The organism is Mesorhizobium sp. B3-1-8 (assembly GCF_006439495.1).
In the GTDB taxonomy this organism is placed as follows: Bacteria; Pseudomonadota; Alphaproteobacteria; order Rhizobiales; family Rhizobiaceae; genus Mesorhizobium.
In genome coordinates, this window is the sequence record NZ_VFTK01000006.1 from 112,192 (window position 1) to 168,226 (window position 56,035).

Sequence of the window (56,035 nt, forward strand, 5' to 3'; positions counted from 1 at the left end):
AGGAGGCGGCCACCACCGGGTCGCTATGCAGGAACTGCCTGAGAATCATCGCTTTTTCCTCCGATCAGGCGAACGTGCCGGGCAGCGTGCCCTGCTTGACAGTCCGAGCTGAAGCTGTCATTCAATAATTCTATTGAATGACGATGCGTTAGTGAAAAGGCGATGTCAATCCGCAATCCGAAACAGGCGCTATACGAGCAGTTCGCGATCGTCGCCAAGGCGCTCGGCCATCCGCTGCGCCTGGAAATGATCGAGCATCTGGCGCAGGGCGCGCGCAGCGTCGAGGCGCTGGCGGTCAAGCTGGGCCAGCCTGTCGCCAACATTTCCCAGCATCTGCAGGCGCTGCGCCGCGCCGGCATCGTCTCGGCCGAGCGCGACGGCAAGTTTGTCCGCTACGCACTCGCGGATGAAAGCGTGCTCTCCGCTTTCGCCTCGGTGCGCGGCGTCGCCGAACGGCATCTCGCCGAGGTCGACCGCATCGTGCGCGGCTATTTCGACGCGCGCGACGACATGCGGCCGGTCACGCGCAACGAGCTCCGCACGCTGATGCGCGACGGGCTGGTGACGCTGATCGACGTTCGTCCTGCCGATGAATTCGCATTCGGCCATGTGCCCGGCGCAATCAATGTGCCGTTGGGGGAAGTCAGGGCGTGGTCTGCCACCGCCGCTCCCGACCGGGAGGTCGTCGCCTATTGCCGCGGCCCGTGGTGTGTGATGTCCTTCGAGGCTGTCGCGGCGTTGCGCTCGCTCGGGTATTCCGCGCGCCGCCTCGAGGACGGCATGCCGGAATGGAGGGCTGCCGGCCTGCCGGTGGAAGTGGCGGCCTGATCGTGACCAATTGGACAGCGCGGAATGCTCGCAAGCGGATAGGCCGCTGAGCACCAATTGCAGACGCTTGGTGACAACATGGCGAATGCCTTGAGCGGGGGGCCGTGAGCCGATTAAGCATGTCTCCGCCCTTTTCCGGGCAAACCATCTCGACCGCTTAGTAGGTGATCTTCGGGTACCAGTCGGTCCCGCGGCCTTCCGGCGTCCAGTCCAGGACGTTCCACAGCATCATCAAGTCCGGCTCGGTTGTCGGGTCTTTGCCCGGATCGGCTGACTCGAAACCCAGCTCCGCACCCCAGAAGTGCCGAATGGTTCCGTCGCGCCGGGTGAAGATGTTTTCGGCGGCGGTGTCGGTCCCATCGTCCATGATCGCGTGGTAGTCCCGGCTAAAATTCCCGTTGACGTCGGCGTAGAAAGGTAGGTTCTTCCAGCCACGCTCTACCTTGAAGGCGATCTGCCGCTCGATGGCCGAAAGGCCGACGACGGCGAGGGCGATTCGCTGGCGGAGGTGGTCGGCGTTGCCGTCCAGGCAACTCAGGAGCGCGGTGCACATTGGGCAAGGGCGATGGCGCTTGGGGCCATACATCCAGTTGTAGACGAACAGAGTGTCCTTATCGCCGAAGAGCTCCTCGAAGCCGACGGGATTGGCGCCGGCCACGCTACTGGCTTCGCCAATGAACTGATAGTCGCCCTTCACCTCGCCGCCAGGCGGCAAGGCGCGACGCTGGGCGGCGACGCGCGCGATGTGGCGGTTGAGTTCGATCTCCTCGATCAACAAGGCCTCGCGCGCCTTGCGGTACTCGACGCTCTCGTTCGGCTGGCGGGCGCGGTTCTTGTGAGCGATCGCAGCAGCGGGTTGCAAGGTGGAACCGTCGGCCATGACGTGTCTCCTTTCCAATCCCTTTCAACTGGTCACCCGCCTTAGGGTTCCGCCTGGATCGCTGCTGCGCGCGATACGCAGGCTGTCGTATTAAACGGTACTTTATTGCGCTTCGTAGAGTTCCAACGGCAATCCGTCCGGGTCGCTAAAGAAGGTGAAGCGCCGATCCGTATATGGGTCGATCCGGATTGGCTCTACGGCAACGCCGGCGGCTTCCAGGCGCACAACCACGAGGTCGATGTTCCCCACAGCAAATGCCAAGTGCCGCAGTCCTGTCGCCTCTGGATAAGACGGCCGCGGCACCGGGTCAGGGAAGGAGAACAATTCCAGCTGGGCGGATCCGATCCGCAGGTCGGCCTTCCAAGACTGCCGGTCCTCCCGATAGACCTCGCGGATCAGGTCCAGGCCGAGGAGCTCGACATAGAACCGTCGCGACCGATCGTAGTCGGTGCAGATAAGCGCGACGTGGTGAATGGCGTCCAGCATCTTTCGAACTCTAGCCAAGCCGGGCTTTTGGGCCAGGTCAGGCTGCCGCGCGGGGAAGTGCCATGTCGGCTTTTCGAGCGCAACATTTGCCCGAGGTAAACGTACGGCGCCTTTCAGGATTGGCTCGCGGTCGTTGCACGGCGACATTTGAGCGCGGCTGCCCTTCACGTCGCGGCAAATGTAAATTCGCTTCGGTCAGAGCCTGACATCCAGACGGCGAACAACCGTACCATGGCCCGCTTGGTCGCGGGCGGGCCGTGGCGGTTGGTCTGCTGTGAAACTGCGGACTCTCAATCCTTGGCGCGCTCGACATAGGAGCCGTCGGCGGTCATCACCACCACGCGCGTGCCGGCGGAGATATGCGGCGGCACGGCGGTGCGCACGCCGTTGGAGAGCATTGCCGGCTTGTAGGACGAAGACGCCGTCTGGCCCTTGGTGACCGGCTCGGTGTCGACCACCTCGAAGGTGGCGCGCTGCGGCAGCACCAGCGAGATCGGCACGCCGTTGAACTGCGCGAGCTGGACGGCCATGCCTTCCTGCAGATAGGGCGCCATATCACCGACCACAGCTTCCGAGGCCACGACCTGGTCGTAGCTTTCCGGGTTCATGAAGTGAAAACCTTCGCCGTCGGAATAGAGGAAGGTGTGCTCGCGCTCCTCGACATAGGCGCGCTCGACCATTTCGGTCGTGCGGTAGCGCTCCGAGACCTTCACTCCGTCGCCGATGCGGCGCATGTCGAGCTGGGTCACCGGCGTGCCCTTGCCAGGGTGGATGTTTTCGGCAAAGAGGATGACATAGAGCTTGCCGTCCTTATCGACGACGTTGCCTTTGCGTAAGGAACTGGCGATGACCTTGACCACGGTATTCGATCCCATTCGAGTTTGTCGGCCTGCAGGCGTCGATTTCCGCGAAGCGGCGACGGCGGCCATCGCCTGCGCCCTAGCGCATCTTGCGCTGAACCGCCAGCCTGCCGAGCGATTTTCCTGCCCATGACCGCCGCCTCGCCCTGGTGGACGCCGCATATCCATGCCGACCGCCGGCCACGGCTGATGGCGCGCAATGCTATCGCCGCCGCCCTTCGCGGCTGGTTCGCGCAACGCGATTTCGTCGAGGTGACGACCTCGGCGCTGCAGGTTTCACCGGGCAACGAGGCGCACCTTGCCGCCTTTGCCACCGAGGCGATCGGGCCCGACGCGTCGCGCCGGCCGCTCTATCTCCACACCTCGCCCGAATTCGCCTGCAAGAAGCTGCTCGCCGCCGGCGAGGAACGCATCTTCAGCCTCGGCCCCGTCTGGCGCAACCGCGAGCGCGGGCCGCTGCATCACCCCGAATTCACCATGCTCGAATGGTACCGCGTCGGCGATACGGTTGAACGCCTGATGGACGATTGCGCCGACTTCCTGGCGCTCGCCGCGGAAAAAGCAGGCGCCAAAAGCTTCCGTTTCCGCGGTCGCGAGGCCGATCCCTTCGCCGAACCGGAGCGGCTGAGCGTGGCGGAGGCTTTCCTGCGCCATGCCGGCATCGACCTGCTCGCGACCGTATCGGCCGACGGCAGCACGGACCGCGGCGCCCTTCGCGAGGCACTGGTCCGCGCCGGCCTGCGCACTGCGCCCGACGACAACTGGGCCGACTTGTTCAGCCGGGTGATGGTCGAAAAAATCGAGCCGGTGCTGGGGCAGGGGCGGGCCACCATCTTGTACGGCTATCCGATTTCGGAAGCGGCGCTCGCCCGGCCGAGCGTGCAGGATCCGCGCGTTGCCGAGCGCTTCGAGCTCTATTGCTGCGGTGTCGAGCTTGCTAACGCCTTCGGCGAGCTTACCGACGCGGCCGAACAGCGCCGCCGGTTCGCCGCCGAGATGGATGAGAAAGAGCGCGTCTATGGCGAGCGCTATCCGCTGGACGAGGATTTCCTCGCCGCTCTGGCCATCATGCCGCAAGCCAGCGGCTCGGCCCTCGGCTTCGATCGGTTGGTGATGCTGGCGACGGGGGCCGCAAGGGTCGACGACGTGATCTGGGCGCCGGTGGCGTGATCTTAGCCGCCGTCGGCCCTTGAATCAGGTCGGGATTTTCTCTTACCATGCAAGGCCAGGAATTGTTTGTAACCTTTGCGCCCCATGCGGGCGCGCAAAGCCTCGCGCGTCTCGGCTTCTCCGCATGCCGCCAGGATCTCGTCGAAATGATCGGCCAAAATATCCTGAATTGCAGGGTCGTTGAAATATGCGTTCAACGGAACCCCATCCGGCACGCTGGGGGCATCCATCAGGGTCCAGAAAGCACGTCCGTGGGTCGAGACAAAATCCCGGGCACGTGAAGCCAGTTCGCGCACGATGGCGCTTCGCCGCGCGCACGAGCGCTGATGGGCGGCTTTGCTGAATGTCCTCAGGCCCGGCATGGAGGGCTGCGCGCCATGCACGTTGCTTCCGTGAATTCGGTAGGCCGAAAGCGGAAGATCTATGCAGGCCGAACCAGCCAAGGCATGCACGAACGGCATGAAATAATTGTCGGTCGCGGCATTGCCGACAACGGCCCGAGATGGCTTGCATCGGGCAAGATAATGCCGCTTGTACATGTTCGCCGTTCCAGGCGACCAGTGCCAGCCGGGTTCGTGCGGTTCTATCACCGTTGACTGTTGCCAGAGCAACTCGCGCTCTCGTCCTCCCAAGATCATGTGATCTGAATTTGAGCGATCGGGATCGAAGGGCCTGCCCACCCTGCGGTGCAGCAGCCATGCAAAACCGGAAGACAGCGGGCGCCCGGCATGGTCGGTTTCAAGAACGCCGCTCGACGTTGCCGCGATCGTCGGGCAGTCGCGATGAAGCTGGGCGTGGAAGGCCGCGAAGGTCGCGAACAGGAAATCGTCGGCGTCCACGATACAGACCAATTCCCCCACCAGGCGATCCACGACGTGAAGGAATGCGCCCATCTGGTGCAGGTTGCTGTCCAGATATTCGAACGCCAGCCTGGGTTCGGTATTCTCGAACCCCGCGATGACATCGCGGCTGTCGTCGGTCGAGGCGTTGTCGACGACGAGGCATTCGAAGTCGTCATAAGTTTGTGACAGAACGCTCGATATCGCTTGGCCGACATAGCGGCCGTAATTGTGGTTGATGATGAGGAAGCTGATTTTCGGCGCGGTCATTATCGTCTCGGCTTCCTCTTCAGGAAGGCGCGGAGATCGCGGGACAACATTTTGCGAAGGACGCGCATCGGAATTCCGCCTCCGAAACCGGCTCTGAGGATAGATCTTGCCTGTGCGCCGGAAAACCGGGCCGTGACCTCCCTGCTGAATCCTTTGGCACCGAAGACAGACCTCAATTGCGGCGCGTTGCGCTTGAATATCTCGACCGCGATCTCATTGCTGAAATAGTCGCGCAACTTATCAGGGTTTTCCCGTGTGACCCGGTCTACGACAGGCCAAAACTCTGCCCCCAGAACCCAGTCGAAACGGTCGCTTTGTTCGATCAGGAATCTTACGCTTTCATATGTGAATTGCTCCAACTTGATAGTGTAATCTCTTGTTCCGCTACGCATGCCCTCGATGCTTTCACCGGTCGCGAAATAGTTGCTCGAGTGCAGGCGATAGCCGGACAGCGGCATGTCGATCAGCGCGCTACCGGCAACGGCATGGCAGATCGTATTGAAATAGCCGTCCGCCGACGTCATCCGCGGGTTGCTGCCGTCGTCCAGGCTCAACAGACGCAGCACCGATGTACGGAACATGTTCGCGCTGCCTGGCGCCCAGAGCCAGCCTATTTGCCACCGCGGTATGGTCGCCGTGTTGGCGTCGAGGAGCCGGTATTGCGAGGGGGACACCGTCGGCAGTCTCAACACGGTCTGCTCGCCTCGAAGGCCTCGTTGCGCGTGCGGTCTGTTCAACTGGAGTTGCTGGTAGGAGCCCGTCAGGGCCTTGCCCGTCGAATCCATCTCGGCGACGTTGGCTGACGTGAAGCCGACGCTTCGTTGCAACGCCATGTGCACCTGGATGTGCGTCGAAGCGTAGTTGTCGAACAGCACATCATCCGCGTCCACGAAGGTCACGAATCCGCCATTCACCTTGTCCATTGACCACAGGGCGGCGCCGAGCTGGCCGCCGTTTTGCGCCAGCGTCTCGACCCGGAAACGCGGATCGCCCTCGACATGCCGGGCAATCACCTGCACGCTGTCGTCGGTCGAGCCGTTGTCGATGACGATGCACTCGAAATGCGGATAGTCCTGCCGGCGTATGGAATCGATTGCCGCGCCGACATAGCGGCCGTAATTCCAGTTGATGACGACGAAGCTGACGAGCGGCGGCGACAGCGCGCCGCCGGCCAGTTCGCCGATGTCGCGTCCAGCGATCGTGAATGACTTGGCCGCGACGATCCCGTTCTTGCGAATGATGATCTGCTGGTCCCGGTGCAACAGCTCGTATTCCCCGGCGACCTGGCTCAGGAAGGCTTCGATCCCTGCCTCGGGGCGCCTGGCCATCGGCAGATCTGGCCCCCACGGATGATCGTCCAGGATCATGACACCATCATTGTCGAGCAGGTCCCAGGCCAGTCGGGCATCGCTGTAAGTGGCTGTGGCGGAATGATCGCCGTCGACATAGATCACGTCGTATAGCCGGTGTTCGGCGGCAAGGCCCGGCAGGATCGTTACCGTGTGGCCCTTGCGTTTCTCGACCCGGCCGGCGAAGGGCTTGAGATTGCGGTCGAAGCGTCGTTCGACCTCGGCCATGTCCGATTCATACTTCGAGCCGACATGCTCTTCGCCGCCCTGGAAGCTGTCCACGCAGGTGATGCGGGATTTTGGCAGGAACTGCAGGAAAAACAGCGCCGAACGGCCCTCGAAGGAGCCGATTTCGAGCACCGCCGTTGCCGTGCCGGCCTTGTCGCCGAGAAGCTCCTCCCAAAGCTTCAGGTGATGGGAGGTCCAGTCATAGGTAAACTCTCCACCGACGAAATACTCCATCCTTCCCCCATTTTAGCCCGGCGCCATCAGCTCGGCGCTGACGCGCGCGGCCAACCCCCTTCATCGGAGCGTGAACGCTCTTCCCGCGATCGGAACCCCTTCCTGTCGCTTTTGGGCGATTTGGTCGCGGTATCCTGATTGCCCGCCGCCCATTGCACAAGCGGCAATGGAACAATAGATGGTGCGGGAGCCTCCATAGATGGTGCGGTGGCAGCCACGGATGGACGCGGCCGGATCCGGCTTGGCAGACTGCGTGAACAAACGGGAACAACCTTATGACCGATAAGCCCGACGCAGCGAAATTGACCGATCGCGTCGCGGCGCTCGTCGAGGCTGCCAGGCGCGCCGGCGCCGACGCGGCCGACGCGGTCGCGGTGCGCGGCCGTTCGGCCGGCGTCTCGGTCCGGCTGGGCAAGGTCGAGGGCACCGAATCGTCGGAGAGCGAGGATGTGTCGCTGCGCGTCTTCGTCGGCCAGCGTGTGGCGAGCGTCTCGGCCACCGCCGCATCCGACCCGAAGGCGCTTGCCGAGCGTGCCGTTGCCATGGCCAGGGTTTCGCCCGAGGATCCGTTCCAGGGCCTCGCCGATCCCGCGCTGCTCGCCCGCAATTTGCGCGATCTCGATCTCTTCGACCCGACCGAAGTTTCCGCCGACCAGCTCAAGGAAGCTGCCCTTGCCGCCGAAGCGGCCGCATTGGCGGTCAAGGGCGTCACCAATTCCGCGGGCAGCAGCGCCGGCGCCGGCCTGGGAGGCCTGGTTCTCGCCACTTCGCATGGCTTTGTCGGCCAATACGTCGCCTCGCGTTTCTCGCGCTCGACCAGCGTCATCGCGGGTGAGGGCACGGCGATGGAGCGCGACTACGAATTCTCCTCGCGCCAGCATTTCGCCGATCTCGACGCGCCGGAAGAGATCGGCCGCAAGGCCGGCGAACGCGCGGTGCGTCGCCTCGGCGCCCGCAAGGCGGCGACCGGCCCGGTCGACGTGGTGTTCGATCCGCGCGTCGCGCGCGGCATAGCCGGCCATCTGGCCGGCGCCATCAACGGCGCCGCGGTCGCCCGCAAGACCAGCTTCCTGCGCGACATGATGGGCAGAGCGGTGGCCTCGGCCGCCATCACCGTCACCGACGAGCCTTTGCGGCGGCGCGGCCAGGCCTCCCGCCCGTTCGATGGCGAGGGCGTCGAGGGCGACAAGCTGCTGATGGTCGAGAAGGGCGTGTTGAACCACTGGTTCCTGTCGACCTCGGCCGCGCGCGAGCTCGGTCTCGTCACCAATGGACGCGGCTCGCGCAGCGGCTCGTCGGTTTCGCCATCCTCGACCAACTTTGCCATCGAGCCAGGCGAGCGTTCGCCGCAGGATTTGATCGCGTCGTTGAAGAGCGGCTTCTATGTCACCGAGGTCTTCGGCCAGGGCGTCGACATGGTGACCGGTGAATACAGCCGCGGCGCTTCCGGCTACTGGATCGAGAACGGCGCGCTGGCCTATCCGGTGGCCGAGGTGACGATCGCCTCGAACCTGAAGACCATGTTCCTCAACATGGTGCCGGCCAACGATCTCGACCGCAATTTCGGCACGGCGGCGCCGACGCTCCTGATTGAAGGGATGACCCTTGCCGGCGCTTGACCAATTGACTTCGAATGAGGCCCGCGACGACCTCGCTCTGCTGCGCGAGGCCGCCCGCGAGGCCGGCGCCATCGCCATGCGTTATTTCGGCAACAACCCGCAGGTGTGGATGAAGGGCGGCACCTCGCCGGTGAGCGAGGCAGACCATGCTGCGGACGCCTATCTGCGCGAGACCTTGCTCCGGGCGCGTCCGGATTATGGCTGGCTGTCGGAGGAGACCGCCGACGACCATGCCAGGCTGTCGGCCCGCCGCACCTTCGTCGTCGATCCGATCGACGGCACGCGCGGCTTTCTCGACGGCCTGCATTCCTGGTGCGTCAGCGTCGCCGTGGTCGAGGACGGGCGTTCGCTGGCCGGCGTGCTCGAATGCCCGGCCAAACGCGAGACCTATTGGGCGCTGCCGGGCGAGGGCGCCTATCTGAACGACAAGCGCATCCATGTGCGTCCGCTGGGCGAAAGCGTTGATATCGGCGGACCCAAGCCGCTGGTCGACTTGATGCCGGAGGCCTGGCAAGACAGGCTGCGGCGGACCGCCTACATTCCTTCGCTTGCCTATCGGCTGGCGATGATCGCCGCAGGCAAGCTCGACGCGACCTTCGTCAAGCCGAGCGCGCATGACTGGGACATCGCCGCCGCCGATCTGATCCTCACCGAGGCCGGCGGCGCATTGCTCGACCGTACCGGCAAGCCGCCGCGCTACGCTGGCGAGGTGATCAATCACGGCGCGCTCGCCGCCGGCAGCGGCGAGCTGCTTGCCGTGCTCGCCGGCGTCATTGCCGGCATTGACCAAGGGTGAGTCGGCCCGCAGTTCCAAAATCGGCCGCTTTGGGCTAAACGTTTCACAAAACTCATGAATCTGCGAAGGGTCGGCATGGCCGTGGAAGACGGAAAGAAGCAGCTTTTGCACCTGGTTTTCGGTGGCGAGCTGAAAAAGCTGGGTGGAACCGAGTTCCGTGACCTCGACTCCCTCGACATTGTCGGCATCTATCCCGACTATCAGACCGCGCTTGGCGCCTGGAAAGCCAAGGCGCAGGCCAGTGTCGACAATGCCCATATGCGCTATTTCGTTGTTCATCTGCACCGTCTGCTCGATCCAGAATCGAAGGTCGGCGGTTGACGTCGATGGAGCATGAAGCGGTGAAAGGGGCGACCAGGCGGCGCGCCGCCAGGCGCGGCGGAACGCGCACGCTGTGGCGGCGTATCCGCGAGCCGTTGGCGCAGTCGAGTTTCGTCAAGAACTTCATCGCCAGCCTGTTCGCCTGGTTCCTGCGGCTGATTCGCCTCACCAGCCCGCTGGTCGAGGGCTCGACCCAGGTAGCTGGTGGCGCTTATGCCCATCTCGAGCCCGGCATCATCGCGCTCTGGCACGGCCAGCATCTTTTGACCCCCGCCTATTATCCCAAGGGCCGGCAGCTGGTCGCCATGGTTTCGCGCAGCGCCGACGCCGAGCTCCAGGCGCTGATGATCGAGAAATTCGGCATCGAGGCGGTGCGCGGCTCGGGCGGCCGCAACAGTTCGAGGCATCTCGACAAAGGTGGCGCCAAGGCCTTGATCGCGCTCAAGAAGTCGCTCGTCGCGGGCAAGAACGTCGCCATGATCGCCGACATCCCGAACGGCACGCCGCGCGACGCCGGGCTTGGCATCGTTCTCCTGGCAAGGCTTTCCGGCCGGCCGATCCTGCCCTCGGCCATCGCCACCAGCCGCCGCAAGGTGCTGGAGAAGAGCTGGGACAAGACCACCATCAACCTGCCTTTCGGCCGCTCCGCGGTCATCGTGGGGCCGCCTGTCTTCGTGCCCGCCGATGCCGACGACGCCGAGATGGAGCGCAAGCGCCAGGAGCTCACTGCCTCTCTCAATGTCGCGACGGCTGAGGCTTATCGCCTCGTGGACGGCGGCAAATGAGCGAGCGCTGGGCGCGTGCGGCCCTGACTGCCTATCGCTATGCGGGGGCGGCCGCCTATCCGCTGATCGGCCCCTATGTCGCCTGGCGCGCCTCGCGCGGCAAGGAGGATCGCGTCCGCCGCCGCGAACGCTATGGCGTCGCCGGCCGTCCCCGTCCGGAAGGGCCGGTGATCTGGATCCATGCCGCAAGCGTGGGCGAGACGATCGCGGTGGTGCCGCTGGTCGAGAGCATCCTCGACTATGGCGTCAACATCGTCCTGACCACCGGCACCGTGACCTCGGCCAAGGTCGCCGAAGAGCGTCTCGGCAGCCGCATCATCCACCAATATGTGCCGCTCGATCTCAAGCCGGCGGTAAGCCGCTTCCTCGATCACTGGCGGCCGGAACTGGCGATCATCGCCGAATCGGAAATCTGGCCGATGACCATCCTGGAGCTTGGCGCCCGCAACGTGCCGCAGGTTCTGGTCAATGGCAGGTTGTCCGACCGCTCCTTCATGTCCTGGAAGAAGCGCGCCGGCGTTGCCGAGGCGCTGTTCGAGAACCTTGCCCACGTCATTGCCCAGTCGGATGTCGACGGCGAGCGGTTCCGCGCGCTGGGCGCCCGGCCGGTCACCGTTTCCGGCAACCTCAAGGTCGACACCAGCCCGCCGCCGGCCGACGAGCGGGCCTTAGCCACCCTGCAGCGCCAGATCGGCGGCCGTCCGACCTGGGCTGCGATCTCGACCCACGATGGCGAGGAGGTCGTGGCCGCGGAGGTCCATGCCAGCCTGCACAAGCGCCATCACGGGCTCTTGACCATCATCGTGCCGCGTCACCCCGATCGCGCCGATGCGCTGGCCGCGCAGATTTCCGGCATGGGCCTGTCCGTGGCAAGGCGCGGCAAGGGTGACCGCATCTCCCACGATACCGACATCCTTCTCGGCGACACGATCGGCGAAATGGGCCTTTATCTAAGGCTGACGGAGATCGCTTTCGTCGGCCGCTCGCTGACTTCGCAAGGCGGCCAGAACCCGCTCGAGCCGGCGATGCTCGAAACCGCAGTGCTGGCCGGCCGTAACGTGCAGAATTTCCGCGAGGCCTATCAGCGTCTGCTCGACAGCGGCGGCGCCAAGCTGGTGCGCGACCGCGACATGCTGACCGGAGCCGTCAATTTCCTTTTGAGCAACGAAGCGGCGCGCCACGAAATGATGGCGGCCGGTGCTGCCACCGTCGACGAGATGCGCGGCGCGCTTGCCCGCACGCTGAAATCGCTGGAGCCCTATATCCAGCCGCTGGTTGTCAAGGCGCGCCTGAAAGGCGCAAACGGGCGCTAGATCATGATGCCAAAAATCGGGACCGGTTTTTGGAAAAGTCCATGCGCGAAGCCGAGACGCATGGGGCAAGCGCGATGACCAGCGAAGCGCCACCCTTCTGGTGGGAAAAGCCGGACTGGCGCGTGCTTGCGCTGTCGCCCGCATCGGCGATCTATGGGCTGGTCGCCGGCCGCCGCATGCGCCACGCCCCGCGCGAGAAGGTCGCAGCGCCGGTGCTGTGCGTCGGCAACCTGACCGTCGGCGGCAGCGGCAAGACGCCGGTCGCCATTGCCTTGGCCAGGCAGGCCAGGCGCATGCAACTCACGCCAGGCTTCCTGTCGCGCGGCCACGGCGGGTCTTTCGCCAGGCCGCATGTCGTCGACGCGCATCATGACGCCGCCAAGCATGTCGGCGACGAGCCGCTGCTTCTGGCCGAACATGCGCCCGTCGCGGTGACGGCGAACCGCGCCGCCGGCGCGAAGCTGCTCATCGAGGAACATGGCTGCGACTTCCTGATCATGGATGACGGCTTCCAGTCGGCGCGAATCCACATCGACTATGCGTTGGTCGTGGTCGACGCCCGCTTCGGCATCGGCAACGGCCGCGTCATCCCGGGCGGGCCGCTCCGCGCCAGGGTCGTCGACCAACTGGTCTTCACCAGCGGCCTGCTGAAGATGGGCGAGGGGGCCGCCGCCGACGGCGTCGTGCGCCAGGCGGCGCGCGCCGGCCGGCCGATCTTCCTGGCGCAGGTCGAGCCAGCCAACCCGTCGCGCTTCGCCGGCGGCCGCTTCCTGGCCTTCGCCGGCATCGGCCATCCGGAGAAATTCTTCGATACGGTGCGCGGCGCGGGCGGCGAAGTCGCACTGTCGCGAGCCTTCCCGGACCATCATTTCTACGCCCAGGACGAGCTAGGCGACCTCCTGATGCTTGCCCGGCAGGAGGGGCTGCGCCTCGTCACCACGGCAAAGGACGCCGCGCGGCTGCGCCATGGCGAGACGCCCTCCGGTTTCCTCGATCAACTGGACGTGCTCGATATCGAGGCCGTGTTCGAGCTCGATCATGTGCCCGAACGCATCGTAGACGAGACGCTCGACGCCTGGCGCCTGCGCAAGATGCGGGGCTGAGCTTTGAGCGTGGTGCCGAAAAGCGTCAAGCGGTCTTCAGGTCCAGCGCCGGCTTGCCCGGTGCCCGCCGTCAATTGCCGTCGATCAGCCGGCGGAAGTAGCGAACCGTCTCGCCGAGCCCATCTTCGAGAGCGACGCGAGGAGACCAGTCCAGCGTCGCTCGCGCCAGGCCTATGTCGGGTTGGCGCTGGCGGGGATCGTCCTGCGGGAGGGGCTTGAACTCGATTTTGGACTTGCCGCCGACGATACCCAATACAAGTTCGGCCAGTTCCAGGATCGTGACTTCCGTCGGGTTCCCAACGTTGAGGGGGCCCACGAAATCGTTGGGCGCAGCCATCATCCGAGCCATCGCGTCCACGAGGTCGTCGACATAGCAGAAGCTGCGCGTGTGGCTTCCGTCGCCGTAGATGGTTATGGGGTCGTTCCGCAGGGCCTGGACGATGAAATTGCTGACCACCCGTCCATCCGACAGGTGCATGCGCGGTCCGTATGTGTTGAAGATGCGCACCACCTTGATCGGCAATTTCGACTGGCGCCAGTAGTCGAAGAACAGCGCTTCGGCACATCTCTTGCCTTCGTCGTAACAGCTGCGCGGCCCGATCGGATTGACGTGGCCCCAATAGGCCTCGGTCTGAGGATGGACTTGCGGATCGCCATAGACCTCGGATGTCGATGCCTGAAGAATCCTGGCTCCGGAAGCGCATGCGAGATCGAGCATGTTGATCGCTCCATAGACGCAGGTCCTGGTCGTCTCGATCGGAATGCGCTGATAGTGAACGGGCGAGGCCGGGCAGGCGAGATTGAAGATCTCATCCGTTTCGACTTTGAGAGGGACGGTAACGTCGTGCCTGAGAAACTCGAAATTTGGATTGCCCAGAAGGTGACGGATGTTTTCCTCCGAGCCGGTCGAAAAATTGTCGGCACATATTACCTGGCGTTCCCGTGCGAGCAGCAGGTCGCATAGATGCGAGCCGATAAAGCCGGCCCCACCCGTCACAAGAACCTTCACGATAACCCCCGTACCCATCGCCCTTTGCTGTCTAATAGCCTCAGAAATGCGAAAGTGTCAGCACTGAAATGACGGCCTGAGACCGTCGATGGGAGGGGGAAGAGGAGGTGGCTACGGCTATCCTGGGCGCCGCATCGCCCTCAGGATCGCCTCGTCGCGCTCGACATTGAGCTTGCTCTCGAAGTCGAAATGCCAATCCCTGTCGCGCAGCGCGGAAGTCGAGGCGTCGCCGCGCCGGATTTTCTGGTCAAGGTCGGCGAGCGAGCGCGACCAATAGTGATTGATCCTCAGGATATCGAGCTGGGGAGGCACGCCGGGCGCGATGGTCCGTCGATGGGTGTCCATCCCTTCACCGGACAGGAATTTCGACTGATGGACGCCCGGCTTGTAGACCATGCGGGGATTGAGGATTGTCTTGACCGTCGTGATGTCCGGCCCGGCTCGCATCGTGTATGCCTCGACCACCCGCCGTTCCGGTCGCTCGACATGGCCGGAGGAGCCATAGAACGCTTGCCAGACGCAAACGCCTGGCAGGTCGCGATAGTCCCTCAGAACCGAGGGCACGTCACGTCCGTCGGGCGCGAAAAGAAACTCATCGATGTCGAAGAATCCGATCCACAACGCTTCACGCCAGTGCCTGCGGATGCAGTCCCTATAAGCCGACAGTTGCCCCACCGGCCGCGGCCAGTCGACCAGCGTAACCAGCCCCTCCTGGATGAACGGGTTCAACACGGCTTTGAAGTCGTCGATCGAGAAGTTGTTGTAGAGATAGAAATGCTCAAATCCCACATTCTGGTGGAACCTGATCCATTCGGCCAGGAACGGCGCTTCCTCACGGAAGATGGCGCAGGCCGTCAGCTTGAATCGGGGCGCCCTCGACACCGCCCGATCGCGCAATCTCGCACGCATGACAAGCGGCATGCGAACAAGGGTCTTGAGAGATTTCCTGAAGTTTTTCAATGCAGTGCCCTAAGCGGTCGAGGTCGATGGCCGCGGTGCCATGGGCTCGCATGGCCTATCCCCGCTTGCGCAATTCCGGGTGCATCTCGATCTCGCGGGCAAGCGAGACCGCCGCGTTCACATAGGGCTCCTGCCGGGCAACGCTCCAATATTTGAGCTCGTCGAGGGGAATGTTCTCGCCCGTCACCGCGCAGCGCACGAAAGAGCCGGGACTGGTGACCTGGAAGTCGCCGTCGAGATAACGGATCCGGGCTTCCCTGCCGCCCGGGCCTTCGAAACGGTTCATCATGAAAAGACGCTTGAGTTCATCGGGTTTCAATCGCCACAAATCGCAAGCAACGTCAAGCTTGACGCAATGCTCATCCAGTATGGCTGAGCGGCAAAATGGTTTCCGGAATCCGGCATGGACATCGCCTCGACCCGCCTGAAGACGCTGATCAATGAGGCGCTCACGCCGCAGGCGGTGCCGTCGCCCAAGGCCGATCCGGCGACGACGGCTTTGATCAAGGCGCTGATCCAGCCACCGGCCCCCACGACGGGGCAGGCGGCGCAAATCGCGGCCCAGTCGCTGCAAAGCGCGCAGCCGCGCCAGGCCGCTCAGGCATCGCAACGCCTGTCGTCCTCCGAGGTCGAGGACGCCTACCGGGCCGTCATGGAGCCCGATGCCGCCGTCGACGATACGCCGGCAAGACCCTCGACCGGCCGGGCGGCGACGGATACCGATCAGGCCCCACGCGGCTTCGTCCCGCCACCGGCAGCGGTTACCGACAATACGTCCAGGCCCACGGTTGCGCCGGCATTATCCACGTTTTCGCCGGCCATCGCTTCCGCTTCAGCGCTGGTCGCGGCCAATGCCAACGCGCCTCAGCCGCGCGGTGCCTCCGTCCGCCCGGCTGGACACGCCCCGCGATCGGAAGCCGCGCCGATATCCCTTTGGACGATCTCGGTTGTCACGGCCATCGTCTCTGCGGTGACGGCAACGATCATGGTGCTGCTGCTTCGCTAACCAGGAAAAGTGTGAGCGGTTAGGTCCGGCGACTTCGCCGTAGCCTTTCCGTCCGGAATTGCGTCAAAAAATAAGGAGATGGAGCGGTTCGCCGTTTCCGTGAAACGGTGAAACGCTCCAATGCATGTCGCCCGGAAGTGCGCAGCGGTTCTGGGACAACGACATGCATCAAAACAAAGACTTAAGCGCGTCGCCTGAATCCGTTTCAGCGCGACGCGCTTTAGCCGTCGTCCTGAAGGAAAGCTTCGAGCTTTTCCGGAGCAAGCCCTGCCTGTTCGGCGATGCGCCTGGCAAGGTCCGCCGCCGCCGCGCGCGGCCGGCCGACCGGGCGGTCCATCCAATAAGACACCGGATTGAGCGCGACGCGCTCATCGACGGCGACGATACGGCCGGACCCGATCTGGTCCGCCGTGAGCGGCGGTCGCGCCAGCGCGATACCCAGCCCGTGCGCCGCCGCGTCGAGCACCAGATTATAGTCTTCGAAACGCCGGTCCTGCGGGCGCGGGCGATAATCCACGTCCTGCGCCGCGAACCAGGCGCGCCAAGCGGAAGCGTCGGAATCGTTGATCAGCGGGAATTTCAGCAGCCGGGCTGGGTCGCCTCGTCCGATCTCCTTCGCCAGCTCGGGCGAGGCGATCGGGAAAACATGCTCCTCGAACAGTTGCACCGAGACGCGGCCCGGGATGCGGCCGCGCCCGCAGCGCACCGAAAGGTCGATGCCTTCGTCGGCGAGGTCGGCCTGGCGGTTGTCGACGTCGAGCACGATGCGCAGCTTGGTCGGATGGTTCTCCAATGCGGCCATGCGCGGCATCAGCCATAGCCCGCTCACCGACGGGATCGAAGCCAGCCGCACCACGGCGGTGCCGCGCGGCTCGACCCAGCGGTCGGAGTTGACCGAGATCAGCGCGAAGGCCTCGGTGGTCCGCAAATGCAGGCGGTTACCCTCGATCGTCAGCGTCACGCCGCGCGCGTTGCGCTCGAACACCTTCAAGCCAAGCCAGTCCTCCAGCTTGGCGATCTGGCGGCTCACCGCGCCATGGGTGAGGTTGAGCTTTTCAGCCGCCGCGGAAAAACTCCCCATACGCGCCGCCGCATCGAAGGCGCGCAAGGTTTCGAGCGGCAGTATCTGGTCGGAGCTGTGATCCATATTCACAGCTGACCCTCGAATTGGTCGTTTGTCAATTGCCCGGCAATGGCGTTTTCTGCGTCCATGGCGAGGAAAGACGAGGTTACGGCAATGAGCGCTTACACCGGCACGTTGAATGAGACACAGCGCATGGACACCGCCGCCGCGGTCGCGGTGACGTTGACGGTCATCGGCTGGGCCTCGGCTTTCCCGGCAATCCGCGCCGGCCTTGCCGCCTTCCAGCCGCTGGAGTTAGGGGCGCTGCGCTTTGCCATCGCGGCGGTTCCGGCCGCCATTTTCCTCGCGGTGAAGCGCCCGGCGCTGCCCAGGATCGACGAATTGTGGCGCTTCGGCTTCGGCGGCGCCATCTTCGTCGCGCTCTACACCGCCATGCTCAATTTCGGCGAGCTGACCGTCTCGGCGGGCGCGGCCGGCTTCATCATCAATGTCAGCCCGATCTTCACCGCCATCATGGCGATGGCGCTGCTTGGCGAGCGCTTCTCGGGGCTTGCCTGGCTGGGCACCGTCATTTCCTTCGCCGGCATCGGCATCATCGCGGTCGCCGACGGGCACGGCCTGCATTTCAACGCCGGCGCGCTGCTGGTGCTGGGCTCAGCACTTTGTTCCGCCGTCAACACCATCGTGCAAAAGCCGCTCTTTGCCCGCCATCATCCGCTGACGATCTCCGCCTCCAATATGGTGCTCGGCGCGCTCTGCCTGTCGCCGTTCCTGCCGGAAGCGTTTTCGCAGGCGGCGGTCGCCGACACCGCCGGTCTCGGCGCCGTCATCTATCTCGGCATCGTGCCCTCGTTGATCGCCTATGCCGCCTGGGCGACCGCGCTCTCGCGCCTGCCTGCCGCACGTGCGTCTAACTTTCTCTACCTCGTCTCGCCGACCTCCGCCTTGATCGGCTTCTTCTGGCTGGGCGAAGTGCCGTCGCTGCTAGGCATCCTCGGCGGCGCGCTGGCGCTGGGCGGCGTGATCGTGGTGAATTTGAAGCGGTAGATCAGAGAGTTGTGATCGTTTCCCGACTCGATTGATGATTTGCGATCCGTCACCGATGCCCTCTGTGATGTAGGCACAGGGCGAGCTATCCTGATCCGACTTGATGAGGGGGATCGGGATGGGAAGAGGCTTCATTGCCACGGTTTTCTGCCTGCTGATGCTAAGCGGGAAAGCCTTCGCGGGCTGGTACCAGGTGGAAAACTACGAAGGCTCCATCGGGCCGAACCCGGTCCATTTCTCCGTGCAGCGCTATGCCAGCTTCGGCAGCGGCATCACCGTCGAAGGAAGCTACTTCTACGACGCCAGGCAAAGTCCCGTTGCAATCTACGGCAAGGCGGACGGCCAAAGGCTCACGCTGTGCGAAATCGCGGACGACAAGGAATTCGAGCGCGTGTTGGTGATGGGGTCGAAGACACCCGTCGACACCACGGGATGTCCTTTCTCTCTCGAGATCAGCGACAGCGGCGTTGCGGGAAGCTGGAGCAAAGGCGTGGACAAATTTCCCGTTACGCTCAGGAAGGTCGCGAGTCTTGACAATACAGGCGACCTGAAGATCGACGGCATCGTTGAAATTCCCTTTTGGGCTGAGACGACCCGCGACAGATTTGCGGGGATCTACACGAAGTCCGACGCCGGCATCTGCATGACGAAAATGCTGGTGATCGATAAGAAGAAAAGGAAGGCCGTTCAGGAGATCGGCTTCGACGATGAGGACTGCAACGCCGGTATGTCGACGACGCCCATTTACATGAACGTGCAAAAATGGGTGGAGGGCGGCAAAGTCGTCATTTCAGTGGATTTTGGAGGCGGCAAATTCGCAAGCGCGAACGACTATGTCCTCAACCTCAAGACAAGAAAATACCATCGGAAGAAATGATGCTCAGGCACATCTCACCAACCTTGGCAATGCGCAACAGCCAAGAGATCACCGCCGCCCGAACAGCCTTTCTATGTCGGCGAGCTTGAGCTCGATATAGGTCGGGCGGCCATGGTTGCAGGTGCCGGACCCGGGCGTCGCCTCCATCTGGCGCAGCAGCGCATTCATCTCCTCGGCCTTGAGCAGCCGGCCCGAGCGCACCGAGCCGTGGCAGGCCATGGTCGCGGCGATCTTGTCCAGCCGTTCCTTCAGCGTCTCGACGGTGTCGTTGTCGGCGATCTCGTCGGCAAGGTCGCGCACCAGCTGCTGCACATTGGTCTCGCCCAGCATCGACGGCGTCTCGCGCACCGCCACCGCGCCGGGGCCGAAGCGCTCGAGGCCGAGGCCGAATTTGGCGAGCGTGTCGGAATGCATCGCCAGCCGCTCGGCATCTTCTTCCGGCAGGTCGACGATCTCGGGCAAAAGCAACATCTGCGACGGCACCGCGCGCGCATGCAGCGCATTCTTCAGCGCCTCGTAGACCAGCCGCTCATGTGCGGCATGCTGGTCGACGATGACGAGCGAATCCCGCGTCTGGGCGACGATGTAGTTCTCATGCACCTGCGCGCGCGCCGCGCCTAATATCATGCCAAGCAGCGCTTCGGCCGGCTCAGCGACGCCGGCCCGAGCGTCGGCACTGGCGAGCGGGCCGGTGTCGAAGGCGGCCTGCTCGTTTTCGGCAAAGCCGTTGGACCGCGGCCTTGGTTCACCGTAGCCCATGTCGAGTGGCCGCTGCGCCGAGCGCAACGGATCGAAGCCTCCGGAGCCGGAAGCGTGATAAGCGGCCTCGTAGCTGCGATGGCCGTTGGCCGGGCCGGCATGCGAGTAGGGCGCCGCCCCCGGCCGGAATGCCGCCATCATGCCGGCGGCCCCCGTGGTCGCCGCGCGGATGCCGGCGCCGGCCAGCGCCTCGCGGATGGCTCCGACGATCAGCCCGCGCACCAGTCCGGGATCGCGGAACCGCACATCGGCCTTGGCCGGATGCACGTTGACGTCCACGGTCGATGGATCAAGCGACAGGAACAGCACGGTCACCGCATGCCGGTCGCGCGGCAGAACGTCGGCGAAGGCACCGCGGATCGCGCCGGCGATCAGCTTGTCGCGCACCGGCCGTCCGTTGACATAGGCATATTGCTGCAGCGCGTTCGCCCGCGTGTAGGACGGGATCGAGACGTGGCCGGCGAGGTGGACACCCTCCCGCGCGGCATCGATGGCAATGGCATTGTCTGGAAAATCCTTGCCCATCACCTGCGCGACGCGGGCAAGGCGGCCTTCCGGCGTGTCGTCCGTAGCCGGCAGTTCCAGCGTCGAGCGGTCGGGACCGGCAAGCGTGAAGCGCACGGCCGGGAAAGCGATCGCGATGCGCTTCACCACGTCGCCGGTGGCCGAGCTTTCGGCGCGCTCGCCCTTCATGAATTTGAGCCTGGCCGGCGTGGCGAAGAAGAGGTCGCGCACTTCGACCGTGGTGCCGCGATTGGCCGCCGCCGGCTTCACCGGTAAGACGCGCCCGCCGTCGATGCCGATCTCGGCCGCGCTGTCGCCGCTTGCCGTGCGCGATCGGATCGACAGCCGCGCGACGGAACCGATCGAGGGCAGCGCCTCGCCGCGGAAGCCGAGCGAGCGGATGTCGTGGATGTCGTCGGAGAGCTTCGAGGTGCAGTGCCGCGCGATCGCCAGCGCCAGCTCCTTTTCGGGAATGCCCGAGCCGTCATCGGTGACGCGGATGAGGTTCAGACCGCCGCCCGCCGTGACGACCTCGACGCGCGAGGCGCCGGCATCGAGGGCATTCTCGACCAGCTCCTTCACCACGCTCGCCGGACGCTCGATGACCTCGCCGGCAGCGATCTGGTTGATCATCGTTTCGGAAAGCTGGCGGATGGGCATGCGGTCATTATAGGCGGATTCGCGGCCGGTGGGGGAGGGACAGAATGACGGCGGCGGTGGATCAGCTGGCGGCGCGGATCTCGCGCACCCCCTTGCGCAGCCGTCGCCGCAACAAGTTGCGCAACGTCACCCCATCGCCGTAGCCGACCTTGGCCGCGATCTCCTCTACGCTGTCCGATGTGGTTTTCAAGAGATGCACCGCCTGTTCGACACGCAGGTCCTGGAAGAAGGACAGCGGCGTCTTGCCCAGCACATCGTTGACGCGCCGTGACAGTGTGCGCTTGCTGGCGCCGAGCGCCGCGGCCGCCTCATCGAGGTTGAAACCGTCGGCAAGCCGTCCACGCGCCCAGCGTTCGAAGCGCTCGACCAGCGGATTCGAATGGGCAAGGTGATCTGAAATTGCGTAGGCAGATTGGAGCGGCCGGCTGTCGACGATCAGATATTTCGCGGTCAGCGCAGCGAGTTCCGGACTTGCCTGCCGGATCACCAGCAAAGCGAGATCGATATGGCCGAGCGCTGCGCCCGCGGTGACGAATTGGCCGTCATTGACCAGCATGCGCGAAGCGTCGAGCCGTATTCCGGGATAACGCTGCCTGAACATCGGCGCCAACCACCATGTCGTCGTCGATGGCCGTCCGTCGAGCAGGCCGCTTTCGGCGAGAACGAAGGTGCCGATGCACGCCGCGCCGATGCGTGTGCCGTCGCCGGAACGAGCCTGCAGCGCTTTGACCGCCGCGCCGACATCGCTCCGCTTCAGGGCAGCGCCCAGTGGCTCGGGCATTTTCTGGCCGAGCGCAGGGATCAAAAGCCAGTCGGGGGCTGGTTCGCTGCCAATCGGTACGGCTGGCACTTGCATTCCGTGTGCGGTGCGCACGCTGTCGCTAACCCCCACGATGGTGGTGACGAAGCGGTTGGGCGGCGCCGGCAGCATGGCGGCGAGTTCGTTGGCCGTGCCGAAGACGTCCAGAACGCAGGCCAGCCCGGTGTCGAATGCGCCGTCGAGAACAAGTACGGAAATGTTCATGGCAAGAATGATATCAAAGAAGTCATTTCTGCCAATACTGTTTTCGCTTCAGTGCTGCGACCCTGCTCCGCGACGGTCGATCTGGCCGTGCACCGAAGGAGAGAAGAAATGATCAAGCTTGCACTGTTCGCCCGTTTCGAAGCCAAGCCCGGCAAGGAAAAGGACGTCGCCGCCTTCCTGCAGGCCGGGCTGCAGCTTGCCAACCGGGAGGCCGGGACGCCGATCTGGTTTGCCCTGCAGCTTTCGCCAAGCGTCTTCGGCGTTTTCGACGCCTTTCACGACGAAGCCGGGCGGGAGGCGCATCTCACCGGCGAGATCGCCAAGGCCTTGATGGCCAATGCCGAGACCCTGTTTGCCGGACCGCCGACCATCGACAGGATCGATGTGCTCGGGTTGAAGAACGACGGCTCGGTGTGAGCCTGTCGGCCGCACCGTGAACTGGCTATGCGCCGGCTTGCGGTGCGCAGTTTCACGCCTGCGCCACCAGCCAGTCCCTGACCCTGCGCGCATTGTCGCTGAGGTCGCGGTTCTTCGGCCAGATGACATGGAAGCCGATGCCGGTCCGCATCACATGGTCCGTCACCGGCACCAGCAGCCCGGACGCAACCAGCCGCTCGACCAGATGCCGCCATCCGAGCGAGATGCCTTGCCCCTCCATCACCGCCTGGATCACCAGGGCATAATCGTTGATGCGCAAGCCGCGCTCTGCGTTGCGCAGGCTGGTTCCGGCCGAAGCAAACCATTCGTCCCAGTTCGGCGCCTCGCGATAGGGCTCCTCGAGATGGATCAGCCGGTGCGTGGCCAGTTCCTCGACCGTCTTCGGCTTGCCGAATTTGGCGAGATAGCTCGGTCCCGCGACCGGGAAGATCTCCTCGTCGGAGAGCGACAGCGAGTGATAGTCCGGCCAGTCGCGCGGCACGCCGCCGCGCACCCCGAGCGGAATGCCCTCGGCGATGATGTCGAGATCGCGGTCGGCGGTCTGGATGCGCAGGTCGACGCCCGGCAGTTCGTCGCGGAACTGCTGCAGGCGCGGCATCATCCAGAACGAGCCGAAGGCTGTCGAGGCGGCAAGCGTCACGTGCCCGCCCGTCGCCTGCAGGCGCAGGTCCTCCGCCGATTTGCGGATATGCGACAGGCCGAGCGAAACGTCGGCATGGAAGCGCTCGCCGGCCTCCGTCAGAATCACCTGGCGGTGGCGCCGTTGGAAGAGCTTGGCGCCGAGCTGCTCCTCCAGGCCGCGCACGGCATAGGAGACGGCCGCCTGGGTCATGCCGAGTTCGCGTCCGGCGGCGGTGAAGCTCGACAGCCGGCCCGCGGCTTCGAAGACGATGAGGCTGCCGGCTGAGGGCAGGAGGTGGCGCAGGCTTCGCATAAGGTGAGCTTATACAGAAGATCAGGATTTTCCAGCGTCACAGCCATATTTTGCCTCGCTAACGTGAGTGGCGGGAAGAAGGAGGCTCCATGAACGCACCGGCCGTTGAATTGACCGAACAGACCCACCGCCGCGGCGGTGGCCGTCTTGGCCGCAAGGCGCTGAGAAGCGCGCCGATCGCGTCCTTCCCGACCCTTGTCCGCAAGATCCCCGCTTATGAGATCGTGCCTGACGAGGCGGTGGAGCTGATCCACGAGGAATCGCTCAAGATCCTCGAGGAGGTGGGGTGCGAATTCCGCGACGACGGGGCGATCGAGCTCTGGAAAGCGGCCGGCGCGGACGTGCGGGAGACGCGTGTCCGCATCGACCGCGCTTTGCTGATGGAACTCGTCTCGAAGGTTCCGGCGGAGTTCACGCTCAACGCGCGCAACCCCGAGCGCACCGTGCGCGTCGGCGGCAAGAACTCGATCTTCGTGCCGATGTATGGCGCGCCCTATATCCGCGACCTCGACAACAAGCGCCGCTACGGCACGCTCGCCGACCTCAACAATTTCCACAAGATGGCCTACATGGCGCCGGCGCTGCATTCGTCGAGCTCGGTCATCTGCGAGCCGATGGAAATCGCCGTGCCGAAGCGGCATCTGCACATCATCCACTCGGCCCTGAAACATTCCGACAAGCCGTTCATGGGCATCGTGACGTCGAAGGAACGCGCCGAGGACACGATGGCGATGGCTGGCATCGTCTTCGGCGAGGACTTCGTGCGCGACAACCCTGTGCTGGTGGCGATCACCAACTGCAATTCGCCGCTGGTGTGGGATGCCACCATGATCGACGCCATGCGGGTCTATGCCAGCCACAATCAGCCGCTGATCCTGGCGCCCTTCGCGCTGTGCGGCGCGTCGACCTCGGCCTCCGCCGTCGGCGCGGTGGCGCAAGTCAACGCCGAGGCGCTTGCCGGCGTGGCCCTGACCCAGCTCATCCGCCCGGGCTCGCCGCAGATCTACGGCCAATTCATGGTCACGGTCGACATGAAGACCGGCGCTCCGATGGGCGGCACGCCGGAGGCGGCCCAGATGATGTATCTGATGGGCGCGCTGGCCAGGAAATACAAATTGCCCTGGCGCACCTCCGGCTTCCATGTCGGCTCCAAGCTCAACGACGCGCAGGCCGGCTATGAGGCGAACATGCTGATGCATGCCGCGATCCTCTCCGGCGCCAATTACATCTGGCATTCCGCCGGCTGGCTGGAAGCGGGCCTCACCTGCGGCTATTCGAAATTCGCCACCGACTGCGAGCAGCTCGTCGGCTGGTACAAATATGCCGGCGGCGTGCCTTTCGACGATTTCAAGGAGGCGATGGCGGCGATCCGCGAGGTCGGTCCGCAAGGACATTTCCTCGGCACGCAGCACACGCTCGAGCATTTCGAGAGCGCCTTCTTCATGCCGAACATCATGGACTTCAACTCCTTCGAGCAATGGAACGCCGAAGGCGCGAAGGACCATGACACGCGCGGTCGCGAAAAGGCGCGCGCCATGCTCGCCGACTACCAGGAACCGAAGCTCGACGAGGGCATCGCCGAGGGTCTCGCGGATTTGATCGCGCGGCGTGAGGAAAAGCTGCCGGACAGCGTTAGTTGATGGATAGCAGCGTTAGTTGAAACCAACCGGGCGAAGACCTGAAGAAATCAATGGGAGAACGAGAATGACACTTTTCAGAAGCAATGGTGACAGGGTCCCGGCCGCTATCGAAGCGATGGCAGAGGAGGCGCGGGCGGGTCGTGTCGACCGGCGCGAATTCCTGGCTCTGGCGAGCGCCTTCGGCGCGTCGACGGCTTTCGCCTATGGCATGCTCGGCCTTGCCGCGCCGACCAAGGCACTCGCCGATGAGCCCAAGAAGGGCGGAACGCTGCATGTCGCGATGTCGGTCAAGGCGCAGAAGGACCCGCGCACCTATGACTGGACGGAGATGGCGAACATCACCCGCACGTGGCTGGAGCCGCTGGTACGCTACACGCACCAGTTCACCTTCGAGCCGGTGCTGCTGGAAAGCTGGGACGTCAATGACGACGCCACCGAATACACGCTGCATCTGCGCAAGGGCGTGACCTGGAACAATGGCGATGCCTTCAACGCCGACGACGTGGTCGCCAATCTGAACCGCTGGTGCGAGAAGGGGGCGTCCGGCAATTCCATGGCCGCCCGTGTCGGCGCGCTGATCGACGCCAAGACCGGCAAGGCCAAGGATGGCGCGATCACCAAGGTCGACGACCACACGGTCAAGCTGAAGCTCAACGAAGCCGATATCGCCATCATCCCGGGCCTCACCGACTATCCGGCCCTGGTCGTCCACCGCGACTTCGACAAGGATGGCGCCGATCCGATCAAGAAGCCGATCGGCACCGGAGCCTTCGAGCTGGTGTCTTATTCGGTGGGGTCGAAGGCGGTCGTCAAGCGCCGCGAGAACGGCAAGTGGTGGGGCGGCGAAGCACCGCTCGACGGGGTCGAGTTCATCGACTACGGCACTGACTTCAACGCTACGCTGAATGCCTTCGATTCCGGCGAGATCGATCTCGATTTCGAGACGCCGGCCGACTTCATCGACCCGCTCGACAAGATGGATCTGGTGAAATCGGAGGTGGCGACGGCAACCACGCTCGTTGCCCGCACCAACGTCACGCACAAGCCCTATGACGACAAGCGGGTGCGCAACGCGCTGCAAATGGCGGTCGACAACAACCAGGTGATGCAGCTCGGCTACAATGGGCGCGGCACGGTCGGCGAGAACCACCACGTCAGCCCGATCCATCCCGAATACTATCCGCTGCCCAAGAAGGAGCGCGACGCCGCTGGCGCCAAGAAGCTGATGGCCGACGCTGGCCAGGCCGACTTCGAGCATGAGCTGATCACGGTCGAGGACGAATGGCAGAAGAATACCGGCGACGCGATCGCCGGCCAGTTGCGCGACGCCGGCATCAAGGTGAAGCGCACGGTGCTGCCGGGCTCGACCTTCTGGAACGACTGGACGAAATATCCCTATTCCATGACCATCTGGTACATGCGCCCGCTGGGCGTCCAGGTTCTGGCGCTCGGCTACCGCACCGGCGAGGCCTGGAACGAAACGGCTTATTCCAACCCGGATTTCGACGCCAAGCTCAAGGAGGCGCTGTCGCTCATCGACGTCGCCAAGCGCAAGGAAGTGATGAAGGATGTCGAGACGATCCTGCAGGACTCCGGCGTCATCGTCCAGCCCTTCTGGCAGAAGCTCTACTGCCATATGAACAAGAAGGTGAAGAACTACTCGATGCACCAGACCTATGAAATGGACTTCCAGAACGTCTGGCTGGATGCCTGAGAAGGACAGCGCAAGGACTTCATGAGCCGCAAAAAAGCCGATATGCAGGATGCGTGGTGGCGATCTTGCCACCACGCCGCCGAACCTCCGGAGATCCTGCATGAAGCCGATAGTGCTTGCCGCTGCCATGTCGATTGCGTTGCCCGGCGCCGCGCTTGCCGGGCCGGCGTCCAACGCCGTGAAGTTCTTCTACGTGCCGGAAGTGAAGTTCGAGGCGGACGCCAAATATCGCGACCGCTTCACCGAGCCGGTCACCAGGCTGTTCGAAGCCAACGACAAGGCGCAGAAGGAGAAGCCCGACGAGGTGTCCTGCATCGATTTCGACCCGGGCCTCGACGCCCAGGATTTCGATCAGAAGACCCTGTCGAAGACGCTGAAGCTCGCCGAGACCGTCAATGGCGACACGGCCGAGGTGACGGCGAACTTCAATCTTTTCCCGCAAGGCGATGACTCCAAACGCGAAATGGTGTGGTCGCTGAAGAAAGTGGACGGCAAGTGGAAGATCGCCGACATCACCTCCAAGACCAGCGGCTGGAAGCTCAGCGCGCTGGAATGCGGCGCCTCGACGGAGTGATGCCGTGCTTCGTCGTCTCGTCCTTGCGTTGTCGAGCTTGTCGATGCTGGCCGCGGGGCTGAACGGCGGCGCCTCGGCACAGGGGCTCTTCGGCGCGCCGCCGCCGAACGCGTCCCCGGGCGACAATGCGCCGGCGGATAACACTTCGCCGCCTGCGGTCGACAAGTCGCCGCCGGCGGTCGATACCTCGCCGCCCGCCGCAACCCAGGCGCCGGAAAGCAAGCCGGCCGAACTGCCGCCGCCCGCGCCTGTCCTGCCTGGATCGCCGACGGCGGTGGTCAAGCCCTTCTACGAACATCTCGGGCTCGAGCTCGATCCGGTCCAGCGCAAGAACTTCGTCGATCCGGCGAAAACCGTGCTCGACAAGAGCGACGCGCTGCGCGCCTCGGGGCAGGGCGAATGCCTGGATCCCAACATGGCGCTCGACAATGCAGATTATGACAAGCTCGCCATCGACAAGAGCCTGCGCACCATCGAGGCCGTCAACGGCGATCAGGCCAAGGTGGTCGTCGCCTTCGTCGTCGAAGGCCATCAGCATCGCCTCGAATGGAAGCTGAAGAAGATCGGCGGCGGCTGGAAGATCTCCGATCTTCTGTCGGTGACCGGCGAATGGGCGCTCAGCCAGTACCAGTGCGAGTGATGGCGATTGAAGATCAGCGCCGGCAATCCTTCGCGCCCCCTTCTGTCCTGCACAGAGGGGGGCGCTGTCCCGCCGGCTTCTCGCAACAAATTTCAGCCCCTTCCGCGATAAGGCGCGACGCCGGTATCCGGCAGCCATACGTCCTTGGGCGGCGCGCCGGTCTGCCAGAAGACGTCGATGGGGATGCCGCCGCGCGGGAACCAGTAGCCGCCGACGCGCAGCCAGAGCGGTTTCGTCGCCTCGACGATGCGGCGGCCGATCATAACCGTGCATTCCTCATGGAAGGCGCCGTGGTTGCGGAACGAGGTCATGAACAACTTCAGCGACTTCGATTCCACCAGCGTCCGGTCGGGCGCGTAGTCGATAACGATGTGGGCGAAGTCGGGCTGGCCGGTGACCGGACAGAGCGAGGTGAATTCCGGGCAAGTGAAACGCACGATCGCCGGCGGGCCGTCGCCGCGCTGGAACGGCACGATCTCCAGGACCGCCTGTTCGGGGCTCTGTGGCGTCTCGACGTGCTTGCCGAGTTGGGTGAGGTTCTTGGCGTCGGTCATGGGCAACTCCTTGCTGCCGCCGACGGTTCGGCGGGCGGCAGCGCAATCATTTGGCGCCGCGTACAATCGGGCGCGGCGCGCTCATTAGCACAATTTGATTTTGAAACGGCAGGAAGAAGATGACCAGTAACGACCCGCTTCTCCAACCTTACCAACTCAAGCACCTGACGCTGAAGAACCGGGTGATGTCGACCAGCCATGAACCGGCCTATTCCGAGGACGGCATGCCGAAGGAGCGCTACCGGCTCTACCACGCCGAAAAGGCCAAGGGCGGCATGGCGCTGACCATGACGGCGGGCTCGGCGATCGTCTCGCGCGACAGCCCGGCCGCCTTCGGCAATCTGCATGTCTATGACGACAGGATCGTGCCGTGGCTGGCTGAGCTCGCGGATGCCTGCCATGAGCATGACTGCAAGGTGATGATCCAAATCACCCATCTCGGCCGCCGCACGGGCTGGAACAAGGCCGATTGGTTGCCGGTGCTGTCGGCCTCGCCGGTACGCGAGCCCGCGCATCGCGCCTTCCCGAAGACCATCGAGGAGTGGGACATCGAGCGCATCGTCGCCGACTATGCTTCGGCCGCGCAGCGCTGCCAGGCGGCCGGCCTCGACGGCATCGAATTCGAATCCTACGGACATCTGATGGATGGCTTCTGGTCGCCGCTGACCAACCATCGCGACGACGAGTTCGGCGGCTCGCTCGACAACCGGTTGCGCTTCACCGACATGGTTCTGGATGCGGTGCGCGCCGCGGTCGGTAAAGAATTCATCGTCGGTATTCGCATGGTTGCCGACGAGGATTTCGAAAAGGGCATCTCGAAGGAGGTGGGCGTCGAGATAGCCAGGCGGCTCGCCAATTCCGGCAAGGTCGATTTCCTCAATATCATCCGCGGCACGATCGAGACCGATGCGTCGCTGACCAAGGTCATTCCGGTGACCGGCATGCGCTCATCGCCGCATCTCGATTTCGCCGGCGAGGTGAGGGCGGCGACGAAGTTCCCGACCTTCCACGCGGCGCGTATTTCCGACGTCGCCACCGCCCGCCACGCCATCGCCACCGGCAAGCTCGACATGGTCGGCATGACGCGCGCCCATATCGCCGATCCGCATATCATCAAGAAGGTAATGGAAGGCCGCGAGCACGAGATCCGCCCTTGCGTCGGCGCCACCTATTGCCTCGACCGAATCTATGAGGGCGGCGAGGCGCTTTGCGTCCACAACGCCGCGACCGGCCGGGAAGCGACCGTTCCGCACATCATCGCAAAGAGCGGAGGACCGAAGAAGAAAGTCGTGGTCGTGGGCGCGGGCGCCGGCGGTCTCGAAGCGGCTCGCGTGACGGCCGAGCGCGGCCACCAGGTCGTGGTGCTCGAAGCCTCCAGCCAGGCGGGCGGCCAGGTGCGGCTCGCCACGCAGAACCCGCGTCGCAAGGAACTGATCGGCATCATCGACTGGCGGCTCGCCGAATTGGATAGGCTCGGCGTCGAGATCCGCTACGATACCTGGGCCGAGAGGGACGATGTGCTGGCGCTGGCGCCGGATGTGGTGATCGTCGCCACCGGCGGCCTGCCGCAGAACCCGCCGCTCACGGCCGGCGACAATCTCGTCACCTCGAGCTGGGACATCATGGCCGGCAGCGTCAAGCCGGCCGAAAACGTGCTGCTTTACGACGACAATGGCGGCCATCAGGGCATGGGCGCCGCCGAGCTCATCGCCAACAGCGGCTCCAGGCTGGAGCTTGTGTCGCCCGAGCGCTTCTTCGCGCCGGAAATGGGTGGCCTGAACCACGTGCCCTACATGCGCGCTTTCCATGAAAAGGGCGTCACCGTCACCATCAACACGCGCCTGCGCTCGGTGCGGCGCGAGGGCAACCAACTCATCGCCGAGCTGGCATCGGACTTCGCCAATGGCTGGCGTGGCGAGCGGCGCGTCGACCAGGTGGTGGTCGAGCATGGCACCGCCCCGCTCGACGATCTTTATCTGTCGCTCAAGCCCCTGTCGAAGAATGGCGGTGCGGTCGACTATGAGCGGCTGGTGAGCGGCGGCGACATCTTCCCCGCGCGCAATGCCGAAGGCGGCTTCGTGATGTTTCGCATCGGCGACGCGGTTGCCTCGCGCAACATCCACGCCGCTATCTATGACGGCATCCGCTTCGGGATCCGGATCTGATTGGCCGGGGCATGATCTCCGAGATCATGCTCAAAAAACAGGCGCGCAACGGACCATTGCAAGGAGAGCCACCTGCCGCTTCGGTCCGTTGCGCGCCGCGCCCGGTCGGTTTCGCCGGCCGTGCGATTTCAAAATAGCTTGGCAGTCGCCATGCAAAACACGGTGACGACCAGCAGCCCGCCCGCGATGCGTTCGCCTCTGGTCATTTTCGCCCGCAACTGGGTCTGCGTGGCTTGATCGGCCCCAGCCAGCTGCCTGCTGGCGGAGGCAACAAGCGCGCCCTGCACGCCGGCGGCGATCAGCGCCGTCAAAATGCCGAGCGCCAGCACCTTCTCCATCGAGCCGAACGCGCCCTCGTGGAAGAAATACCAGAGCAGTATGCCGGTCAGGAAAACTATGCCGGAGGCGCCGAGCTGCGGCCGGATGAAACGCTCCGCCTTGATCTCCGGATCGCGGGCGACAGCGATGGTCGTGCCGGCCCAGAACACGCCGGCCATCACATGCAGGCCGATGGTGACGATATAGACATATTGCATGACCGCATTCCTCTCTGCCGCCCGCCGCGCGTCGCAGCATGTCGACGCCATCAATAAGACAAAGTTAGATATCTAACGGTTAGATGTCAATCATGAAGCCAGATTTCATGTTCCAATCGCTTGCTCTACTGTCAGGTCATGACACCGTTTGACCGTCCGCCCGTCGGCATGAATCTCGCCCGCACCTCGAAAGTGGTGGCGCAGGCTTTTGATGCCGCGATGGTTGAGGCCGGCGGCACGCTGCCGGTCTGGGTGACCCTGCTCTCGGTCAAGTCGAAGGAACTGGCGAACCAGCGCGAGCTTGCCGGGATGATCGGCATCCAAGGCGCGACGCTTACCCATCACCTCAACGGCATGGAGGCGCAAGGGTTGCTGACACGCCGCCGCGATCCGGAAAACCGCAGGGTACACCAGGTGGCGTTGACGGAAGCCGGCGAAGCGCTGTTCGAAAAGTTGCGCCTCGCGGCGGTCGCCTTCGACAAGCGTCTGCGGGCTGGTATCCCCGATGACAAGCTCGCCGAATTCACGGAGGTGCTTGCGGCACTTAGGCGCAACGCTGAGCCGCCTCAGTCGTAACCCGTTATCGCGCCGAAGGCGTAGTGGCGCAACTTGAGCGCCGCGATCAACGCCGTCAGCTTCGCCTTGCCGTCGAAGGTGTCCTGGAACATCTCGTCATGCCACGTCACTCAGGAATGCTTCGGCCGGCGAAGGCCGGAAGCGCCGGAAGCCGCCATTTGCAGGTCGGCCTCACCTGAATATCGGCGCGTCTCAAGCCAAGCTGCCTTGCAGTACTTTCAGCTTCGCCTTTTTCGGGCTGCGCGCCAAAAGCCATTCGCGCGCCTTGTCCTGCGGCATCGGGAAGGCGATCGAATAGCCCTGCACCTGATCGCAGCCGATCGCCATCAGCGAGTCGAGCTCGGCTTCAGTCTCCGCACCCTCGGCGACGATCGAGATGCCGAGCCCGCGGGCAAGCTCGGTGATGGCGCGCACGATCTTGGAATTGTCGCCGTTCTCGTTGATGTTCTGGACGAAGCGGCGGTCGATCTTCAGCCGGTCGATTTCGTTCGGATTGACGTGGCTGAGCGAGGCGTAGCCGGTGCCGAAATCGTCGAGCTCCAGATGCACGCCGGCGGCGCGGATGTGGCGGAGCTTCGCGGCGATGCCGGTCTTCTCGTCGTCGAGGATGACGGATTCGACAATTTCCAGCGCCAGCTTCTGCGGCCGCAGCCCGGCACGCTCCAGCGTGCCGAACAGGAAGGTGTCGAAATCGGACTCGCGCAGCTCCGTGCCCGAGACATTGACGGCGATGCGCCCGAAATCGATACCGGCGCGGTCCCATTCGGCGGCTTCCTCGATCGCCTTGCCGATGACGATGCGGCCGATATCCGGCATGAAGCCGCATTTCTCGGCGACCGGAATAAACTCGCCGGGCGAGATCATGCCGCGCGTCTCGTGCTTCCAGCGCACCAACGCCTCGATGCCGCTGATCTTGCCGCTGGTCAGCGACACCTGCGGCTGGAAATAGACCTCGAAGCTCCTGTTGGCGATCGCCGTACGGATGTCCTGTTCGAGCTGCTTGCGATAGTCGAGCTCGCGGCGCAGTTCCTCGGAGAAGAAGGAGAAATTGCCGCCGCCGAGTTTTTTGGCGGAATAGAGCGCGAGATCGGCATGGACGAGCAGGTCCTGCGCGTTGTCGGCGTCGACCGGATAGACCGCTATGCCGGCGCTGGCTCCGGGCATGATGGTCGTGCCCTGGAACGTGATGGGCTCGTTGATCTCATCGAGGATGCGTTTGGCCAGCGCATGGATGTCCTCGGTGGTGCCGGCGCCGTTGAGGATCATGACGAACTCGTCGCCGCCAAGCCTGGCGCAGAGATCCGACGCGCGGCAGGAATCGCGCATGCGCTGCGCCGTCACCACCAGCACATAGTCGCCGGCGGCATGGCCAAGCGTGTCGTTGATCTGCTTGAAGCGGTCGAGATCGAGCTGGATCACCGCAAGGCGCTCGCGGCGGCGGTGCGCTCCCTTGATCAGCGTTTCGAAATGGTCGGTGAGGAAGGTGCGGTTGTGCAGCCCTGTCAGGCCGTCATGCACAGCGATGAAGGCCATCGAGTTGCGGGCATCGACCAACTCGCGCGTCTTGCGCAGGATGGCGTTGGACATCGGCCGGAAGATGAACAGCGCCACCAGCACGATGACGCCGAGCGTGGCGAAGAACAGCGTGCGATGCAGGTCGAGGATGTTGCTGGATTTTTCGTCGGCGAAGGCGCTGATGCGCTGTCCGAGCGCGGCATAGCCGGACATCGTCGCGTTGGCGACGGAGGCGTCGAGGCCGACGCGTTCGCCGCTGCCTTTATAGCCGTCGTTCTGCATGCCAAGCTGCGAGGCGAAGGACGAGACCAGCCTGTCGCCATTGGCGACGAGGCCGATCGAGAAGTAATCGAGGTGGAAAGGCTTGCTGAACAGGACGTATTCGATCGACTTCGGGTCGTTGCGCGCCGGCGAGAGCGGGTCGGCGCCGGTCTCCTTGAGCAGCCGGTCGTAGTTGGTCTCGAACTCGCCCGTCGCCTGCTTGAGCGCGGTGACCAGTGCCGGCTGCTTGTCGCGCGAGGCGGCGCCGGTGGCGCTGGCCAGGAAGACGATGCGCTGCGACAGCGCCTTCTGCGTCGAGACGATGTCGAGCAGCGCATGATTGTGCTGCTGCTGCGCCATCAATTGCTGCAGAAGAATGAAGGAGGCCACCACCATGGCGGCGATGATCGCCAGCGCCAGCCAGTAGCCGGTCTTGATGAGCAGGATCAGCTTGCGCGAAACGCTATGCACTGGCTGCTGCGACATAACTGGGTGACCCCTCCGGTCGACGGGTTTCTGCCTGGATTCGTGGCGGGAAAACGCTTGCCTTGAAAGGGTTAACAGGTCGGCAAGGGACGCTGGCGGCATGCGCGGCGGCGCGGCAAAGCTCGCAAGATGGTTATCATGTCCTTTCCCGCTCACCCCATTTTTGATCGTATCGCGGCCGCGCCTTCGCAAAGAATTGCGACCGGGCTTTCGCGGCGCCACCGAAGCGGTCGCTTTTGCGATGGATTTTTTGCAGCCATGGCGCGACAGTCCGGCCTCGAACCGAACAGGGCCGGACCATGAGCAAAGCATTCCTTTCCCACATCGACAGCGAGCTCCAGGGCCTCAAATCAGCCGGGCTCTACAAGTCCGAGCGGGTGATTTCCTCGATGCAGTCCGCCGAGATCGAGGTCGGCGGCGAAAAGGTGCTGAACTTCTGCGCCAACAACTATCTCGGCCTCGCCGATAGCCCGGATTTGCGCGACGCGGCAAAGCACGCGCTCGACCGCTACGGCTATGGCATGGCCTCGGTGCGCTTCATCTGCGGAACGCAGGAGGAGCACAAGCAGCTCGAGGCGACGATCTCGTCTTTCCTCGGCATGGACGACACCATCCTCTACTCCTCCTGCTTCGACGCCAATGGCGGCCTGTTCGAGACGCTGCTCGGCGAAGAGGACGCCATCATTTCGGACGCGCTGAACCACGCCTCGATCATCGACGGTGTCCGGCTCTCCAAGGCCAAGCGCTTCCGCTACGCCAACAACGATATGGCCGATCTTGAAGCGCGGCTGAAGGAGGCGAAGGACTGCCGCTTCCGGCTGATCGCCACCGACGGCGTGTTCTCGATGGACGGCATCATCGCGAATTTGCACGGCGTCTGCGACCTCGCCGAGAAATACGACGCCATGGTCATGGTCGACGACAGCCATGCGGTCGGCTTCGTCGGCAAGAACGGCCGCGGCTCGGCCGAGCATTGCGGGGTCGAGGGCAGGGTGGACATCATCACCGGCACGCTCGGCAAGGCGCTGGGCGGCGCCTCCGGCGGCTATACGTCGGGCAAAAGCCAGGTGGTCGACTGGCTGCGCCAGCGTTCACGGCCCTATCTCTTCTCCAACACGCTGATGCCGGCGATCGCCGGCGCCTCGATCAGGGTATTCGACCTGATCCGTCATGGCGACGCGCTGCGCCAGCGCCTATATGCCAATGCGGATCGGTTCCGGTCCAGGATGGGCAAGCTCGGTTTCACGCTGGCCGGCGCCGACCACCCGATCATCCCGGTGATGCTGGGCGACGCCGCACTGGCGCAGGAGATGGCCGCGCGCATGCTGAAGCGCGGCATCTACGTCATCGGCTTCTCCTTCCCGGTGGTGCCGAAGGGCCAGGCCCGCATCCGCACGCAGATGTCAGCCGCCCATTCCAGCGCCGATATCGACAGGGCGGTCGCGGCCTTCGGCGACGTGGGAAAAGAACTGGGTGTAATCGCTTGACCCACGCCGAGGAAAACAGAAGTCGGCCATGACGATCGATGTCACGAGCAGGATCGAGATCGCCAGGCCACGCGCGGTCGTCGCCGCCTTTTCCGCCGATCCGGACAACGTGCCCCGCTGGTACGTCAATATCAAATCGGTCGAATGGAAGACGCCCCGACCCGCGCAGGTAGGATCGAGAATTGCATTCGTGGCGCAGTTCCTCGGACGGCGGCTTGTTTACACCTACGAAATTGTAGATCTCGTGCAGGGCGAGCGGCTGGTGATGCGAACTGCCGAAGGACCGTTTCCCATGGAAACGAGTTATGCATGGCGCGATACCCGAGAAGGCGCTACCCATATGGCGCTCCGGAACCGCGGCATCCCGACAGGCTTTTCCCGTCTCGTGGCACCGTTTATCGCCCTAGCCGTTCGGCGTTCGACCGATCGAGACTTGCTCCGGCTGAAGAACATTCTGGAGGCGGCGCACTGATGAAACCGATCCATCGAGACAGGCAAGATTTTTGAGGAGCGTCTGATGTCCAACATGATGAAGGCGCTGGTGAAAGCCAAGGCCGAGCCGGGCATCTGGATGGAAGAGGTGCCGGTGCCGGAGATCGGCCCCAACGATGTGCTGATCAAGGTCAAGAAGACCGCGATCTGCGGCACCGACGTCCATATCTACAATTGGGACCAGTGGGCGCAGAAGACGGTGCCAGTGCCGATGGTGACGGGCCACGAATTCGTCGGCACCGTTGCCGACTACGGCGCCGCGGTCACGGAATATAAGGTCGGCCAGCGCGTCTCGGGCGAAGGCCATATCGTCTGCGGCCATTGCCGCAACTGCCGCGCGGGCAGGGGGCATCTCTGCCGCAACACGCTGGGCGTCGGCGTCAACCGCCCCGGCGCCTTCGGCGAGTATCTGGCCATCCCGCAGCACAATGTCGTGCCGATCCCCGACGACGTGCCGGACGAGATCGCGGCGATCTTCGATCCGCTCGGCAATGCGGTACACACCGCATTGTCCTTCGATCTCGTCGGCGAGGACGTGCTGGTCACCGGCGCCGGGCCGATCGGCATCATGGGCGCGCTGGTCGCGCAATGCGTCGGCGCGCGCAAGGTCGTCATCACCGATATCAACCCGGTGCGGTTGGATCTGGCGCGAAAACTCGGCGTCCAGCACGTCGTCGACGCCTCGAAGGAAAAGCTACGCGACATCATGCCGTCGATCGGCATGAGCGAAGGTTTCGACGTCGGGTTGGAGATGTCGGGCGCCGCGCCTGCCTTCCGCGACATGATCGACACCATGAACAATGGCGGCAAGATCGCCATCCTCGGCATCGCGCCCACCGGCTTCGAGATCGACTGGAACAAGGTGATCTTCAAGATGCTGCATCTGAAAGGCATCTACGGCCGCGAGATGTTCGAGACCTGGTATAAGATGATCGCCCTGGTGCAGGGCCCGCTGGATGTCTCGGGGCTGATCACGCATCGGATCGGGATCGACGATTTCCAGGTCGGATTCGACGCGATGCGCAGCGGCAGTTCGGGCAAGGTGGTTATGGATTGGTAGGGGCCTCTGGAGAGATGTCGAGTTCCTTCGCCCCCCTCTCTGTCCTGCTGGACATCTCCCCCTCAAGGGGGAGATCAGCCGTCACGCCGGCCTTCGCCAATCGCAGACGCTGCAAGATGAGCGCCGTCGCCAAAGCTGCCGATCTCCCCCCTTGAGGGGGAGATGTCCGGCAGGACAGAGAGGGGGGCCTCGCGCTAGCGTCTATTTCCATTCAGATGCCAGACTGGTCTCCAGCGCAGCCACGCCCTTCGCTATCGCCGTCCGTTCCTCCGCACTCAACCTCCCCAGTAACGCCTGCTCAAACGCCTTCGCCAGCGGCACCATCTCGCGATAGGCGGCGAGCCCAGCCCTGGTCAGCGCTAGATGCTCGACGCGCCGATCGTTCCCGTCCGGCGTGCGCGTCAGCCAGCGCCGGCGCTCCAACTCGGCCACCGCGCGCGACACCTTGGTCTTGTGCATGGCCGACTGCTCGCCGAGTTCCGTTGCCGTCATCGTGCCGCGCTGCCCGAGCCCTGAAAGCGTGCGCCATTCCGGTCGGGTCAGGCCGTGGCGCTCCTTGTAAATCCTGGAGAATTCGCGGCTGACCGCATCGGCAAGCCGATAGAGCCTGTAGGGCAAGAAGCTTTCCAGTTCGAGGATTTCAGGGTCGTTGACCGCGTCGCTTCCGCTTATCATGTCCCGCGTCTCAGCGTTGCCATTGATAGTTACATTTTCGATGGTTACAAATGAAACCAGTTTAGTCAATGCGGGAGGAACCGATGGCCTTTTCCTACATGCCGGGTTTCGGCAACGACTTCGAAACCGAGACGCTGCCTGGCTCGCTTCCGCAGGGGCGAAACTCGCCGCAACGGCCGGCCTACGGCCTCTATGCCGAGCAGCTTTCCGGCTCGCCCTTCACCGCGCCGCGCGGCACCAACGAGCGGTCCTGGCTCTACCGCATCCGTCCGAGTGTGAAACACACCGGCCGCTTCAAGGGGGCGAGCTATCCCTTATGGAAGACCGGGCCGAATATCGGCGACCACGAGCTGGCGCTCGGCCAATATAGATGGAATCCGACGCCGATGCCCGGCGAACCGACGGACTTCATCTCCGGCATGCGCACCTTCACCACGGCCGGCGATGCGGTCGGCCAGTCTGGCATGGCCGCGCATGTCTATGTCGCCAACCGCTCGATGGTGGATGACCATTTCTTCAACGCCGACGGCGAGTTGCTGGTCGTGCCGCAGGTCGGCGCGCTGCGCTTCGTCACCGAGATGGGAGTGATCGAGCTTCGGCCCGGCGAGATCGCAGTGCTGCCGCGTGGCCTCGTCTTCAAGGTCGAGCTCGCCGACAAGGAAGCGCGTGGTTATGTCTGTGAGAATTACGGCGCCAAATTCACCATGCCCGACCGCGGCCCGATCGGCGCCAATTGCCTTGCCAATCCGCGCGACTTCAAGACGCCCTGCGCCTGGTTCGAGGAGAAGGAGACGCCGTGCCGGCTGATCGTCAAATGGTGTGGTTCGTTCCATGTCACCGAGCTCGGCCATTCGCCGCTCGACGTCGTCGCCTGGCACGGCAACTACGCGCCCTACAAATATGATCTGGCGACGTTTTCGCCGGTCGGCGCCATCCTGTTCGACCATCCCGACCCGTCGATCTTCACGGTGCTGACGGCACCGAGCGGCGAGGAGGGCACGGCTAATGTCGACTTCGTCATCTTCCCGCCGCGGTGGCTGGTGGCGGAAAACACGTTTCGGCCGCCCTGGTACCACCGCAACATCATGAGCGAGTTCATGGGCCTGATCCACGGCCAGTACGACGCCAAGGAGGAAGGGTTTGTCCCCGGCGGCATCAGCCTGCACAACCAGATGCTGGCGCACGGGCCGGACGCCTCCGGCTTCGAGAAAGCGACGCGAGCGGACTTGAAACCGGTCAAGCTCGACAACACCCTGGCCTTCATGTTCGAGACGCGCTTTCCGCAGATGTTGACGCGCTACGCTGCGGAACTCGGCACCTTGCAGGAGAACTACATCGACTGCTGGGCCGACCTGAAAAAGCGTTTCAACGGCACGCCCGAGGGCGACTGGTCTTGAGTACCGAAAAGCTGGATCGGCTGGTCGTGCTTGGCTCCAAGGGCGGCCCAGCGGTCCGGCCGGGCGGACCTTGGCCGAGTTCGTCGCTGGTGGAGATCGGCGGGCGCAATATCGTCGTCGATTGCGGGCTGGGCGTCACGCGCGGCCTGGTCGATGCCGGCATGAGCCTCAAGGCGCTCGACCTGATCTTCATCACGCATCTCCATTCCGACCATCTTCTCGAGCTCGGGCCGCTGATCCACACCGCATGGACGGCGGGTTTGGCGACACCGGTGACGGTCTACGGGCCGTCAGGCACCCACGACCATTGGCTGCATTTCTGCCGGGCGATGGAGTTCGACATCGAGATCCGCATCGTCGACGAGGGGCGGCCAGATATTCGCGAACTGGTCTCCGTCAAGGAACTTGGCGAGGGGACCATCCTGGCGGAGGGTGGCCTGACGGTGACGGCGCTGCGCGTCGACCACCCGCCGGTGATCGACTGTTTCGCGCTGCGTTTCGAGCATGGCGGCAGAAGCGTGGTGTTTTCCTCCGACACGGCGTTCTTTCCGCCGCTGGCCGACTTTGCCAAAGGGGCCGATGTCCTCGTCCACGAGGCCATGCTGGAGGAAGGTGTGGAAAGGCTGGTCGCTAGGACCGGCAATGGCGCTCGGCTGAAAGAGCACCTTTTCGCCAGCCACAGCCTCGCCGAGGAAGCGGGTCACATCGCCAGCGATGCCGGCGTGAAGCGACTGGTGCTCAACCACCTCATTCCAGCCGACGATCCCGCGATCGGCGAGGCCGACTGGGTCGCCGCTGCTAGGAAATCGTGGGCCGGTGACTTGACGATTGCCCGAGACGGCCTTGTTGTGGAGTTAAGCGGTCAGAAGGCCGCGTCAGGAGAGGAAACCGCATGAAGCTTGCCACATTGAAGAACGGGACCCGCGACGGAAAACTGGTCGTCGTCTCGCGCGATCTGACCCGGTTCACCGACGCTTCGTTCCTGGTGCCGACGCTGCAGGCCGCGCTCGACGATTGGCGCCGCATCGCCCCGCATCTGGCGGCGATGGCGGAATCGCTCGAGACCAACGCGGTGCCTTCGGCGCGCTTCCACGAGCATGACGCCCATTCGCCGCTGCCGCGCGCCTATCAATGGGCGGACGGCTCGGCCTATGTGAACCATGTCGAACTGGTGCGCAAAGCGCGCGGCGCCGAGATGCCGGCAAGCTTCTGGACCGATCCGCTGATCTACCAGGGTGGCTCCGACTCCTTTATCGCGCCGCGCGACCCGATCCGTATGGCCGAGGAAGCATTCGGCATCGATATGGAGGCGGAGGTCGCCGTCATCGTCGACGACGTGCCGATGGGCGCCGGGCTGGACGCGGCAAGAGAGGCGATCCGGCTGGTGATGCTGGTCAACGATGTCACGCTGCGCGCCATCACCGGACCGGAACTGGCCAAAGGCTTCGGCTTCTTCCAGTCGAAGCCATCTTCGGCCTTCTCGCCGGTCGCGGTCACGCCGGACGAATTGGGCGACGCCTGGGACGGCGGCAAGGTCAGCCTGCCGCTGCTCGCCGATCTCAACGGCAAGCCGTTCGGCCGCGCCAATGCCGGCATCGACATGACTTTCGACTTCCCGGCGCTGATCGTGCATGCCGCCAAGACGCGGCCGCTCGCCGCCGGCACCATCATCGGCTCGGGCACCGTCTCCAACAAGCTCGATGGCGGCCCGGGCAAACCGGTTTCGGCGGGCGGCGCCGGCTATTCCTGCATCGCCGAGCTGCGCATGATCGAGACCATTGACAGCGGCGAGCCCAAGACGCCTTTCCTGCATTTCGGCGACACGGTGCGCATCGAGATGAAGGACAAAGCCGGACATTCGATCTTCGGCGCCATCGAGCAGAAGGTCGAAAAATACGAGGGCTAGGCGATGCCTGGCGAAGCGCTCTATGTGCTGTTCGGGCTCTGGACGCCGGCCATGCTGGTGGTCTTCGTCCAGGCGACGCGGCTGAGCTACCGCATCGAGGCGCGTTCGCGCCTCGACAGCGATGTGGTCGCCCGCTTCCGTGCCGGCGGACCGGGCTGGCAGAGCCGGATAAACGAGATTCTGCGGAAGGCCGCCGGCCTTTAGGATAGCCGGCGGTTTGGTCCTTCGGCTGGCTACGCCGCCTTGCCGTCCAGCTTGATCACGCCGCGCTTGATCTGGTCCTGCTCGATCGACTCGAACAGCGCTCGGAAATTGCCCTCGCCAAAGCCTTCGTCGCCCTTCCTCTGGATGAACTCGAAGAAGATCGGTCCGATGACGGTCTTGGAGAAGATCTGCAGCAGGATCTTGGTCGTGCCGCCGTCGACGACGCCTTCGCCGTCGATGAGGATGCCGTGCTTCTTCATGCGCTCGATCGGCTCGTCATGGCCGTTCACACGGGTCTGCGACATCTCGTAATAGGTGTCGGGTGGGCCGGGCATGAACTTCAGCCCGTTGGCGGCGAGCTTGTCGGTGGCCTCGTAGATGGCGTCGGTGCCGACGGCGATATGCTGGATGCCCTCGCCATTATACTTCTTGAGATACTCGGCGATCTGGCTGGTCTCGTCCTTGGACTCGTTCAGCGGAATGCGGATCTTGCCGCAGGGCGAGGTGATGGCGCGGCTGACCAGGCCGGTGATCTTGCCGTCGATGTCGAAGAAATGGATCTGCTTGAAGCCGAACAGGTCGCGGTAAAAATCCCACCACTTGTCCATGTTGCCGCGATAGACATTGTGGGTGAGGTGGTCGAGGAAATAGAAGCCGACGCCTTCGGGCTTCGGGTCGCGCTCGGCCAGCCATTCGAACTCGGCGTCATAGGCCGAGCCCTTTTCGCCATAGGCCTCGATGAAATAGAGCAGCGAGCCGCCGATGCCGACGATTGCCGGCACGTCCAACGCCTTGTCGGCGCCTTCATAGGGTGTGGCGCCCTTCGACACGGCGTGGTCGAAAGCATGCTTGGCATCGACCACGCGCCAGGCCATCGAGGCGGCGCAGGGGCCGTGCTTTTCGACGAACTTCATCGCATGCGAGCCGGGCTCGGCATTGACGACGTAGTTGATGTCGCCCTGGCGCCAGACGGTGATGTCCTTGCTGCGATGCTTGGCCACCGCGACATAGCCCATTCGGGTGAAAAGCTCGGCGAGTTTTTCGGGCTCCGAATGCGCGAACTCGACGAATTCGAAACCGTCTGTGCCGGCGGGGTTCTGCTTGCTGATCTTGGCGGGTGGGGCGTCGTGCGGGAAGGGGCCCATGGCAGTCCTCCGAAAGCTGTTGCGACCGTGCTTGGCCAACTTTCACGATGATAGCGCGGAGCGTCCGCACGGTGCTTGCATTCAACCGCTTGAAATGCTCATCATGCGCGCAAATTGTGCATGGTTGGAGAAAAGTCCATGGATGATGCGCGCCTTGACCAATTTGACCGCAAGATATTGGCGCTTTTGCAGGATGATGCGCGATTCACCAACAACGATCTGGCAGAGCGGGTGAACCTCTCGCCATCGCAATGCTCGCGCCGCCGCCTGCGGCTGGAGGACGATGGCTATATCAAGGGCTACCGCGCCGTGCTCGACCGCGATCGCCTGGGCTTTTCGCTGGTCAACGTCATCTCGGTGACTTTAGCCACCCACAACCGCGACAACGCGCGCCGCTTCGGCGAACTGGTGGCGCGCCTGCCCGAAGTGCAGGAGGCGCACGCGCTGACCGGCGAGATGGATTACATCCTGAAGGTGGTGACGCCCGACCTCAAATCATTGTCCGAGTTCGTCAACGGCGTGCTCCTGCCGCACGAATCCGTACAGCACGTGAAGACGGCGATCGTGCTGGAGACGCTGAAGGAAACCGGCGCGCTGCCGATTTAAGGTGCGGCGCTTGATCGTCACCCACGCTGCTGCTGGATCAGCCCGTAAAGGTTGGTGCAGCGCGCCCCTGAACGGCAATAGGCGAACACCGGGCCTTCGAGTTCGTCGAGCGCCTGGGCCTGGTCCTCGACATTGTCCATGGTGATCTGACCGCTGATCACCGGAATATAGCGGAAGCCGAGCCCGGCTGTCTCAGCCGCCGCCTGGACGCTCCCGGCGGAAGGCTGGCCGGGCTGCTCGTCGTCCGGCCGATTGCAGATCACGCTCTTGAAGCCGGCGTCCTTGATGGCGGCAATATCCTGCGGCTGGATCTGGCCGGAGACCGAATAGTCGTCGCTGATCTGGCGGTATTCCATGGTGTCGTCCTCGCAATCTCTTTGGCCGCAGTCTTGCCACTCGGGGTGAGGGGCGGCAATCCGCATTGAAGGAATTCTCTGCCAAATAGACATAGCCGGCTGGAAAATCCAACTAGGCCAATTTTGACCCGGTTGGGAACGCGCCTGGATCCGCAGCAGAGCGTGGCATGCCGGGCTATTGGCACAACTCAATCTTCTTGCGCGCCGCATGGATTTGGCGACCCGGCCTTGCCCGGAGTTGGAAGCGACTTTAAACAGGCGCGACCCTCAAACGAAGGAACCTCCAATGAGCATTCGTCGCATCGATGTCGGCCCGCGCATGAGCCAGATCGTCATTCATGGCAACACCGTCTATCTGGCCGGCCAGGTTGGCGAGCCCGGTGGCAACGTCGCATCGCAGACCCGCGACATCCTGAAGACCATCGACGAATTGCTGGCCAAGGCCGGCACCGACAAGACCAAGATCGTGCAGGCGATCATCTGGCTGGACGACATGAAGACCTTCGCCGAGATGAACGCGGAATGGGACAAGTGGGTGCCGCAGGGCCACACGCCCGCCCGCGCCACCGGCGAAGCCAAGCTCGCCACCCCGGAATATCTGGTCGAGATCATTGTGACGGCGGCGCTGTAAGGGCGCGGCGCCGGAACTGCCAATCTCCCCCTTGTGGGGAGATGCCCGGCAGGGCAGAGGGGGGCGCTGTCCCGCCACGCCACCGCGATCGTCATCCTCGGGCTTGACCCGAGGATCCATGCCCTGACCTCTGACGTAGGGCGCAACGGTGCAGCATTCTGTAAATGTTGCAAAGCCTTAGCGTCACGGCATGGATTCTAGGGTCTGCGCGCGTCGCTTCGCTCCTTGCTTCGCCCTAGAATGACGACAGCGATGGGCGGGGATCACTCATCCCTGCGACGGCGTGAACCGCGCCACCAGCGTATGGCTCTCGGCCGGATAGACAAAGCGCACATGCGTCACCGGGTGCTCGGCGCTCCAGGTGCGGCGTTCGACCACCAGGCAGGGCGCGCCCGGGTCGATGTCGAGCGCGTCGGCGATTGTCTCGTCGGCGGCCATGGCGCGGATTCGGTGCTCGGCCTCGCTCCACGGCACGCGGCCGATCAGCCAGGGGCCCGGCGCGATCTCGAGAAATTCCTCCTCGCTGGCTTCGGCCACGGCTGAGAGATTGATCAGCCGCTGCTCGAGCGCGAATGGCCGCTCGCCGGCGAAATGCAGACCTTCCAGCGCAAGCACCTGACCTGATGCGGAAAGCCCGAGCCGCGCGCGGTCCTCGGCGCTGCTGCGCCGCTTGAGGCGTTCCAGCCGCTCATAGCGATAGGGCAGGCCGAGCGCCTCGACCTCGATCCGGATGTCGTGCAGTTCCAGCACCGCTGCCTGCGACTGCGGCTGGCGCACGAAGCTGCCGGAGCGGCGGCGGCGCTCGATCAGCCCGGCCTTGGCGAGTTGCGACAGCGCCTTGTTCACCGTCATGCGCGAGCAATTATAGTGAGCCGTCAGCTCATGCTCGAAGGGGATGCGATGGCCCGGCGCCCAGGCGCCCGAGAGGATCTTTTCGCGGATGTCGGACAGGATGCGCTGATGCAGCGAGAGGATCTCGCCGCCCTCCACATCATCCGTTTCGACAACGCTCATCGGATGTTTCCTGTTCAGCTCTGCGAGAGCACGGTCATGACATCGCGGAACCGCTTGGCAACCGCCTCGCGCCTCGCATGCTTGCCGCCGCTGACCTGCTTTTTGCCCTGCACCCAGACGCAATCGACATTGCTGCCATTGGCAAAGATCCAGGCGTCGAGGATCGCGTCGCCCGCCTTGCCGGCCAGCGATGGATGGTTTTGGTCAAGCGAAACGAGATCGGCAGGGCCGCCGGCGGCAATTCGCGACGGGCCGGCGCCGAGCGCCTGGCTGCCGCCGTCGAGCGAAGCGTCGAACAGCGCGCGTCCCGTGGATCCGCCGGCGCGGGCCAGCACATTGCGGGCGCGGTGGGCGAGGCGTTGCGAATATTCGAGCTGCCTCAACTCGGCCGGCAGACCGATCAGCACATTGGAATCGGAGCCGACGCCGAAGCGGCCGCCATGCTCGATGAACAGCGGCGCGGCAAACGTGCCATCACCGAGATTGGCCTCGGTGATCGGGCAGAGCCCGGCGATGGCGCCGCTTTTGGCCATGGCGATCGTTTCGGCCTCGGTCACATGCGTGGCGTGGATCAGGCACCAGCGTTTGTCCACCGTAGCGTTGGCAAGCAGGAATTCGACCGGACGCTTGCCCGACCAGGTAACGCAGTCCTCGACTTCCTTCACCTGCTCGGCGACATGGATATGGATCGGCCCGTTCGGCGCCATCGCCGCGACGGCATTGAGCTCGTCCGGCGTTGCGGCGCGCAGGCTGTGCGGCGCGACTCCGACGACAGCCTGCTCCAATGGGCGAACGCCCTCGCGAGCTTTCTCAAGCAGCCGTCCGAAATGCTCGACATCATTGATGAATCGCCGCTGGCCCTCGTTGGGTGCGGCGCCGCCGAAGGCTGAATGAGCATAGAAGACCGGCAGCAGCGTCAGCCCGATGCCGGTGTCGGCAGCCGCGGCGGCGATCCGCTCCGCCATCTCCGCGATATTGGCGTAAGGCTGTCCGTCGCGGTCGTGATGCAGGTAATGAAATTCGCCGACGCGCGAGAAGCCGGCCTCCAGCATTTCGACATAAAGCTGTGACGCGACCGCCTCGACCTGGTCGGGCGTCATCGACAGCGCGAAGCGGTACATCACCTCGCGCCAGCTCCAGAAACTGTCGGCCGAAGGGCCGCGCAATTCGGCAAGACCCGCCATGCCGCGCTGGAAGGCGTGGCTGTGCAGGTTAGGCATGCCGGGCAGGACGATGGCATGACGCTCGTCGCCGGCTTGCGCGGAAGCGCCGGCCTCGACCGTGGAGATGCGGCCGCCATCGAAAGCGATCCTCACATTGCCCTGCCAACCGCCGGGCAGCAGCGCCTGTTCCGCAAAGATCAACGTCACCTTTATCTCCGAATCTCGATGCGAGAGCGACATTACCACTTGCGCCGCTTTTCAATATGTATATACATAATCGTCGTCCAAGCAAACGGAAAAGATGATGGGTGGAGCAAACGGGAAGAGCGGCCTTCGGGTCTGGCGCAATGCGCGCCTGGCGACCATGGCCGAGGGGGCGGCCGGCCTCGGCATCGTCGAGAAAGGCGCGGTCGCCGCGCGTGATGGGCTTATTGTCTATGCCGGTCCCGAGGCCGACATGCCGGCCGCTGCCGGGCAGGGCGCCGAGGCCGTCGATTGCGAAGGCCGCTGGGTCACGCCCGGCCTGATCGACTGTCATACACATCTTGTCTATGCCGGAAACCGCGCCAACGAGTTCGAGATGCGGCTGGCCGGCGCCACTTATGAAGAAGTGGCGCGCGCTGGGGGCGGCATCGTCTCCTCGGTCAAGTCGCTGCGCGCCGCCAGCGAGGACGAGCTCGTCGCTGAGACGCTGCCGCGTCTCGACGCGCTGATGGCCGAAGGCGTCACCGCCGTCGAGGTGAAATCGGGCTACGGCCTCGACCTCGAGAACGAGAAGAAGTCGCTGCGCGCCGCCCGCCGGCTGGGCAATGAGCGCCCTGTCACGGTCCGCACGACTTGTCTTGCCGCGCACGCGCTGCCGCCCGAAGCCAAGGGCGACAAGGACGCGTTCATCGATCTCGTCTCCGGCACCATCCTGCCGGAAGTCGCCGCCGAAAACCTCGCCGACGCCGTCGACGGTTTTTGCGAGGGCATAGCTTTCTCGCCGGAGCAGATGGCGCGCGTCTTCGACAAGGCCAAGGCGCTTGGCCTGCCTGTAAAACTGCACGCCGACCAGCTTTCCAACCTGCATGGCGCGGCCCTTGCCGCCCGCTATGGCGCGTTGTCGGCCGACCATCTCGAATATACGGACGAGGAGGGCGCCGTGGCGATGGCCAAGGCCGGCACCGTGGCGACGATCCTGCCTGGCGCCTACTACTTCATCCGCGAGACGAAGAAGCCGCCGGTCGACCTGTTCCGCCGGCACGGCGTGAAGATGGCTGTGGCCACCGATTCCAATCCCGGCACCTCGCCGCTCACCTCGCTGCTGCTCACCATGAACATGGCCGCGACGCTGTTCGGTATGACTGTCGACGAATGCCTTGCCGGCGTCACCCGCGAGGCCGCGCGTGCGTTGGGGCTTCTCGACAAGACCGGCACTTTGGAAACCGGCAAATCGGCCGATCTCGCCATCTGGGATATCGAGCGCCCGGCCGAACTCGTCTACCGCATGGGCTTCAATCCGCTCCATGCCCGTATCTGGAGAGGACAATGACCGAACTGACCCTGACGCCCGGCAACGCGACGCTTGCCGACTGGCGCGCCATCTATCGCGGCGCCGTGCCGAAGCTTGACGCCGCTTGCCGGCCGAAGATCAAGGCCAGCGCCGAGGCGGTCGCCCGCATCGTCGCCAAGGGCGAGCCCGTCTATGGCATCAACACCGGCTTCGGCAAGCTCGCGAGCGTCCGCATCCCGGCCGACGATCTCGAAACCCTCCAGCGCAACATCGTGCTTTCGCATGCCGCCGGCGTCGGCGAGCCGATGCCCGTCGCCGTCGTGCGGCTGATGATGGCGCTGAAACTCGCCAGCCTGGCCCAGGGCGCCTCCGGCGTGCGGCCTCAGACCATCGAATTGCTGGAAGCCATGCTCGTCAGCGACGTCATCCCCGTCGTGCCCGCGCAAGGCTCGGTCGGCGCGTCCGGCGACCTCGCGCCGCTTTCCCACATGACGGCCGTTATGATCGGCGTCGGCGAATGCTTTACCCCACATGGCCGTTTCCCGGCCAAGGTCGCCTTCGTCTCGCATGGGCTGGAGCCGGTGACGCTGGGCGCCAAGGAAGGCCTGGCGCTGCTCAACGGCACCCAGTTCTCGACCGCCTATGCTCTGGCCAGCCTGTTCGAGGCCGAGACGCTCTACCAGTCGGCGCTGGTCGCCGGCGCGCTGTCGACCGACGCGGCACGAGGCTCCGACGCGCCCTTCGACCCGCGCATCCATCTTTTGAGAAGGCATCGCGGCCAAATCGAAACGGCGGATGCCCTGCGCAATCTGATGGCCGGCAGCGCCATTCGTGAATCGCACCGTGTCGGCGACGAGCGCGTGCAGGACCCGTACTGCCTGCGCTGCCAGCCGCAGGTGATGGGCGCCGCGCTCGACGTGCTGCGCAAGGCCGCCGACACGCTTGAGACCGAAGCCAATGGCGTCACCGACAATCCGCTGATCTTCGCCGAGGACGACACCGCGCTTTCGGGCGGCAATTTCCATGCCGAGCCGGTGGCCTTCGCCGCCGACATGATCGCGCTCGCCGTCTGTGAGATCGGCTCGCTGTCGGAGCGGCGCATCGCCATGCTGGTCGATCCAGCACTGTCCGGCATGCCGGCCTTCCTGACGCCGAAGCCCGGCCTGAACTCGGGTTTCATGATCCCGCAGGTGACGGCCGCGGCGCTTGTCTCGGAAAACAAACAGAAGGCCTATCCGGCAAGCGTCGATTCGATCCCGACCTCGGCCAACCAGGAAGACCATGTCTCGATGGCCGCCCACGGCGCTCGCCGCCTGCTCGGCATGATCGAGAATGCGACCGCCGTCATCGGCATCGAGCTGCTGGCCGCGGCGCAAGGTTGCGACTTCCATCAGCCGCTTGCGTCCAGCGAAGCGCTGGAAGCGGTGCGCAAGCTGGTCCGGGCCGAGGTGCCGCATCTCGACAATGACCGGCATTTCCATCCCGACATGGAAAAGGCCATCGCCATGGTCCGCAGCGGCGCCGCCGTGAAGGCGGCGAGCGCTGTCGCGCTGCCTTCGATTGCGGGAGCCGCATGATGGCAACGCCGTCCTGGCTCACCGTCACTCAAGGCACCGCGCCGCTGTTGGTCTCCATCCCGCACACCGGCATCGACCTCGCTGGCCTCGACAACCGGCTGGTCTCGACGTGGCTCGGGCAACGCGACTGCGATTGGTGGATCGACAAGCTCTATGACTTTGCGATCGATCTCGGCGCGACCGTCGTGCACACCGCGATCTCGCGCACCGTCATCGACGTCAACCGCGATCCGTCGGGCGTTTCGCTCTATCCCGGGCAGGCGACGACCACCCTTTGCCCGACGGACACTTTTGACGGCGATCCGCTCTACCGCATGGGCGAGGAGCCGACGCCGTCCGAGATCGACCAGCGCCGCGAGGCCTATTTCAAGCCTTATCACGCCGCCCTGCAGGCCGAGATCGATCGGCTGCGCGGCATGCACGACAAGATCGTGCTCTACGACTGCCATTCGATCCGCTCGGTTCTGCCGCGGCTGTTCGAAGGCACGCTGCCGGTCTTCAACCTCGGCACCAATGACGGCAAGAGCACCGATCCTGTGCTGCAGCAAAAGGTTGCCGCCATCCTCGCCGCGACCGGCGAGACCTGGGTGGTCAACGGCCGCTTCAAGGGCGGCTGGATCACCAGAAGCTTCGGCCGGCCTGAAAATGGCGTGCACGCGCTGCAGATGGAGCTCTCCAACCGCGGTTACATGCGTGAGCCGTCGGAAAGGGGTTCGCCGGAAAATTGGCCGGTGCCTTACGACGCCACCTACGCCGCGCCGATCCGCGCCACGCTGAAAACCATCCTCGAAACCGCCATTGAATGGGCCGGGCGCTGAGGCGCCGCCTTACTCGAAAGGGACAATGATGAACGATCCCCGTCACAACATCCGCGAAGTGCGCAGCCCCCGCGGCGACAAGCTCAACGCCCGCTACTGGACGACCGAGGCGCCGCTGCGCATGCTGATGAACAACCTCGACCCGGAGGTCGCCGAGAATCCGAACGAGCTCGTCGTCTATGGCGGCATCGGCCGGGCGGCGCGCACCTGGAACGACTTTGACCGCATCGTCGCGTCGCTGAAGACGCTGGGCGAGGACGAGACGCTGCTGGTGCAGTCCGGCAAGCCGGTCGGCGTCTTCAAGACCCATTCCAATGCGCCGCGCGTGCTCATCGCCAACTCCAACATCGTGCCGCATTGGGCAACCTGGGAGAAGTTCAACGAGCTCGATAGGAAGGGCCTGATGATGTACGGCCAGATGACGGCCGGCTCCTGGATCTATATCGGCACGCAAGGCATCGTTCAGGGCACCTACGAAACCTTCGTCGAGGCCGGCCGCCAGCACTACAACGGCAACCTCAAGGGCAAGTGGATCCTGACCGGCGGTCTCGGCGGCATGGGCGGCGCCCAGCCTCTGGCCGCCGTCATGGCCGGCGCCTCCTGCCTTGCCATCGAGTGCAACCCCGACTCGATCGATTTCCGCCTGCGCACCCGCTATCTCGACGAGAAGGCCGAGACGCTCGACGAGGCGATGGAAATGATCGACCGCTGGACCAAGGCCGGCGAGGCAAAGTCGGTCGGGCTGCTCGGCAACGCGGCCGAGATCGTGCCGGAGATGTTCAGGCGCGGCATCCGTCCCGATATGGTCACCGACCAGACCTCGGCGCACGACCCCATCAACGGCTATCTGCCCAAGGGCTGGACCATGGCCGAATGGCGCGAGAAGCGCGTCTCCGACCCCAAGGCCGTCGAGAAGGCCGCCCGCGCGTCGATGCGCGAGCATGTCGAGGCGATGGTGGCGTTCTGGAACGCCGGCGTGCCGACGCTCGACTACGGCAACAACATCCGCCAGGTCGCCAAGGACGAGGGTTTCGAGAACGCCTTCGCTTTCCCGGGCTTCGTGCCGGCCTATATCCGCCCACTGTTCTGCCGCGGCATCGGTCCGTTCCGCTGGGCGGCACTCTCCGGCGATCCGGAAGACATCTATAAGACCGACGCCAAGGTGCGTGAGCTCACCCCGGGCAACACCCATCTGCACAACTGGCTGGACATGGCGCGCGAGCGCATCTCCTTCCAGGGCCTGCCGGCGCGCATCTGCTGGGTCGGCCTTGGCGACCGCCACCGGCTCGGCCTCGCCTTCAACGAGATGGTGGCCAAGGGCGAGCTCAAGGCGCCGGTCGTCATCGGCCGCGACCATCTCGATTCCGGCTCGGTCGCCTCGCCGAACCGCGAGACCGAAGCGATGAAGGACGGCTCGGACGCCGTTTCCGACTGGCCGCTGCTCAACGCGCTGCTCAACACCGCGTCGGGCGCCACCTGGGTGTCGCTGCACCATGGCGGCGGCGTCGGCATGGGCTTCTCGCAGCATGCCGGCATGGTGATTGTCGCCGACGGCACGGCGGATGCCGCCAAGCGCTTGGAGCGCGTGCTGTGGAACGATCCGGCGACCGGCGTCATGCGTCATGCCGATGCCGGCTACGACATCGCCATTGAGTGCGCCAAGGAGCACCAGCTCAACCTGCCGGGCATCCTGGGCTAGAGCATGATGCCGAAAAGTGTGAAGCGGTTTTCGGACAACATCATGCTCCCAACCAAAAAGACAGAGCCGGATGATTTCAGGTCGAATCGACTTGAAATCGTCCGGGGCTAGGCCGATGCGCATCCTTCGTGCCGCCGATTACCGCGTCATGCCGTGGAAGAATGGCGGCGGCACGACGACCGAAATCGCCGTTTCCCCGGCCGGCGCCGGGCTCGACGATTTCGACTGGCGCGTCTCGATGGCCTGCGTCGAGACCAGCGGGCCGTTCTCCAGCTTCGCCGGCATCGACCGCACGCTGTCGGTGCTGGAAGGCGAGGGGATTATCCTCGACATCGCCGGCCAGCCGCCGGCGCAACTGACCGCGGCTTCGGCACCGCTCGCCTTTCCGGGCGATGTGCCGACCGGGGCGGCGCTGATTGGCGGTCCGATTACCGATCTCAACGTCATGACCCGCCGTGGCCGGATGGCCCACAAGGTCGAGTGTCGGCCGCTTGCCAGTGAGATTCGCATCGCGCCGCGCGCCGACACGACGCTGGTTCTGGCCGTCGGCGGAGGCTTCACGCTCTTCACGGACGATGCGCCGAGCCTGGGACCGCTCGACACGCTGATCCTCGATCGCGACAGCCCGGAATTGCGGCTTCAGCCCAAGGGGCAGGGCCGGCTTTTCGTGATCGAGCTCCATCGCCTCGCCGCCAACCATTAACGGCTGTTGCCAAACATGATCGCGGCTTGGGTGAATTATCGCCCGGCCCCTTGCATGTATCACGAAAAAGCCTGAATCCTTGCCCTGATCCAACCGGGGCGGAGAGCGAGGGGCGTTCGCCCACGAGCTGTCGAAAGGGCACGCCCTGTTGTGGTGCGCAAGACAAACTTTCGGCCAACCAGTCATGCAACCAATTGCAATTGAACCGGTTTTAGGGGCATTGCCGTGGCGGTGACGCCGCATTGCGCCCCCGCTTACGGAATTTTCAATGAACATTCAGACGAACCCGAATAAGATCGAACAGACAAGCGCCGGCTTCCCGGTGGTGACGGAAGCGCCGATACGCTCCAATTTCCTGCCCGAGGACCGGCTGCGCGCCTTGGGCGTTGCGCTCGCCAAGGGCGAAGTCAAGGAATTGTTCGGGCTCGCTCCATTCGAGTTCCAGGCCCGCATCCGCGACAGCGCCAAGAAAATCCTCGAAGTCTACCGCTCGACCAACGCCGCCCAGGCCAAGGGCGAGACCATCACGCCGGCCGCGCAATGGCTGCTCGACAACAACTACCTGGTCGAGGAGACCATCTTCCAGGTCAAGCGCGACCTGCCGCGCCGCTTCTATCGCCAACTGCCGACGTTGACACTCGGCGACGGCACGGTGCTGCCGCGCGCCTTCGTCGTTGCCTGGGGCTATGTCGAGCATTCCGACAGCTCCGTCTCGGCCAATATGTTCAAGGCGATCGTCGAGGGCTTCCAGTCGGTCGAGCCGATGAAGATCGGCGAGCTCTGGGCGCTGCCGTCGCTGCTGCGCTTCGTGCTGATCGAGAACCTGCGCCGCATCGCCGTGCGCGTCGATCGCACCAGGCAGATGCGCCACATCGCCAACGAGGTCGCCGACCGCGTTCTGGCGACCGACGACAATGCCGACCGCACGAGGATACTGTCCAACTACGGCACGCATGCGCAGGACACCACCTTCGCCACCCAGCTGCTCTACCGCTTGCGCGACGGGTCGCAGAACGCCGGCCGCGCGCTGGAATGGCTGGAAGGCGAGCTCGAAAAGACCGGCTCCGACGCCGAGGAGATCATCATCTCCGAGCATCAGACGCTCTCCAGCGGCAACGTCACGACCGGCAACATCATCCGCGGCCTGCGCCTCATCAACGACGTCGACTGGACGGTCTGGTTCGAGGGCGTCAGCCGCATCGACACGCTGCTGCGCCAGAAGACCGATTTCGCCGACCTCGACTTCTTCTCGCGCGACCAGTACCGCACCGCGATCGAGCAGCTGGCGCGCCGCTCCGATCTTTCCGAATACCGGGTGGCCGAAAAGGCGATCGAGCTTGCCGGCCACACGCCTGGCGTCACCGACGCGTCCGGCGTGCCCGAAACCGCCGACCCCGACGTACATACCGACGTCGGCTTCTTCCTGGTTGGCCCGCGCCGCCAGGAACTTGAAAAGGCGATCGGCTACCGGCCGCCTTTCTATGTGACCTTCAAGCGCGGCTTTGCCAGCGCCGGCTGGTTGGGCATCGTCGTGCCGGTCTTCCTTTTGACGGCGCTGCTGCTCGTGCTGTCGGGCAGGGCGCTTGCCAATCTCGGGCTGTCGGTGGAATCGATCACGCTGATGCTGGCGCTGTTCGCGGTGCCGGCAAGCGAAGGCGCTCTGGCCTTCTTCAACACCGTGGTGGCACTGTTCCTGAAACCGACCAGGCTTGTCGGCTACGATTACAACAAGCACGGCATCCCGGCTGAATCGCGCACCCTGGTCGTGGTGCCTTCGCTGATCGGCTCGCGCGACGACGTCGAGGAAAATATCCGCAACATCGAGGTGCATCATCTCGCCAACACGGCCGAGGAGATTCACTTCGCGCTGTTGTCCGACTGGCCGGACTCCAAGACCGAGATCGACGCCGCCGATATCGAGATCCTGCAATATGCCCGCGACGAGATCGCCAGGCTGAACGCCCGCTATCCGTCGGAGGGCTCGCCGCGCTTCTATCTCCTGCATCGCCGCCGGCTCTACAATCAGGCGCAGGGCTGCTGGATGGGATGGGAGCGCAAGCGCGGCAAGCTGCATGAGCTGAACCTCCTGCTGCGCGGCGACAGCGACACCACCTTCCTGCCGCTCAACGTGCCGCTGCCGGAAAAGGTCGTCTATGTGATGACGCTCGACGCCGACACGCGCACCACGCGCGATGCGGTTTCGGACCTGGTCGGCAAGCTTGCTCACCCGCTCAACCGCCCTCATTTCGATCCGGTCAAGCACGTCGTCACCGCCGGCTACACCATCCTGCAGCCGCGCATCACCGCCTCGCTCACCAGCGGCGACGACGCCTCCTTCTTCCAGCGCGTCTTCTCGGCCAATCGCGGCCTCGACCCTTATGTGTTCGCCGTTTCCGACGTCTATCAGGACGTCTTCGGCGACGGTTCCTTCACCGGCAAGGGCCTCTACCATGTCGACGCCTTCGAGGCGGCGCTGAAGAACCGCATCGACGAAAACACCATCCTCAGCCACGATCTGCTCGAAGGCGCGCTCGCGCGGGCCGCGCTGGTGACGGATGTCGAACTGGTCGAGGACTATCCGACACGCTACTCGGTCGACGCCTCGCGCCACCATCGCTGGGCGCGCGGCGACTGGCAACTGCTCGGCTACATCTTCGACCCGCGCTCCGGCGTGCCTGCGCTGTCGCGCTGGAAGATGGTCGATAATCTGCGCCGCTCGGTCACCCCGATCTTCTGGGTGATGGCCTGTATCGCCGGCTGGACGCTGCTGCCCTTCACCCAGGCGGCGCAGTGGCAGGCCCTTCTGATCCTCAGCCTGTTCATGGCGCCGACCTTCGACATCGTGAACGGCATCCTGCCGAAGAGCGGCGACCAGACGCCGCGCGGCCATTTCTCCGCTTTGGCGCGCGACACCGTGTTCGGCACCGCGCTTGTGGCGCTCAAAGTGCTGTTGATGGCGCATCTCGCCTGGATGATGGGCGATGCCATCGTCCGCACCATCTACCGGCTCTTCGTCAGCCGTCAGAACCTGCTCGAATGGCGCACCGCCTCGCAGGCCGCCAAGAACAGCGGCAGCGATCTCGGCGCCTATTACGGCATGATGTATGGCGCGGTGATCATCGGCGTCGTCGGCCTCGCGATTCCGGTGCTGGCCGATTCCACCGGCGCCTTCGTCGCTTTCTTCTTCGCCATCTTCTGGATCGCTTCGCCGGCCGTCGCCTGCTGGATCAGCCGCTCGGCCGAAACCGAGGACAGGCTGCGCATCTCGAGCGCCGACATCCACGCGCTGCGCACCTTCGCGCGCCGCACCTGGCACTATTTCGAGACCTTCGTGACGGCCGAGCAGCATCACCTGCCGCCGGACAATTTCCAGGAAAGCCCGGCGCCGGTGGTGGCGCCGCGCACCTCGCCGACCAATATCGGCGTCTATCTGCTTTCGGTGGTTTCGGCGCGCGATTTCGGCTGGATCAGCCTGTCGGACGCCATCACCCGCATCGACGCCACGATGACGACCATCGAGAACATGCCGCGCGATCGCGGCCATCTCTACAACTGGTACGACA

Annotated in this window: 53 protein-coding genes and 1 pseudogene (2 of these 54 running past the window's edge); 33 read left to right on the forward strand and 21 right to left on the reverse strand. The window is 64.3% G+C overall.

The features are described from left to right. Nucleotides 1-49, reverse strand: the 5' portion of a protein-coding gene (locus FJ424_RS07800) for an MBL fold metallo-hydrolase (RefSeq protein ID WP_140656479.1). The gene continues 686 nt to the left of window position 1, outside the view; the window shows 49 of its 735 coding nt (coding positions 1-49); the start codon lies at nt 47-49; its stop codon lies off the left edge, out of view. A gap of 113 nt (nt 50-162) precedes the next feature. On the opposite strand from FJ424_RS07800, the gene FJ424_RS07805 reads away from it, so the two are divergent. Further along, nucleotides 163-828, forward strand: coding sequence for a metalloregulator ArsR/SmtB family transcription factor (locus FJ424_RS07805; protein ID WP_140656476.1), 666 nt, complete (start codon nt 163-165; stop codon nt 826-828). Nucleotides 829-985: 157 nt separating this feature from the next. Here the strand turns inward: FJ424_RS07805 and FJ424_RS07810 are convergent, their stop codons facing one another. The 3 genes from FJ424_RS07810 to efp form a co-directional block, all read right to left on the reverse strand. Then, nucleotides 986-1,708: a DUF899 family protein gene (locus FJ424_RS07810; RefSeq protein ID WP_140656473.1), complete on the reverse strand. Its 723-nt coding sequence runs from the start codon at nt 1,706-1,708 to the stop codon at nt 986-988. Nucleotides 1,709-1,810: 102 nt separating this feature from the next. Next, the gene (locus FJ424_RS07815; protein ID WP_140656470.1) at nt 1,811-2,194 is read right to left on the reverse strand and encodes a VOC family protein; all 384 of its coding nucleotides are present in this window, start codon (nt 2,192-2,194) and stop codon (nt 1,811-1,813) included. A gap of 290 nt (nt 2,195-2,484) precedes the next feature. After that, nucleotides 2,485-3,054, reverse strand: a complete 570-nt coding sequence (efp, locus tag FJ424_RS07820; protein ID WP_140542739.1) for an elongation factor P — start codon at nt 3,052-3,054, stop codon at nt 2,485-2,487. Nucleotides 3,055-3,183: 129 nt separating this feature from the next. On the opposite strand from efp, the gene epmA reads away from it, so the two are divergent. After that, nucleotides 3,184-4,224 (forward strand): EF-P lysine aminoacylase EpmA, encoded by a 1,041-nt coding sequence (epmA, locus tag FJ424_RS07825; protein WP_140656467.1) that lies wholly within the window; start codon nt 3,184-3,186, stop codon nt 4,222-4,224. 2 nt (nt 4,225-4,226) lie between these two features. On the opposite strand, the gene FJ424_RS07830 is transcribed toward epmA, so the two are convergent. Together FJ424_RS07830 and FJ424_RS07835 are read right to left on the reverse strand one after the other, a co-directional pair. Beyond that, on the reverse strand, nt 4,227-5,333 hold the full coding sequence (locus FJ424_RS07830) for a glycosyltransferase family A protein (RefSeq protein ID WP_140656464.1): 1,107 nt from the start codon (nt 5,331-5,333) through the stop codon (nt 4,227-4,229). Next, nucleotides 5,333-7,144 (reverse strand): glycosyltransferase, encoded by a 1,812-nt coding sequence (locus tag FJ424_RS07835; RefSeq protein WP_140656460.1) that lies wholly within the window; start codon nt 7,142-7,144, stop codon nt 5,333-5,335. The genes FJ424_RS07830 and FJ424_RS07835 overlap by 1 nt, the downstream gene beginning before the upstream one ends. Before the next feature lie 275 nt (nt 7,145-7,419). On the opposite strand from FJ424_RS07835, the gene FJ424_RS07840 reads away from it, so the two are divergent. The 6 genes from FJ424_RS07840 (at nt 7,420) to lpxK (ending at nt 13,081) form a co-directional block, all read left to right on the forward strand. Beyond that, nucleotides 7,420-8,763 carry a TldD/PmbA family protein gene (locus FJ424_RS07840; protein WP_140656457.1) on the forward strand — a complete coding sequence of 448 codons (1,344 nt, stop codon included), beginning with the start codon at nt 7,420-7,422 and terminating at the stop codon, nt 8,761-8,763. Then, entirely contained in the window at nt 8,750-9,559 is an 810-nt protein-coding gene (locus FJ424_RS07845; protein WP_140656454.1) for a 3'(2'),5'-bisphosphate nucleotidase CysQ, read from the forward strand. The genes FJ424_RS07840 and FJ424_RS07845 overlap by 14 nt, the downstream gene beginning before the upstream one ends. Before the next feature lie 75 nt (nt 9,560-9,634). Next, entirely contained in the window at nt 9,635-9,880 is a 246-nt protein-coding gene (locus tag FJ424_RS07850; protein WP_140641199.1) for a DUF4170 domain-containing protein, read from the forward strand. Between the two features lie 5 nt (nt 9,881-9,885). Further along, nucleotides 9,886-10,665, forward strand: coding sequence for a lysophospholipid acyltransferase family protein (locus FJ424_RS07855; RefSeq protein WP_140641575.1), 780 nt, complete (start codon nt 9,886-9,888; stop codon nt 10,663-10,665). Further along, nucleotides 10,662-11,978 (forward strand): lipid IV(A) 3-deoxy-D-manno-octulosonic acid transferase, encoded by a 1,317-nt coding sequence (gene waaA, locus FJ424_RS07860; RefSeq protein ID WP_140656451.1) that lies wholly within the window; start codon nt 10,662-10,664, stop codon nt 11,976-11,978. Before FJ424_RS07855 ends, waaA begins: the two co-directional genes overlap by 4 nt. Before the next feature lie 74 nt (nt 11,979-12,052). Beyond that, nucleotides 12,053-13,081, forward strand: coding sequence for a tetraacyldisaccharide 4'-kinase (gene lpxK, locus FJ424_RS07865; RefSeq protein ID WP_140656526.1), 1,029 nt, complete (start codon nt 12,053-12,055; stop codon nt 13,079-13,081). Nucleotides 13,082-13,151: 70 nt separating this feature from the next. Here lpxK and FJ424_RS07870 read toward each other — a convergent pair whose 3' ends face one another. The 3 genes from FJ424_RS07870 to FJ424_RS07880 all read right to left on the reverse strand — a co-directional run bounded on the left by FJ424_RS07870 (nt 13,152) and on the right by FJ424_RS07880 (nt 15,339). After that, nucleotides 13,152-14,108 carry a UDP-glucuronic acid decarboxylase family protein gene (locus tag FJ424_RS07870; RefSeq protein WP_140656448.1) on the reverse strand — a complete coding sequence of 319 codons (957 nt, stop codon included), beginning with the start codon at nt 14,106-14,108 and terminating at the stop codon, nt 13,152-13,154. A gap of 99 nt (nt 14,109-14,207) precedes the next feature. Then, on the reverse strand, nt 14,208-14,999 hold the full coding sequence (locus FJ424_RS07875; protein WP_246677178.1) for a glycosyltransferase family 92 protein: 792 nt from the start codon (nt 14,997-14,999) through the stop codon (nt 14,208-14,210). Nucleotides 15,000-15,105: 106 nt separating this feature from the next. Beyond that, nucleotides 15,106-15,339, reverse strand: a complete 234-nt coding sequence (locus FJ424_RS07880; RefSeq protein WP_040986608.1) for a DUF2093 domain-containing protein — start codon at nt 15,337-15,339, stop codon at nt 15,106-15,108. A 114-nt stretch (nt 15,340-15,453) separates the two neighbouring features. Between FJ424_RS07880 and FJ424_RS07885 the strand changes: the two genes are divergently transcribed. Continuing rightward, entirely contained in the window at nt 15,454-16,056 is a 603-nt protein-coding gene (locus FJ424_RS07885; protein ID WP_140656442.1) for a hypothetical protein, read from the forward strand. A gap of 220 nt (nt 16,057-16,276) precedes the next feature. On the opposite strand, the gene FJ424_RS07890 is transcribed toward FJ424_RS07885, so the two are convergent. Next, on the reverse strand, nt 16,277-17,203 hold the full coding sequence (locus FJ424_RS07890; protein ID WP_140656524.1) for a LysR substrate-binding domain-containing protein: 927 nt from the start codon (nt 17,201-17,203) through the stop codon (nt 16,277-16,279). Nucleotides 17,204-17,293: 90 nt separating this feature from the next. Between FJ424_RS07890 and FJ424_RS07895 the strand changes: the two genes are divergently transcribed. Together FJ424_RS07895 and FJ424_RS07900 are read left to right on the forward strand one after the other, a co-directional pair. Beyond that, nucleotides 17,294-18,187, forward strand: coding sequence for an EamA family transporter (locus tag FJ424_RS07895; protein WP_140656439.1), 894 nt, complete (start codon nt 17,294-17,296; stop codon nt 18,185-18,187). Nucleotides 18,188-18,305: 118 nt separating this feature from the next. Then, nucleotides 18,306-19,064 carry a hypothetical protein gene (locus tag FJ424_RS07900; protein WP_140656437.1) on the forward strand — a complete coding sequence of 253 codons (759 nt, stop codon included), beginning with the start codon at nt 18,306-18,308 and terminating at the stop codon, nt 19,062-19,064. A gap of 48 nt (nt 19,065-19,112) precedes the next feature. On the opposite strand, the gene mutL is transcribed toward FJ424_RS07900, so the two are convergent. Together mutL and FJ424_RS07910 are read right to left on the reverse strand one after the other, a co-directional pair. Then, nucleotides 19,113-20,987, reverse strand: a complete 1,875-nt coding sequence (mutL, locus tag FJ424_RS07905; RefSeq protein ID WP_140656434.1) for a DNA mismatch repair endonuclease MutL — start codon at nt 20,985-20,987, stop codon at nt 19,113-19,115. A 61-nt stretch (nt 20,988-21,048) separates the two neighbouring features. Further along, a complete protein-coding gene (locus FJ424_RS07910; protein WP_140656432.1) occupies nt 21,049-22,011 on the reverse strand; it encodes a helix-turn-helix domain-containing protein in 963 nt (320 codons plus the stop codon). A gap of 108 nt (nt 22,012-22,119) precedes the next feature. Here FJ424_RS07910 and FJ424_RS07915 point away from each other — a divergent pair, with 108 nt between their 5' ends. Continuing rightward, a complete protein-coding gene (locus FJ424_RS07915) occupies nt 22,120-22,428 on the forward strand; it encodes an antibiotic biosynthesis monooxygenase (RefSeq protein WP_140641219.1) in 309 nt (102 codons plus the stop codon). Nucleotides 22,429-22,480: 52 nt separating this feature from the next. Here the strand turns inward: FJ424_RS07915 and FJ424_RS07920 are convergent, their stop codons facing one another. After that, entirely contained in the window at nt 22,481-23,383 is a 903-nt protein-coding gene (locus tag FJ424_RS07920; protein ID WP_140656429.1) for a LysR substrate-binding domain-containing protein, read from the reverse strand. Nucleotides 23,384-23,472: 89 nt separating this feature from the next. Between FJ424_RS07920 and FJ424_RS07925 the strand changes: the two genes are divergently transcribed. From FJ424_RS07925 to FJ424_RS07940, 4 genes are all read left to right on the forward strand, one after another. Further along, nucleotides 23,473-25,023, forward strand: coding sequence for a trimethylamine methyltransferase family protein (locus FJ424_RS07925; RefSeq protein ID WP_140656426.1), 1,551 nt, complete (start codon nt 23,473-23,475; stop codon nt 25,021-25,023). 64 nt (nt 25,024-25,087) lie between these two features. Then, the gene (locus tag FJ424_RS07930; RefSeq protein ID WP_140656423.1) at nt 25,088-26,737 is read left to right on the forward strand and encodes an ABC transporter substrate-binding protein; all 1,650 of its coding nucleotides are present in this window, start codon (nt 25,088-25,090) and stop codon (nt 26,735-26,737) included. 100 nt (nt 26,738-26,837) lie between these two features. After that, nucleotides 26,838-27,311, forward strand: a complete 474-nt coding sequence (locus FJ424_RS07935; protein ID WP_140656420.1) for a DUF3828 domain-containing protein — start codon at nt 26,838-26,840, stop codon at nt 27,309-27,311. A 4-nt stretch (nt 27,312-27,315) separates the two neighbouring features. Next, entirely contained in the window at nt 27,316-27,951 is a 636-nt protein-coding gene (locus tag FJ424_RS07940) for a hypothetical protein (protein WP_140656417.1), read from the forward strand. 92 nt (nt 27,952-28,043) lie between these two features. On the opposite strand, the gene queF is transcribed toward FJ424_RS07940, so the two are convergent. Further along, nucleotides 28,044-28,505 (reverse strand): preQ(1) synthase, encoded by a 462-nt coding sequence (queF, locus tag FJ424_RS07945; RefSeq protein ID WP_140656414.1) that lies wholly within the window; start codon nt 28,503-28,505, stop codon nt 28,044-28,046. A gap of 119 nt (nt 28,506-28,624) precedes the next feature. Here queF and FJ424_RS07950 point away from each other — a divergent pair, with 119 nt between their 5' ends. Then, the gene (locus FJ424_RS07950) at nt 28,625-30,670 is read left to right on the forward strand and encodes an NADH:flavin oxidoreductase (protein ID WP_140656411.1); all 2,046 of its coding nucleotides are present in this window, start codon (nt 28,625-28,627) and stop codon (nt 30,668-30,670) included. A gap of 128 nt (nt 30,671-30,798) precedes the next feature. Here the strand turns inward: FJ424_RS07950 and FJ424_RS07955 are convergent, their stop codons facing one another. After that, a complete protein-coding gene (locus FJ424_RS07955) occupies nt 30,799-31,206 on the reverse strand; it encodes a hypothetical protein (protein ID WP_140641234.1) in 408 nt (135 codons plus the stop codon). 138 nt (nt 31,207-31,344) lie between these two features. On the opposite strand from FJ424_RS07955, the gene FJ424_RS07960 reads away from it, so the two are divergent. Next, the gene (locus FJ424_RS07960) at nt 31,345-31,782 is read left to right on the forward strand and encodes a MarR family winged helix-turn-helix transcriptional regulator (protein ID WP_140641236.1); all 438 of its coding nucleotides are present in this window, start codon (nt 31,345-31,347) and stop codon (nt 31,780-31,782) included. A 192-nt stretch (nt 31,783-31,974) separates the two neighbouring features. Here FJ424_RS07960 and FJ424_RS07970 read toward each other — a convergent pair whose 3' ends face one another. Continuing rightward, nucleotides 31,975-34,044: an EAL domain-containing protein gene (locus FJ424_RS07970; protein ID WP_140641238.1), complete on the reverse strand. Its 2,070-nt coding sequence runs from the start codon at nt 34,042-34,044 to the stop codon at nt 31,975-31,977. A gap of 299 nt (nt 34,045-34,343) precedes the next feature. Between FJ424_RS07970 and FJ424_RS07975 the strand changes: the two genes are divergently transcribed. From FJ424_RS07975 to tdh, 3 genes are read left to right on the forward strand one after another with little or no spacing between them, the layout of a single operon-like run. Continuing rightward, nucleotides 34,344-35,531: a glycine C-acetyltransferase gene (locus tag FJ424_RS07975; RefSeq protein ID WP_140656409.1), complete on the forward strand. Its 1,188-nt coding sequence runs from the start codon at nt 34,344-34,346 to the stop codon at nt 35,529-35,531. Between the two features lie 28 nt (nt 35,532-35,559). Then, nucleotides 35,560-36,003, forward strand: coding sequence for an SRPBCC family protein (locus FJ424_RS07980; RefSeq protein WP_140641242.1), 444 nt, complete (start codon nt 35,560-35,562; stop codon nt 36,001-36,003). Nucleotides 36,004-36,048: 45 nt separating this feature from the next. Continuing rightward, nucleotides 36,049-37,083 carry an L-threonine 3-dehydrogenase gene (gene tdh / locus FJ424_RS07985; protein ID WP_140656405.1) on the forward strand — a complete coding sequence of 345 codons (1,035 nt, stop codon included), beginning with the start codon at nt 36,049-36,051 and terminating at the stop codon, nt 37,081-37,083. Between the two features lie 201 nt (nt 37,084-37,284). Here tdh and FJ424_RS07995 read toward each other — a convergent pair whose 3' ends face one another. Beyond that, nucleotides 37,285-37,758, reverse strand: a complete 474-nt coding sequence (locus FJ424_RS07995) for a MarR family transcriptional regulator (RefSeq protein WP_140656402.1) — start codon at nt 37,756-37,758, stop codon at nt 37,285-37,287. An 83-nt stretch (nt 37,759-37,841) separates the two neighbouring features. Here FJ424_RS07995 and hmgA point away from each other — a divergent pair, with 83 nt between their 5' ends. The 4 genes and pseudogenes from hmgA to FJ424_RS08015 all read left to right on the forward strand — a co-directional run. Continuing rightward, nucleotides 37,842-39,155, forward strand: coding sequence for a homogentisate 1,2-dioxygenase (gene hmgA / locus FJ424_RS08000; protein WP_140656399.1), 1,314 nt, complete (start codon nt 37,842-37,844; stop codon nt 39,153-39,155). Continuing rightward, nucleotides 39,152-40,051, forward strand: coding sequence for an MBL fold metallo-hydrolase (locus tag FJ424_RS08005; RefSeq protein ID WP_140656397.1), 900 nt, complete (start codon nt 39,152-39,154; stop codon nt 40,049-40,051). The genes hmgA and FJ424_RS08005 overlap by 4 nt, the downstream gene beginning before the upstream one ends. Beyond that, entirely contained in the window at nt 40,048-41,061 is a 1,014-nt protein-coding gene (locus tag FJ424_RS08010; protein WP_140656394.1) for a fumarylacetoacetate hydrolase family protein, read from the forward strand. The genes FJ424_RS08005 and FJ424_RS08010 overlap by 4 nt, the downstream gene beginning before the upstream one ends. 108 nt (nt 41,062-41,169) lie before the next feature. Then, nucleotides 41,170-41,265 (forward strand): annotated as a pseudogene (locus FJ424_RS08015) (BrnA antitoxin family protein); the annotation flags it as partial. 29 nt (nt 41,266-41,294) lie between these two features. Here FJ424_RS08015 and hppD read toward each other — a convergent pair. Beyond that, nucleotides 41,295-42,410: a 4-hydroxyphenylpyruvate dioxygenase gene (hppD, locus tag FJ424_RS08020; protein WP_140656392.1), complete on the reverse strand. Its 1,116-nt coding sequence runs from the start codon at nt 42,408-42,410 to the stop codon at nt 41,295-41,297. A 138-nt stretch (nt 42,411-42,548) separates the two neighbouring features. On the opposite strand from hppD, the gene FJ424_RS08025 reads away from it, so the two are divergent. After that, nucleotides 42,549-43,016 carry an Lrp/AsnC family transcriptional regulator gene (locus tag FJ424_RS08025; protein ID WP_140656389.1) on the forward strand — a complete coding sequence of 156 codons (468 nt, stop codon included), beginning with the start codon at nt 42,549-42,551 and terminating at the stop codon, nt 43,014-43,016. 17 nt (nt 43,017-43,033) lie between these two features. Here FJ424_RS08025 and FJ424_RS08030 read toward each other — a convergent pair whose 3' ends face one another. Continuing rightward, nucleotides 43,034-43,372: a TIGR01244 family sulfur transferase gene (locus FJ424_RS08030; protein ID WP_140656386.1), complete on the reverse strand. Its 339-nt coding sequence runs from the start codon at nt 43,370-43,372 to the stop codon at nt 43,034-43,036. A 286-nt stretch (nt 43,373-43,658) separates the two neighbouring features. On the opposite strand from FJ424_RS08030, the gene FJ424_RS08035 reads away from it, so the two are divergent. Next, on the forward strand, nt 43,659-44,003 hold the full coding sequence (locus tag FJ424_RS08035; RefSeq protein WP_112098006.1) for a RidA family protein: 345 nt from the start codon (nt 43,659-43,661) through the stop codon (nt 44,001-44,003). A 267-nt stretch (nt 44,004-44,270) separates the two neighbouring features. Here the strand turns inward: FJ424_RS08035 and hutC are convergent, their stop codons facing one another. Continuing rightward, nucleotides 44,271-45,017, reverse strand: a complete 747-nt coding sequence (hutC, locus tag FJ424_RS08040; RefSeq protein WP_140656384.1) for a histidine utilization repressor — start codon at nt 45,015-45,017, stop codon at nt 44,271-44,273. Between the two features lie 14 nt (nt 45,018-45,031). Next, the gene (locus FJ424_RS08045; RefSeq protein WP_140656381.1) at nt 45,032-46,387 is read right to left on the reverse strand and encodes a formimidoylglutamate deiminase; all 1,356 of its coding nucleotides are present in this window, start codon (nt 46,385-46,387) and stop codon (nt 45,032-45,034) included. A 97-nt stretch (nt 46,388-46,484) separates the two neighbouring features. Between FJ424_RS08045 and hutI the strand changes: the two genes are divergently transcribed. The 6 genes from hutI to FJ424_RS08075 all read left to right on the forward strand — a co-directional run. After that, the gene (gene hutI / locus FJ424_RS08050) at nt 46,485-47,714 is read left to right on the forward strand and encodes an imidazolonepropionase (protein WP_181182107.1); all 1,230 of its coding nucleotides are present in this window, start codon (nt 46,485-46,487) and stop codon (nt 47,712-47,714) included. After that, entirely contained in the window at nt 47,711-49,252 is a 1,542-nt protein-coding gene (gene hutH, locus FJ424_RS08055; protein WP_140656375.1) for a histidine ammonia-lyase, read from the forward strand. The genes hutI and hutH overlap by 4 nt, the downstream gene beginning before the upstream one ends. After that, a complete protein-coding gene (hutG, locus tag FJ424_RS08060) occupies nt 49,252-50,070 on the forward strand; it encodes an N-formylglutamate deformylase (protein WP_140656521.1) in 819 nt (272 codons plus the stop codon). The genes hutH and hutG overlap by 1 nt, the downstream gene beginning before the upstream one ends. A gap of 25 nt (nt 50,071-50,095) precedes the next feature. Next, entirely contained in the window at nt 50,096-51,769 is a 1,674-nt protein-coding gene (gene hutU, locus FJ424_RS08065; RefSeq protein WP_181166972.1) for a urocanate hydratase, read from the forward strand. 115 nt (nt 51,770-51,884) lie between these two features. Then, nucleotides 51,885-52,472: a HutD family protein gene (locus FJ424_RS08070; RefSeq protein ID WP_140656372.1), complete on the forward strand. Its 588-nt coding sequence runs from the start codon at nt 51,885-51,887 to the stop codon at nt 52,470-52,472. Between the two features lie 268 nt (nt 52,473-52,740). Further along, nucleotides 52,741-56,035, forward strand: the 5' portion of a protein-coding gene (locus tag FJ424_RS08075) for a glucoamylase family protein (protein ID WP_140656369.1). 5,288 nt of this gene lie beyond the right edge of the window; only the first 3,295 of its 8,583 coding nucleotides appear in the window; the start codon lies at nt 52,741-52,743; its stop codon lies off the right edge, out of view.

Bases quoted from the DNA above. Each gene is read 5' to 3' on its own strand.
- FJ424_RS07805 (WP_140656476.1), top strand. From the start codon at position 163: ATGTCAATCCGCAATCCGAAACAGGCGCTATACGAGCAGTTCGCGATC.
- FJ424_RS07810 (WP_140656473.1), bottom strand. From the start codon at position 1,708: ATGGCCGACGGTTCCACCTTGCAACCCGCTGCTGCGATCGCTCACAAG.
- FJ424_RS07815 (WP_140656470.1), bottom strand. From the start codon at position 2,194: ATGCTGGACGCCATTCACCACGTCGCGCTTATCTGCACCGACTACGAT.
- epmA (WP_140656467.1), top strand. From the start codon at position 3,184: ATGACCGCCGCCTCGCCCTGGTGGACGCCGCATATCCATGCCGACCGC.
- FJ424_RS07830 (WP_140656464.1), bottom strand. From the start codon at position 5,333: ATGACCGCGCCGAAAATCAGCTTCCTCATCATCAACCACAATTACGGC.
- FJ424_RS07835 (WP_140656460.1), bottom strand. From the start codon at position 7,144: ATGGAGTATTTCGTCGGTGGAGAGTTTACCTATGACTGGACCTCCCAT.
- FJ424_RS07840 (WP_140656457.1), top strand. From the start codon at position 7,420: ATGACCGATAAGCCCGACGCAGCGAAATTGACCGATCGCGTCGCGGCG.
- FJ424_RS07850 (WP_140641199.1), top strand. From the start codon at position 9,635: ATGGCCGTGGAAGACGGAAAGAAGCAGCTTTTGCACCTGGTTTTCGGT.
- FJ424_RS07855 (WP_140641575.1), top strand. From the start codon at position 9,886: ATGGAGCATGAAGCGGTGAAAGGGGCGACCAGGCGGCGCGCCGCCAGG.
- waaA (WP_140656451.1), top strand. From the start codon at position 10,662: ATGAGCGAGCGCTGGGCGCGTGCGGCCCTGACTGCCTATCGCTATGCG.
- lpxK (WP_140656526.1), top strand. From the start codon at position 12,053: ATGACCAGCGAAGCGCCACCCTTCTGGTGGGAAAAGCCGGACTGGCGC.
- FJ424_RS07870 (WP_140656448.1), bottom strand. From the start codon at position 14,108: ATGGGTACGGGGGTTATCGTGAAGGTTCTTGTGACGGGTGGGGCCGGC.
- FJ424_RS07875 (WP_246677178.1), bottom strand. From the start codon at position 14,999: ATGCGTGCGAGATTGCGCGATCGGGCGGTGTCGAGGGCGCCCCGATTC.
- FJ424_RS07880 (WP_040986608.1), bottom strand. From the start codon at position 15,339: ATGATGAACCGTTTCGAAGGCCCGGGCGGCAGGGAAGCCCGGATCCGT.
- FJ424_RS07885 (WP_140656442.1), top strand. From the start codon at position 15,454: ATGGACATCGCCTCGACCCGCCTGAAGACGCTGATCAATGAGGCGCTC.
- FJ424_RS07890 (WP_140656524.1), bottom strand. From the start codon at position 17,203: ATGGATCACAGCTCCGACCAGATACTGCCGCTCGAAACCTTGCGCGCC.
- FJ424_RS07895 (WP_140656439.1), top strand. From the start codon at position 17,294: ATGAGCGCTTACACCGGCACGTTGAATGAGACACAGCGCATGGACACC.
- FJ424_RS07900 (WP_140656437.1), top strand. From the start codon at position 18,306: ATGGGAAGAGGCTTCATTGCCACGGTTTTCTGCCTGCTGATGCTAAGC.
- mutL (WP_140656434.1), bottom strand. From the start codon at position 20,987: ATGCCCATCCGCCAGCTTTCCGAAACGATGATCAACCAGATCGCTGCC.
- FJ424_RS07910 (WP_140656432.1), bottom strand. From the start codon at position 22,011: ATGAACATTTCCGTACTTGTTCTCGACGGCGCATTCGACACCGGGCTG.
- FJ424_RS07915 (WP_140641219.1), top strand. From the start codon at position 22,120: ATGATCAAGCTTGCACTGTTCGCCCGTTTCGAAGCCAAGCCCGGCAAG.
- FJ424_RS07920 (WP_140656429.1), bottom strand. From the start codon at position 23,383: ATGCGAAGCCTGCGCCACCTCCTGCCCTCAGCCGGCAGCCTCATCGTC.
- FJ424_RS07925 (WP_140656426.1), top strand. From the start codon at position 23,473: ATGAACGCACCGGCCGTTGAATTGACCGAACAGACCCACCGCCGCGGC.
- FJ424_RS07930 (WP_140656423.1), top strand. From the start codon at position 25,088: ATGACACTTTTCAGAAGCAATGGTGACAGGGTCCCGGCCGCTATCGAA.
- FJ424_RS07935 (WP_140656420.1), top strand. From the start codon at position 26,838: ATGAAGCCGATAGTGCTTGCCGCTGCCATGTCGATTGCGTTGCCCGGC.
- queF (WP_140656414.1), bottom strand. From the start codon at position 28,505: ATGACCGACGCCAAGAACCTCACCCAACTCGGCAAGCACGTCGAGACG.
- FJ424_RS07950 (WP_140656411.1), top strand. From the start codon at position 28,625: ATGACCAGTAACGACCCGCTTCTCCAACCTTACCAACTCAAGCACCTG.
- FJ424_RS07955 (WP_140641234.1), bottom strand. From the start codon at position 31,206: ATGCAATATGTCTATATCGTCACCATCGGCCTGCATGTGATGGCCGGC.
- FJ424_RS07960 (WP_140641236.1), top strand. From the start codon at position 31,345: ATGACACCGTTTGACCGTCCGCCCGTCGGCATGAATCTCGCCCGCACC.
- FJ424_RS07970 (WP_140641238.1), bottom strand. From the start codon at position 34,044: ATGTCGCAGCAGCCAGTGCATAGCGTTTCGCGCAAGCTGATCCTGCTC.
- FJ424_RS07975 (WP_140656409.1), top strand. From the start codon at position 34,344: ATGAGCAAAGCATTCCTTTCCCACATCGACAGCGAGCTCCAGGGCCTC.
- FJ424_RS07980 (WP_140641242.1), top strand. From the start codon at position 35,560: ATGACGATCGATGTCACGAGCAGGATCGAGATCGCCAGGCCACGCGCG.
- tdh (WP_140656405.1), top strand. From the start codon at position 36,049: ATGTCCAACATGATGAAGGCGCTGGTGAAAGCCAAGGCCGAGCCGGGC.
- FJ424_RS07995 (WP_140656402.1), bottom strand. From the start codon at position 37,758: ATGATAAGCGGAAGCGACGCGGTCAACGACCCTGAAATCCTCGAACTG.
- hmgA (WP_140656399.1), top strand. From the start codon at position 37,842: ATGGCCTTTTCCTACATGCCGGGTTTCGGCAACGACTTCGAAACCGAG.
- FJ424_RS08010 (WP_140656394.1), top strand. From the start codon at position 40,048: ATGAAGCTTGCCACATTGAAGAACGGGACCCGCGACGGAAAACTGGTC.
- hppD (WP_140656392.1), bottom strand. From the start codon at position 42,410: ATGGGCCCCTTCCCGCACGACGCCCCACCCGCCAAGATCAGCAAGCAG.
- FJ424_RS08025 (WP_140656389.1), top strand. From the start codon at position 42,549: ATGGATGATGCGCGCCTTGACCAATTTGACCGCAAGATATTGGCGCTT.
- FJ424_RS08030 (WP_140656386.1), bottom strand. From the start codon at position 43,372: ATGGAATACCGCCAGATCAGCGACGACTATTCGGTCTCCGGCCAGATC.
- FJ424_RS08035 (WP_112098006.1), top strand. From the start codon at position 43,659: ATGAGCATTCGTCGCATCGATGTCGGCCCGCGCATGAGCCAGATCGTC.
- hutC (WP_140656384.1), bottom strand. From the start codon at position 45,017: ATGAGCGTTGTCGAAACGGATGATGTGGAGGGCGGCGAGATCCTCTCG.
- hutI (WP_181182107.1), top strand. From the start codon at position 46,485: ATGGGTGGAGCAAACGGGAAGAGCGGCCTTCGGGTCTGGCGCAATGCG.
- hutH (WP_140656375.1), top strand. From the start codon at position 47,711: ATGACCGAACTGACCCTGACGCCCGGCAACGCGACGCTTGCCGACTGG.
- hutG (WP_140656521.1), top strand. From the start codon at position 49,252: ATGGCAACGCCGTCCTGGCTCACCGTCACTCAAGGCACCGCGCCGCTG.
- hutU (WP_181166972.1), top strand. From the start codon at position 50,096: ATGATGAACGATCCCCGTCACAACATCCGCGAAGTGCGCAGCCCCCGC.
- FJ424_RS08070 (WP_140656372.1), top strand. From the start codon at position 51,885: ATGCGCATCCTTCGTGCCGCCGATTACCGCGTCATGCCGTGGAAGAAT.